This window comes from Arthrobacter ulcerisalmonis (genome assembly GCF_900609065.1).
In the GTDB taxonomy this organism is placed as follows: domain Bacteria; phylum Actinomycetota; class Actinomycetes; order Actinomycetales; family Micrococcaceae; genus Arthrobacter; species Arthrobacter ulcerisalmonis.
On record NZ_UXAU01000019.1, the window covers coordinates 1 to 55439 of the forward strand.

The following is a 55439-nucleotide window of genomic DNA, read 5'->3' on the forward strand; positions in this document are numbered from 1 at the left end:
CCCGCTGCACCACAGACAACGAACTACGCGAACACATAAAACTGCTCCCCTCACATCGGAACTGAAAATTTCTCAGTCCAACATTTGGGGAGCAGTTCAAGAGCTCCGGGAGGGTTGGCCAAACCGGCGCAACTACCCCGGGAGGGTTGGGCAAACCCGCGTCAGATTCCCGGGAGGGGGGCTGGGGCGGCCGTGCTGGTGCGAATGATGAAGCGCGTCGGATACTCGTGGTCACAGGCCGGCAGGGCAGCCCCGCCGCCATCGCGGGTGGTGGATGCGTCGAGCAGTTCCAGGGCCGTCCGGGCTGCCAAAGCGCCCTGGCCACGAGGATCCTGGTCGATGGTGGTGAGCCCGAAAATGGCGCCGAGTTCGTGGCCGTCCATGCCGATGACTGACAGGTCCTGCGGAACCTGCAGGCCGAAGTCTCGCGCTGCCAGGATGCAGCCAATCGCCATTTCGTCGGATGCCGCGAAGATGGCCGTTGGCCGCTCTACAGCTGTGCCCAAAAGCTGTCGGGCCGCAACGTAAGCGCCCTGGATAGTGAAGTCCGAACTCACCCGCCACTCTGGATGCACGGACAGTCCAGCGGCAGCCATGGCCGTATGGAAGCCATCGAAGCGGATGCCAGGGAGTTTGAAGTCCCGGGTGAGCTCGTTGTCTCCGGTCATGTGGGCTATCTTCGTGTGCCCCAGGCGGATCAAGTGTTCGGTAGCCATCCGGGCCAGCCGGGCATCATCGATCCTGATGGAAGCAGCCCCTGGCAACGTTCCACCAATGCCCACAATGGGCCGGTGCACTGCAAGGAGCTGTTGGATTTCGTCTTCGCTCAGCATTAGGGCGACGGTGATGACAGCGTCCAGGCGTTTGCGCAGCAGGAAATCGCTGAGGACACTGCTGCGCCGTTCTACCTGTTCTCCGACGTTGTACAGCGTCAGGTCGTAGCCGGCGTTCAACAGGGTGTCCGAAACGCCTTCCAGGACCGACGCGAAGTACCAGCGCTGGACGTATGGCACCACCAACCCGATGTTGGAGTTTCGGCCAGAGGCCAGGCTCGAGGCATGGTAGGAGGGGACAAACCCGAGATCCTGCGCTGCCTGCTTGGCCAACTCCCGGCTCTTTGCCGAAACGTTGGCCTTCCCGCTCAGTGCACGTGACACCGTGGCCACTGAGAGCCCAGCCTTGACCGCAACCTCTTTAATACCAGACATGCTCAGTCAGCGAAGTCGCTGGCTCCGAGGTCAATCCATGCCGTCTCGCCTGAGGCCAGTGCGGTGTCGGTGCTGGACGGAACGCTCCGCACCAGGACCTGGCCGGGCGGCATTTCCAGTCCTTCATGGTTGAGATTCATCAACACCAAGATGTTCCCGTTGACGAAGCCCAGTGACGAGCCGGTGCACCATTCCTCGGCCCAGTGCAGCGATCCCCGCCCAAGGCCCAGTTCCCGGCGGAGTGCCAGAGTGTCCTTGTAGAGAGACAGGTGCGATGTTGGCGAGGCTGCCTGGACGTCCCGGGCCAACCCGGCAAACGATTCGGGGAACGGTAGCCAAGGATCGGCGTCGGCACCAAATCCCAGATTGCGGTCCCCGGCACGCCACGGCAGCGGCACCCGGCAACCATCCCGGCCCAAGCGCTGCCCCCCGGTGCGGGCAAAAGTGGGATCCTGGCGCTGGTGTTCTGGGATGTCGATGCCGTCGGGCAGGCCAAGCTCTTCGCCCTGGTACATGTAGGCTGCGCCGGGCAGGCCCAGCATGAACAGCGATGCCGCGGCAGCTCGGTGCCTCCCCAAGGCGGTATCTGGCTGCTGGTCGGCGGGGCCGATTCCGTCGCCGTCCCGCGGTCCCTGCCCGTTGTAGCCAAAGCGGCTCGCATGCCGGACCACGTCATGGTTGGACAGCACCCAGGTGCTGGGGGCGCCGACGGAATCCAGCACGGTCAGCGAGTCGGTGATGACATTCCGGAGGCGGTAGACGTCCAGGCCCGCATGCAGGTAAGGGAAGTTGAAGGCTTGGTGCATCTGGTCCGAGCGTACCCAATTGGCGAGCCGCGGGAGCGGATCCACGTTGGCCTCGGCGCACAGGATCCGATCCGTGCCGTACTCGCTCAGGACTTCACGCCACCGCCGGTAGATCTCGTGGACGGCGGGTTGGCCGAACATGGGGGCGTCCTGCCCCGGGAAGCCGTCGCTGCTGCCGCCGTCGGCCCGGCCGCCCCAATCGGGGAGGCCCGTTGCCTTGACCAACGCATGGGCCACATCCACCCGGAATCCGGAGACGCCGCGGTCCAGCCAGAAGCGCAAGACGCGCTCAAATTCTGCGTGGACGGCCGGGTTGTCCCAGTTGAAGTCCGGCTGTGAGGAATCGAAGAGGTGCAGGTACCACTGCTCCGGTGTCCCATCGGGCCTAACGATGCGGGTCCAGGCAGGTCCGCCGAAGTGCGACTGCCAGTTATTGGGCGGCTCGTTGCCGTCCACGCCCCGGCCGTCGCGGAAGATGAACATGTCCCGTTCGACGCTGCCGGCAGGGGCCGCAAGGGCTGCCTGGAACGCGATGTGCTGGTCAGAGCAGTGATTGGGGACCAGGTCCACGATGACCCGAAGCCCCAGCCGCTGCGACTCGGCCATCATGACGTCGAAATCACCGAGGTTTCCGAAGATCGGATCCACATCGCAGTAGTCGCTGACATCGTAGCCGGCGTCACGCTGCGGCGAACGGTAGAACGGGGAAAGCCAGACTGCGTCGACGCCAAGGTCCGCCAGCTGCGGCAGCTCGGTGGTGATACCGGCAAGATCGCCCACGCCGTCACCGTTCAGGTCTCGGAAAGACCGCGGGTAAACCTGGTAGATCACGGCTGAACGCCACCAGCCGGGAACGCTGTCAGCAGCGTGAATGAGCGTCAGCGGTCCCACCGACTGCAGAGTGTTCTGGGTCACAGTTTCGACTGTCATGAGAGACAGCATAGGGGTACGCAAGCGAGAAATGAAAGCGCTTCCAGTGGACTTGATCAAGACTTGATAACAACCCGGGAAAATCCGCGGAATCAAGTGTGGAAACGGTTGCAGAACAGGTGGAAAAAGCGCTGTCAGCGCTGTCATAAACTGGGAGGTACGACGGCGGATGGAGACTTTTGTGGGCAGCGTAGTAACCGAATTGGCTGGCTTCCTAGCGGCCGGCCAGCTTGAGGAAACGGACGACGCACGTCAGCGGTACGCGATCGACCAAGCCCCCGTCATCGATTTCCACCTCCCCCAAGCAGTGGTGTTCCCGGAAAGTGTTGCCGATGTCCAGGCGATCGTGCGCACCTGCTCGGCCGCCGGCGTCGCGCTTGTCCCGCGTGGTGCAGGGACCGGCGTCTCCGGCGGCGCGCACGCCACCAAGGACTGTGTGGTCATGTCGCTGGAGCGGATGGATAAGATCCTGCAGCTCAACCCGGACGATGAGACGGCGGTGGTGGAACCCGGCGTCGTGAACGCCGTGCTCAACGACGCGGCCGCTCTGCACGGGCTGATGTATGCGCCGGACCCGGCGAGCTACCGCATGTCCACGATTGGCGGCAACGTGGCCACCAACGCCGGCGGGCTCCGCTGCGCCAAGTATGGTGTCACGCGGGATTCGGTGCTGGCCCTGGACGTGGTCTTGGCTGACGGTTCGTTGATTCACACCGGACAACAGACGTTCAAGGGTGTGGCCGGATACGATCTGACCGGGCTGTTCGTGGGCTCGGAGGGGACCCTGGGCATTGTGGTGGGCGTGACCGTGCGGCTCAAGTACCTACCCCGTGACGTCCACACCATCGCCGCGTTCTATCCCGATTTCCGCAGCGCTACCGCAGGGGTCCTGGCGGTAGGCCGAGCCCGGGTGCAGCCCGCCATCATGGAACTGCTCGACGGCGGGGCGCTGGCTCAGCTGGACGAGGTCCACGGCTCGGACCTCAGCACCCGCGGCCAGTCCCTGCTGCTCATCCAGACCGACGGCTTTGGCGCCGCTGCCGAAGCCGCGGCAATCCGGGAGGTCCTGCAGGCTGGCGGCGCAGTGGTCACCAACGAGGACAGCGCTGAGGCGCAGCGGCTGGTGGAGTTACGCCGTCACAGCCGAGGAGCCGAGGTGGATGACCAGTACCGTGTTGGTGAGGACGTTGCCGTGCCCCGCTCACGGTTGGTGGACTATGTGGCCGCGCTGGAAGAGATGGCGGCCGCGCATCGGGTGTCGCTGAAAGTGGTGGCCCACGCAGGTGACGGCAACCTGCACCCGACGTTCGCCGTCGAACGCCCGGCCGACGGCGTTGCCGCGGATGCTGCGGCACGCCTGGATGCTGCGTTGGACGAGTCGGTGACGGTGGCCTTGGCCATGGGCGGGACCATCACCGGCGAGCATGGCGTGGGGCAATACAAGCTGCGCTGGCTTGGCCAGGAACTTCCCGAGCCCGTGCGCGAGATTCAGCGCGGGATCAAAGCGCTGTTCGATCCCGCGGGAATCCTGAACCCCGGCAAGGCGATCTAGGGGAAACTTAGTCCTCCACGTCGTCGTCGCCGTAGCGGGACTCCTCAGTCTCCACTTCGAGGATCTTCAGCAGCTCGGTGTCCGGGTTCAGCATGATGGCTGCCTCGTCGCGGCGGTGCCGCAGGATCGAATCAATGTAGGACTGCACGGCCTCGGCCAGCGGAATGTGCCGGCTCTGCTGTTCAGAGGCATACCAGCGGTGCTCCAGGATCTCGTGGACCACCTCTGCGGGCTCCAGCTTGCCGGACAGATCCCGCGGGATGGACCGGACAATCGGCTCGAAGATCTGGCTCACCCAAAGGTGGGCGCTGTATTCCTCGTCCATGTCGGGGTTGTTGTCGGCGCGGAACGAGTCCATGTCATTGAGCAGCCGCCTGGCCTGGTTTTCCTGAACGTCGAGACCGGTGAGGCGGAGCAGCCGGCGTTGGTGGTGCCCCGCATCCACCACCTTGGGCTGCAGCTGGATGGTGGACCCGTTCTGGGTGGTTTTGATGACGTACTCCTCGACGTCGAAGCCGAGCTCGTTGAGCCGGCGGATCCGCGCGCCCACCCGCCACCGTTCGCCGAGCTCAAACGATTCCTTCTCCGTGAGTTCGGTCCACAGCCGCCGGTAGCTGTCCATGATGAGTTCGCTGGTGGCGACAGGATCCACCTTCTCCTCAATCAGGCCGCCGTCGAGCAGGTCCATGAGCTCGCCGGCGATGTTGACTCTGGCGATCTCGAGATCGTATTCGCGTTGCCCTGTGGACAGGTCCGGGTAGAGCTCGCCGGTTTCGGCGTCCACCAGGTAGGCCGCGAACGCCCCGGCGTCCCTGCGGAACAGGGTGTTGGAGAGTGAGACGTCACCCCAGTAGAAGCCGATGAGGTGCAGCCGGACCATCAGGAGGGCTTGGGCATCGATTAGTCGGGTCAGCGTGTCCTTGCGCAGCATCTGCGAAAAAAGTGCGCGGTACGGCATGGAAAACTTCAGGTGCCGCGTAACGAGGACCGGGTTCAGCGGGCGCCCGTCAAGGGTGGTCCGGCCGGTAATGACGGCGACGGGTTCCACGCACGGCACATCCAGCCGCGCCAGCTTCCGGAGCATGTGATATTCGTGCCGGGCCACGTGCTCGGAGGTTTCCTTGATGGCGATGACCGAGCCGCCCAGGTGGGCGAACCGGACAATGTGCCGGGAAATGCCGCGGGGGAGGGCCGCCAGGTTCTCGGCTGGCCAGTCCTCCAACGCGATGTGCCAGGGAAGGTCGAGGAGTTCAGGATCCGCGGCGGCCGCCGTGATGTTCAGCGAGCTGGACACCGACGGGAGTTTATTGTCGTCCGCGCTGGCCGCCACGAAGCGCGGCAACTTCCCGATCTGCGCGTAGTCGGTGGGTTCGTCGTGCCACTGGGCGCTATTGTCCTCGGTCATAAGGGTGATTCTTCCGTACTCGGTGGCGATGGGCTAAACATCTGGCTTAACGCCCGACGGCGGCCCCTCCAGTGAAGGGGCCGCCGTCGGTATTGCAAGGGCCCACGCGGGCAGGGTTCCCTGGCCGAAGCGAAGCGAGGCTAGGGTGCCAGTGGGGGATCAGTCGCCGAGGCGCAGGCCCGTCTTGGTGTCGAACAGGTGAACGTGGCCGGACTGCGGGCGGACGTAAAGGGTGTCGCCCTTCAGCGGAGGACGGCGACCGTCGACGCGTGCCACGATGTCGTGGTCCTTGCCGTCGAGCGTGGTGTGGCCGTAGACGTAGGCGTCGGCGCCGAGTTCTTCGACGACGTCGACCTCAACCTTCAGGCCTTCGCCAGCGGGTGCCTGCTCCAGGTCTTCGGGCCGGGAGCCGACGGTGACAGTTGAGCCGTTGGCCTCTGCGAGGACGTTCTGCGGCACGGGGTAAACGGTGCCGCCGAACTGGACGCCGCCGTCGACCACGGGAAGCTCGAGCAGGTTCATGGCGGGGGAGCCGATGAAGCCTGCAACGAAGACGTTCTTGGGGCGGTCGTAGAGGTTGCGCGGGGTGTCAACCTGCATGAGGAGGCCGTCCTTGAGGACTGCCACGCGGTCGCCCATGGTCATGGCCTCGACCTGGTCGTGGGTCACGTAGACGGTGGTGACGCCCAGCCTGCGGGTCAGCGACGCGATCTGGGTACGGGTCTGGACACGGAGCTTGGCGTCCAGGTTGGAAAGCGGCTCATCCATGAGGAAGACCTGCGGGTTACGCACAATGGCGCGACCCATGGCGACACGCTGGCGCTGGCCGCCCGAGAGGGCTTTCGGCTTGCGGTCCAGGTAAGGCTCGAGGTCAAGGAGCTTGGCTGCTTCACGGACGCGCTCGGCGCGCTCTTCCTTGGAGACGCCGGCGATCTTCAGGGCGAAGCCCATGTTGTCTGCAACCGTCATGTGCGGGTACAGCGCGTAGTTCTGGAACACCATGGCGATGTCGCGGTCCTTCGGCGGGACGTCCGTGACGTCGCGGTCGCCAATGAGGATCCGGCCGGCGTTGACGTCTTCCAGGCCTGCGAGCATGCGCAGGGAGGTGGACTTACCGCAACCTGAGGGTCCAACGAGGACGAGGAATTCGCCATCGGCGATGTCGATGTTGAGCTTATCGACGGCGGGCTTTTCTGTGCCCGGGTACAGACGCGTAGCGTTATCAAAAGTAACTGTAGCCACAGTTATCAATCCCTTCACCGGCAGGTACGTGCCGGACGATCCGTTGTGAATGGTTCATGTTTATTTAGTTTTTGACGCCCGCTGACCGGAGCCAGTGGGCGTCGAGCAATGCCGCACGGAACTGTGCGCCACATCACAACCAATAATATGCCATATTCGCGCCGAAGGGTCCAGTCTGTTACGAACCTCACGTGTGGCGTTGATCGCTTCCTTCCCCCGACGTATGCGGCGGAGATCAGGTCCCTTCCGGCTCCGACAGGTCCTCCGCGACGGCTTCACTGCGCGCCTGGAGCAGCACTTCGAGGAGCTCGGCCACGTGGGTAGGCGCCTCGACGCGGTACTGGGCGCTGGTGAAGTCGATTCCCACCTTAATGCCCACATCGCCTGGTTCGAGCCGGCCCAACGCGTCCTCATCAGTGGTGTCATCGCCGGCGAAGACGATCGCGGTGGAATCGGTGATCTGGCGCAAGAAGGTTACGGCCTCGCCCTTGGACGCATGGACTACCGACGTCTCAAGGACGCGTTTGCCGTCCTTGAGGTAGACGCCCTTGCGGTCCTGCAGCAACTGCCGGGCAGCAGCAACGGCATCAGCAGCCACATCGTCGGCAGCAAGGCGGGTATGCAGCACCACTCCCGCTGGTTTCTCTTCCAGGACGGTGCCCGGTGCCACCGAAACGATCTCCGTCAAGATGCCGCGCACCTCCGCCAACAACGCTTCTTGTTCCGGGTCGAGGGTCAACCCGGCAGAACCTGGGCCGAGCCATGCTTCGGCACCGTGGCTGCCGATCAGCAGCGAATTAACCGGCGGCGATGCCACGCCCCGCAGGCTGGCGAGGGCGCGGCCGGAGATGAGGGCCGTCGTCGTGCGCGGCAACGCGGCCAGGCCAGCAAACGCCGCAGCCGAACGCGGCAGCGGCCGGGCGTCCTCAGCCCGCCCCACGATGGGCGCGAGGGTGCCGTCGAAGTCCATGGCCACCAGGAGATGCTCAGTCTGCGCAACCTCCTGCAGGGCGGCCCGCAGCTCGGGTGACAGGGCCAGGGTGGGGCGCTGCTCAGGTGTCATCGCGGATGGCTTTCTGTTCCAGGGCCAACAAGAACGCCGCGGACCAATGGTCAACGTCATGGTCAAGGATCTGCTTGCGCATCGACTTCATCCGGCGCGAGGCCTCCCGCGGCTGCATGTCCACCGCCGTCATGATGGCACTCTTGAGCCCATCGATGTCATGCGGGTTGATCAGGAACGCCTGTTTGAGCTGGTCGGCGGCGCCCGCAAACTCACTGAGAACAAGCGCGCCGTCGTTGTTGGTCCTGGCGGTCACGTACTCCTTGGCCACCAGGTTCATGCCGTCCCGCAATGCCGTGACCAGCATGACGTCGGCGGCGAGGTACAGCGCGACCATTTCTTCCACCGGATAGCTGTGGTGCAGGTAGCGCACGGCAGTGTTCTCGAGGGTGTCGTAGTTGCCGTTGATGTGGCCGACCGTACCCTCGATCTCCTCGCGGAGGATCCGGTACTGCTCCACTCGCTCGCGGCTGGGTGAAGCGACCTGGATGAGGGTAGCGTCCGCCACGGAGAGTTTGCCATCTGCCAGCAGCTCCTCGAAGGCCTTGAGGCGGTGCCGGATGCCCTTCGTGTAGTCCAGCCGGTCCACGCCAAGGAGGATGGTTTTGGGATTGCCCAGGTCCTGCCGGATCTGCCGGGCCCGCTCAATGATGTCCGGATCGTTTGCCAGCGCGCTGATCTGGGCCACATCAATGGAGATGGGGAAGGCCTGCGCCCGGGCAATATGGGTGATGTCGCCGTCGTCGTTCTTCACGTGGACCTGCTGCTGCTTGACGCTGGCACCCAGGAAGCGGCGGGCGGAACGCATGAAGTTGGCAGCGTCGCTCACCCGCTGGAAACCGACCAGATCCGCGCCGAGCAGGCCGTCAATGATGGCCTGGCGCCACGGCAGCTGTGCGAAGATCTCCGGCGGCGGGAACGGAATGTGGTTGAAGAAGCCGATCCGCAGGTCGGGGCGGACCTCTCGCAGCATCCGGGGCACCAACTGCAGTTGGTAGTCCTGTACCCAAACGGTGGCGTTTTTGTCCGCATGACGCACGACGGCGTCGGCGAACCTCTGGTTGACCTTCCGGTAGGCGTCCCACCAGGTCCGGTGGAATTCCGGGGGTGCGATCACGTCGTGGTAGAGCGGCCAAAGGGTGGCGTTGGAAAAGCCTTCGTAGTACAGCTCTACCTCGTTGCCGCTGAGCTGGACCGGAACGAGGTCCATGCCGCCGTGGCTGAAGGGAGCCAGCGACTCGTCCGGAGCGCCGTGCCAGCCCACCCACGCGCCGTCGGTCTTGGTCATCATGGGCGCCAATGCCGTCACCAGCCCGCCGGGGGAGCGGCGCCACCCGGACCCGTCATCGCCCGGCTCGCCAGGGGCGCACCGATCCACCGGAAGTCGATTCGAAACCACCATGAAGTCGTACGTGGTGTGGTGGTGCTGCGCGGTCCCGGCGGCGCCGGACGTTGCTGCAGTGGCGGATTTGTCCTGGACGGGTGATTGCATTGCTGCCCCCTTGGGGTAATCGGTGCTGCAGCCAACACTATCGGGTGGAATCTTTGGCGCGCCCCGTCCTTTAGTTACTTGAAGGCGCAAGCTCCCAGCTTTCTCCCCTAAAATGATGGGAGTTGCCACTGAGTGGTCCCCCTTCGTCGATCGATCCAAGGAACACATGAGCCCCGCAAACGAAAATCGGAAGTCCAAGGCTGAGCGCACTGCTGAAGCGCGCGAGAAGGCTCGGCTGATCCGCGAAGCCCAGATCAAGAAGGACAAACGCAACAAGGTCTTCATCGGCTGGGGCATCGTGGGTGCCGTTGTCGCTATCTTGGTCATTGTGGGGCTCGTGGTCACCACCAACATTCAGCAAAACACGCCTATTGCCGATCAGGGGCCGGTACCAGCCAGCGCCAACGTCAATGGTGGCGTCACCCTCCTCGCCAACACTGAGGTCAAGAACGGCGGCGGTGGCTCAGTGGACCTGGCGAACGTGCCGGCCAAGCCCGATGCCGTGCCGAGCCCGCTGGTGGCGCCCGGCGCCGAGGCTGAGGCTGGCCAGCCGGTCAAGGTTGTAGCCTATGTCGACTTCATCTGCCCGGTCTGCAAGCGGTTCGAGGATACCTACAACGATGCCCTCACCACACTCCGGAACGACGGCAAGATCTCCCTTGAATACCGTCCGCTCGGCTTCCTGGACCGCCAGTCCAGCACCAACTACTCTTCCCGTGCAGCCAACGCCGCTGCCTGCGTGGCCGACACGTCACCGGAAAAGTACGCCGAATACGTGGACCTTCTCTTCACCAACCAGCCTGCAGAAGGCAGCGCTGGCCTGTCCGATGACAAGCTGAAGTCCATGGCCAGCGACATTGGCGCCAACATCGGCAGCTGCGTGGACGACAAGAAGTTCCGCCCGTACGTGAAGTACTCCACCACACTTGCTGCGAACACCGGCATCACGGGGACGCCCACCATCTTCGTTGACGGCAAGCAGTGGGACGGCACCACCGACCTCAACGCCGACATCCAGACGGCCATCACCGCCAAGGGCTAGTTTCACCGCCCCTGCGGCCTTGCGGCCGAGCGTGCGGCTCGATTCCGGAGTGATCTGGAGTCGGGCCGTTTTGCGTTGGTTCTGCCGCGTTTTTACCACCGGCGGGACTTGGGCTAACCTTATCTAGCGCCATTGCGGCGCGTACCCCTTACCGGGTTCGCCTCCTTAGCTCAGTTGGCCAGAGCACCGCTCTTGTAAAGCGGGGGTCGTCGGTTCGAATCCGACAGGAGGCTCCATATGCACTTGGCGCAGGGCGAGGCTCTGACAATGCGGCCTACAAAAGCTCTGGCGGTGCACTCCCAACGGTCCTAGGCTGAGGTCTACTCGGATCCGCCAATTCTTTGGGGGCCACCATGAATACCCTTGCTTCGGCCCGCCCCGGTGGGCTTCGGTTGACAGTCTGCGCCAGCCCGCGGATGAACGCCGAAGAGCTGCGTGGGTTCCTCTTTCGTCCCGAAATGCTGCAAAGGTGGGTCGGACCAGGGGCCGTGGTGCCCGCCCGGGTAGGTGGTCTCGCCGTGCTGCCCACGTCGGACGGTTCCTACCGAAATAGCTTGGTCACCCGCATCACCGAATCCGACAGCACCGGTTCCTCTTCCCTGACGGCCGAGTCCGGCCCGGGCCCGCGCCTTACCATCACCGTGACGGGGGTCGCCTCAGGCGTCGCCAGGTCCAGGCGGGACACCAGTACCGTCCGGATAACGGTGGGGAACCTCAAGGATCCCCACCAGGTGCGGTTGAGCCTGGCGTTTTGGCAGGCGGCACTGAACCGGCTCACCTCAATCGTCCATGCCACCCGACGACGCCGGGACTCGCCAAAGCAGGCATTGATCGTCATTCACGGCATCGGTGAGCAGCAGCCGGGGCAGACGCTCACCGAATTCGTGCGGGGTGTCTTTGGGGAGGGGGTGGGTCCGGGCCGTTGGGTGAAGCCAGATACATTGTTGGGATCCTTCGAGACCCGAAAGCTCACCTTGCAGGCCGTCAGACCCGACCCCAGTACCGAGGGCAGGCCCACCACGGATGTCTACGAGCTGTATTGGGCTCACCTGATCGTCGACAGCACCGTAGGCCAGGTGCTGGCGTGGGCGAAGAGTCTGCTGCTGCGCCGCGACATTCCGCGGTCGCTGCGTCCGCATGTCTGGACCATCCGGATCATTGCCGCCCTCACACTGCTGATCCTGTTGGGTTTTCCCATCTACAAGGCTTTCACCCCGAAATCCACCGCTGACCTGGTGGTGGCGGGCAGCCTGGCCACGCTGCTTGCGGTGGCCCTCGCCGTGGGCCGCACCTTGTGGAAAGTGGTCAAAGGCCCTGGAGCCAAGCTCTTGACCGGTTTCCTTGGGGACGCTGCCCGATACTTCGAGCCGAAGCCGGAAAACATTGCTCGTCGGCAGGAGATCCGTGAGGAAGGGGTACGCCTGCTCGAGAAGCTGCATGAATCAGGCGAGTACCAGCGGATCGTGATTGCCTCCCACAGCCTGGGCAGCGCCATCGCCTATGACATCCTCACCTTCACTTGGAACTGGATGCATGGCCAGCATGAGCGGCCCGATCGTCAGAGCCTGACTGCGCTCGCGGCGGCCGAGAAAGCGTCAGACGCCACTCGGTCGCAAAGGTACGACGCCCGCACGGTGCAGGCCGCAGCGTGGATGGAGCATCGGCGCAACACCCAGCCTTGGCTGGTGACGGACCTGGTGACCATGGGTTCCCCGCTCACTCATGCCCATATCCTGATGGCCGCCAGTGCGGACCAGTTCAACGCGATGATCCGGGACAAGGTCTTCCCCACGTGTCCGCCGCAACCCGACGACCGCAAGGGACCCCCACGTTTCAGTTACGCCCTGCCGAACCGGGCCACGGACGGCTCACGAGGCAACACCTTCATGGTTCCTGACCATGGGGCCCTTTTCGCCATGACCAGATGGACCAACCTCTACTTTCCCGCGCACGGAATCATCGGCGGCGACCCGGTGGGTGGGCCGCTGAATCCGTTGTTCGGAAAGTGGATCTACGACCGCCCGGTGAAGGCCAGGGAGGTAGGCCTCGGCGGGTTTGCCCACACCAAGTACTGGGCAACGGAGCAAAGCGCTGGACCTTACAAGGGCAAGGCCGGTGAAGACCACCTCGAGTGCCTGCGGGACGCGTTGGACCTCAACACGGCTGGGCGGCTCCGGACGCTGGCTGCGGCGCGGCCGGCCTACACCTACCTGCGGAGGAAGTAGCGGACGGAGCTGCGTCAAAAGTCCCCCGAGAAATTAATCTTCAGGCTAGAGCACCGCTCCGACTGCTCACCCCGTCCGCTGGCGCCATCGTAGTCCCGCAGCAATGGTTTGGGAATGGTGACGTCCTTGCTGAACTGGCCGTCAGGGTGTCGAATGCAGGGAACAGTCCCGAATGATGTGGAGTGCACGGTGAACCCGGAGGCCCAGAAAATCCAGCGCGTCTACTTGACGTTGACCTTGGGCAACACGCTGGCGGCCTCGTTCATTTGGGGCATCAACACGCTGTTCCTCCTCGACGCCGGGCTCAGCAACTTCGAAGCCTTCGCAGCAAACGCTTTCTACACCGCTGGGATGGTGCTGTTCGAGGTTCCCACCGGGGTGGTCGCCGACAGTTGGGGCCGGCGAGCATCGTTCCTGCTGGGGACCGTGACTCTCGCCGTCACCACCTTCCTCTACTACCTGTTGTGGCAACTCTCGGCGCCCTTCTGGTGGTGGGCGGCGGCATCGGTGCTTCTGGGGTTGGGGTTCACGTTCTTCTCCGGGGCGGTTGAGGCGTGGCTGGTGGATGCGCTGGCCTTCGCCAAGTACGACGGCGGCCTAGAAGCAGTTTTGGGCAAGGGCCAGATGGTGTCGGGAATCGCCATGCTGGCTGGCTCGGTTGCCGGCGGCGTCATCGCCCAGGCCACCAACCTCGGCGTACCGTTCCTGCTCCGGGCAGGCATTTTGCTAGCCATGTTCATTGTGGCGTTCCGGTTGATGCACGACGTCGGTTTCGTCCCCGAGCGCTCGCCGCACCCCCTGCAGGCAACTCGCGCAGTCCTGCGGGCCTCGATTGATGGCGGCCTGAAAAACCCGCCGATCCGGTACATGATGCTTGCAGCGCCCTTCACCCAGGGAGTGAGCTTTTATGTGTTCTATGCCTTGCAGCCCTACCTCCTGGAACTCTTTGGCGACCCCCGCGCGTACGCCATTGCCGGCTTGGCCGCGGCGATAGTAGCGGGATCGAATGTCCTTGGTGGCTGGCTGGCGCCTAAGGTTCGGTCCATGGTTCGCCGCCGGACCACCGTGTTGATCGTCAGCAACGTGGTCAGCGCCGCCGTGCTCGTGGTGTTGATGTTCACGCCCGAGTTCTGGCTGGCGCTGGTCCTGCTGTCGGTCTGGGCGGTGGTGGGCAGCGCCGGAACGCCGGTGCGCCAGGCCTACCTCAACGACATGATCGCCTCGAGGCAACGAGCCACGGTCCTCAGCTTCGATTCGCTCATGGGCTCGGCCGGGGGAGTGGTGGTGCAGCCCGCGCTTGGCCGGACCGCTGACCTCTTCGGCTACTCGGCGTCGCTGGCCGTGGGTGGCGCCGTGCAACTGCTCGCCGTCCCCTTTATCCTGCTCAGTCGTCGGCAACGCGCCCAGGCGGACCAGGGAACGGAACAGAGTTAATCGGCGGGAGACCGGTCCGAAACGAAGCCACAACAATTCCTGCATAGGTTTCAGGCATGACAACGACCAGAAGCAGCAGATTTCGGGCCTGGCTCCTCGACCTCTTCACATACGAGTCCGAAGACAGCGCCGTTGGGGCTATGGCCGACGCCACTCGATGGGGCTGGCTGCCCGCCTTGAGCGGGGTTACGGCAGGCGCCGCCCACGCCAGGAGCGTTCACGCGGCCGCCCACCAGAGCACGACGACGGCTGGCGGCTAGCGCAGTCTCCACACCCGCGGACCGCACGGCGCAGCTTGGTCCGCCGTCAATGTGCAGGGACTGCCCGTGCACAGTGAGCCTGGACTTCACTGTGCAGGGAGGCACAGAGACCCGTGCACACTGAGACTGGACGGCGTTGTAAAGCGCGGCGCGGGGCCCCACCTTTCACTCCCGTCACTCCAGTAGTGACGCGCAAGTGAGCGGCGCGGAAAGCCCTGTGCCGGCGTCGTTATTTGCCATAACGGAGCGGCGCAGCAACTGCATCAAAAGCGCATCGAACGCGCGAAAAGACGGGCTTGACGCACTACTGCGTGACGCTGGCGGCGCGAACTTAACGGTTCCGCGCCGAAGCGGCTACGGCCCTCGATTCGGCGGCCGTGCGCTCCTACCCTTGAGCTATCCATTCGCTCCTTCCTTGGGTGGCATCATCATGAAAAAACTCGCAGTTTGGATTTCCGCGATACTCCTGGCCATAGGGCTCGGATTGCTGGTTCCGGGGCCCGCCTCGGCAGCCTCGTATTGTGGCTTGAGCTGGGGATCTCTTGCCAAAGCCGGCGCAGACACCGGCAGCGCCGCAACACTCACCAACGTCCGCGCTGGGCAGCATTACTGCTACGACCGGATGGTGGTTGACCTCAGCGGGCCGGCCGAAGGGTTCTCTGTCCGCTACGTGCCCAACATCGTCGCAGACGGCAGCGGCGCGATCGTCCCTACTGCCGGCGGTGCACGCCTGCAGGTAACGATCTTCGCTCCCTCGTACGATAACGCCGGCAACCCCACCTACTCGTTCGACGACAGCATCAGCCTCGTCGGCGTGGGTGGTTACCAGACCTTCAGGCAAATCGTCTGGGCCAACAGTTTCGAGGGCTACACCAACCTCGGTCTGGGCGTCCGGGCAAGGCTTCCCTTTAGGGTCTTGACCCTTGACGGTCCTGCTGGAGGATCACGGCTGGTGGTGGACGTGGCACACTTCTGGTGACCGTCAACTGACCGATTTCACAAATTAGTAAGCTTACTGTGAAATTTCCTGTGACCCCGTTCCGGCGGGGTCACAGGGCTGCTACGGTCAGGGTTAGGACCAATCGAGGAGGATGTATGAAGGCTTCACCGACGCTGACTAACAACTTGCAGGCCGTGCTTGTTGACCTGATTGAGCTGCATATCCAGGGCAAGCAAGCGCACTGGAACATCGTGGGCACCAACTTCCGCGATCTGCACCTGCAGCTTGACGAAATCGTGGACGCTGCCCGGCTTTTCGCCGATGACATGGCCGAGCGCATGCGCGCGTTGCACGCCCTGCCGGATGGACGCAGCTCAGTGGTGGCCGAGTCCACCAGCTTGCCTGCGTTTCCCGAGGGGCTGATCAACACCAAGGACGCCATCGACAAGATCGTTGCGGCCATGGAAGCCGCCGTGGCGACCATGCGGAAGGTCCATGACGAGGTGGATGAGGAAGATCCCACTACCGCGGACCTGCTCCACGAATTCATCTCCAAGCTGGAGCAGTTCGCCTGGATGGTGCAGGCGGAAAACATGAAGGCCACGGCATCGGTCACCACGCCGGACGTCGACTAGGTTTACGGCAGTACTAAAGCGGGTGGCGCCGGAACATTAGTTCCGGCGCCACCCGTTTTTTGTCGCCAAAGCCGGTTCGGCTTCATCCAACTGTTCTCCTCTTTCCAAGATAACGCCTGGCATGGGGCTTGTGGCAAGGCCCCCAGGATGGCCCATACTGGCGGTTCGGCTGGCGGAGCCGTGCCGTTCGGAATGAGGGTTGTTCATGCATGAAGTGGTGATTGTTGGGTGCGGTCCTACCGGGCTGATGCTGGCGGCAGAGCTTAGGCTTTCGGGAGTGGATGCGGTGGTCCTGGAACGGAGGGCGTCGCAGGCCTTGGCTGGCTCCCGGGGTGGCGGAGTGCACTCCCGCACCCTTGAGCTATTTGATCAGCGCGGCATTGTGAATCGGTTCCTGGCCGCGGGCACCACGTTCGCCGCGGCAACGTTTGGCAGCACGCCGCTGGATCTCAGCGCGCTGCCCACCCGCCACCCGTACACGCTGGCCTTGTTCCAGAACCACGTCGAGCGGCTGCTGCTGGAATGGGTCGAGGAGTTGGGTGCGCCTATCCGGCGGGGCGTCGAGGTGACGGGGGTGGCCTCGCACGACGACGGCGTGGCCGTTCAGCTCGCCGGCGGCGGACCGCTGACGGCTCAGTTTGTTGTGGCAGCTGACGGTGGCCGAAGTGCTGTTCGGCGTGCGGCGGGAATCGAGCTGATTGGCCCAGATGCAACCCGCAGCAGCCTCATTGCCGAGGTGCAGGCTACCGAGCCACTGCCGCCAGCGGCGAAGGTGGACGCCAGGGGCATTCACGGGCTGCACGCCATGGCTGATGGCATGGTGCGGGTGGTAGTGACGGAAGCGACCCTGGAATCCGCCGCCGAACCCACCCTGGCTGATCTCCAACAGGCGCTCAACGACGTGTTCGGTACCGACTTCGGTGTCCACAGCCCCACCTGGCTCTCCCGCTTCAGTGATGCCACCCGGCAGGCTGCGTCCTACCGGTCAGGCCGGATCTTCTTGGCCGGGGATGCCGCCCACGTGCACTCGCCAACGGGTGGGATGGGCATTGGGCTGGGAATCCAGGACGCCGTCAACCTTGGCTGGAAACTGGGCCAGGTGCTGCGCGGGGAATCCAGCCAAGACCTGTTGGACACCTATCACGCGGAACGGCATCCAGCTGGTGCTCGTGCGCTGAAGTTCACCATGGCCCAGTCACTGTTCCAGAAGGCCGATCCACGGCAGGAAGCGTTGCGGGATCTCCTCGATGAGGCCTTGCGCGTGGAGCGTGCCAGCGTTCCCGCGGCGGCGCTGGTGACTGGGCTGGACGTGGTTTACGGCGTGATGACTTCTGACGCGGCGGACACGAAAGAACCAGCAACGGGGCATCCGCTGCTGGGGCGCAGGATGCCCGACGTCGGAGTCACCACTGGTGGAATGACCACCGTCGGAATTAGACCAGGCGGAACGACTACAGGCGCAACGACAGCGGAGGGTCACACCGGCAAGGTCTACGACCTACTGCATAGCGCCAGGCCTGTGCTGCTGGAACTCGGCGGCCCACAGCTGGACGTTACGGGGTGGACTGACCGGGTCCAGCACGTCAGGGCAACCACCACGGACCCCTGGAACCTGCCGGTCATAGGTGACGTAGCAGCGCCAACGGCTGTCCTGGTCCGGCCTGACGGGTACGTGGCCTGGGTGGGTCTGGATTCAGCCGAAGGACTGGCCGAGGCGCTCGGCAGTTGGTTTGGTCCGCCCAGACGCGACGAAGTAGCAGGCTAAAGGCCGGGAGGTTCCTCAGGCAGGAATCAGCGCGTCAGGTCAGCAGGTGCTGCAGGGGGTACGCGTTGGACTCGAGGACCACCTGGGTGCAGGTGCCGGTGGCGGCGTTGAGGACCACCGGTGCCATCAGATTCACAGTGGTGCCGGAGTCGGCCGGATTGACCACCACCAGGATCTGCCCCGCCGCCAGTTCAGCAAGCCCCAGCTCCAGTAAGACTCGTGCAGGAACTGGCGGCGCATAGTCCGGGACGAACAGTGCGGCGTCGGCCAGGAAGAGCCGGACGGAGAAGCTGCCGGAGCCTTCGAGCGCGTACAGCCCATCCGTTTCGGGGATGGGTCGCAACGAAAAATCGGTGACTCCGGCTAGTCCGGGCATGGGCGCGGTGAACGTGACGCCGCCGGCCGTTTGGGTCGAGGTGCTCATCGGAGGAAGTCCATCAGACTGGGCTGCAGGACGCGGGCGGTGGCCGCCAGCGCTGCCTGGTAGTTGTTTTCCTGCACCTTGAGGTTGAGGATCATGGCTCCCAAGTCCTCCTGCTCAAGTCCTGTCCGCTGGGTTTCCAAGCGGCCCTCCAATTCTGTGTTTGCCTGCCCCACCAGTTCCAATCGAGCCTGCCGAGTACCCAGCTCGGCGCGGGCGGCAACTGTGGTGCTGATTTTGCTGTCCACTGCTGCCACCTGAGAGGTTACTTCGGAGCCTGCCCGGATGGCAGTGGCAATGTTGCCGAGCAGTGCGAACGTTGACGTGGCGCCCTGGCCGAAAATTCCGGCTCCATCAAGGTCCACCCTGATGGTGCTGCCCGCGCCAATTCGGCGTTCCACCGAACTCCCGGCCGTGCCGTTGTACACCGGCGGGTTCCCTGGGCTGTAGGCGGCGCCGGCATCGGAGTTCCCGGCGAACAGGTTCCGGCCCGCGTACTGGCTGTTGGCCACCCGCAGCAGCTCCACGTTGAGTGACTCGATTTCCGCCGCGAGGGCTTCCCTGGCCGCAGGATTGAGCGAGCCGTTGCCTGCCTGGAAGGCCAGGTCCCGCACCTTGTTCAGCGTGTTGGTGGCCTGCTCCAAGGCGGAGTCGCCCAGCGCAACCCACGCGCCGGCGTCGTCGATGTTCCGGCCGTACTGGGCTGCAGCGGTCTGTAGTCCGCGCGTCTGCATGGCGCTCGCGATCGCTGCGGGATCGTCTGACGGGCGTGAAATCTTGGCCAACGAGGTTGCTTTATCGCGCGCCTCGGCCAGGCGTGCCTGATGTTCCTGCAGCCCGCGCTGGGCCGAGGTGGTCAGGGTGAGGTTGGTGATCCGATTGATCATGGTCAGCGGCCCACCAGTCCGGTGCGGTTAATCAGAACATCGAGCGCCTCGTCGACGGCGGTCATCACCCGGGCAGCCGCTTGGTAGGCATGCTGGTTGCTGAGGAGGCTGATGTTTTCCTCGTCGAGGCTGACGGAGGCGGACGAATCCCGTGCGCCAGCTGCCGAGACCTGCGCGGCCGAGGCAAGGGCGTCCTGCTGGAGAGCTGTTCTCGCTGCAACGCCGATACCGGACACGATGGCCTGCCAGCCGGCGTCGGGCGAGCCGCTACCTACGCCCAATTGCGCAATGGCGTCTGCGCGGCTGCTGTCCAGGGTGCCGCCGCCGGGGGTCCCGGTGGCGATTCCTGCGACGCTTTGCGGAACCACGGATACGGTGCCGGTGGCCGAGATGCTGAAGAAGTCTCCGGTGGCCGCGCCCGTGGCGGATTGACCGCCGCCGTGGAGGGCGTTGACGCGGGCGGCGAGGTCCTGGGCGAAGCTGGCGTACGACGTCGACACTTCAGCAAGGATTCCACCGGCACCATTGGCGGCAGGCGCCAGAGTCGTCAGGACGCCGGCGATCTGCCCACCAACGCCAACAGCGATTCCCGGCCGATCCGCCCACTCCACGCGCACGGCAGCCCCTGACGCCAAGGCGCCGCCCATAGTGGAAGGGCCGGACAACACCAGCTGCTGGGCTGAGGTGCCGTCCACCAGCGCGTTTCCGTCCACGAAGACGTTGATGGTGCCATCCGGAAGTTCCTTGACGGTTCCACCTGAAAGCCGTGCGAGCGTCTCCGTGAGGATGGCCCTGGCATCGATCAGTTCATTGGCCGCGCCACCGGAGTTGAGGATCGACCTGATGGCTGCGTTGGATTCCGCGACCTGCGCGGCCGTGCTGTTGATGGCGGACACGGTGGCTTCAGCCTGGCTGCGGCTGGTACTCCACTGGCCCGAGAGGGCGGTTTGAGCCGTGTTGATGGTGGTAGCCAGGGCATTCCCGGCCTCCAACAGCACCGCGCCCGCCGCGGCATCGCCCGGTTTGTTGGCTGCACCCTGCCAAGCGGCCCAATAGGCTTGCAGGCCCGCGGAAATTCCTGACTTGCCAGGCTCCTGGAGGATGTCCTCCACGCCACGGAGGGCTTGGGCCCTGGCGGCAGTGAAACCGGCCTGGGCCACCGCGGTGCGGACGCCGCCGTCCAGGAAATCGCTGCCCAGGCGCCCGATCCTGTCCACGGACACGCCCTGACCCACCAGTGGTGCGCCACCGCTGAAAAGGCGTTGGGCGGGAGCTGCCACAGACGAAAGATCGACGCGCTGGCGGGTATAGCCGGCGGTGGTGGCGTTGGCGATGTTGTTGCCGGCCACCGCAATGCCTTGTTGGGCGGCGGTGAGTCCGCGGAACGCGGTGTTGAGTGCGCCGAAGGTGCTCATGGGGTCCTTAGAACTGCCTGTCGAAGAGCTGCGAGCCGTTGTCCGCATCGGTTTTGCCGTGGGAGTCGTAAGTCCCCGTGGTGGGGCGCATATCTGCCAACGTTTCCTGGGTGGAGCGGACCGCCGCCCGCAGGAATTGTGCGTTTGCGTCCCTGAGGTCCTTGATGAGGGCTGCCTGCCTGGTCAGCGCGGCCAAGTGGGCGGAAAGGATCTCCGCCCACGGACCTTCTGGGGCCGCCGCAATCAATTGGGTGAGGGTGGCATCTGGCGGGAGCTCCCACGAACGGGCGACGGCGGCAGCCTCCACCGTGCGAGCCAGGCTCGCCTGCGAAAGCCGGTCCAGTACCTGTTCAACCTCTTTGGTTCCGTGCGGCAGCCACTGCGACTTACCGGAGGTCAGGATGAGCTGCTCTTCTTCGAGCTTGAAGGTCAGGATGTCGAGGAGTTCACGTTCCCGCCACAGGAGGGCTGACAGTTCGTGGATAGCCATGAGTAAGACGGGTCCTTAGGGAAAGTGGAGTGCGGGTTGGTCGTGCCGGGCGCCAGGCCACGGACAGCTGCGTTCCCTCCGAACTATCGGCCACCTCATGGTCATCGTTAGGTGACAGGCATGGGAGTTGGCTTGCAAAAATGTTCAGCGTTTTCCCTTACCGGCATCCCCGGGACGGCGATAGCTACCTGTGAGGGACCACGGATGGACCCTCGCACCAGTCCCAACTCACGGAGGAAAACACCATGGGAATGCAGATCAACACCAACCTCGCGGCCAACAACACGTACCGCACCCTGAACAACACGCAGAACGATCTGTCCAAGTCACTGGAGAAGCTTTCCAGCGGCATGCGGATCAACCGCGCCGGCGACGACGCAGCAGGCCTGGCAATCTCCGAGGGCCTGAAGTCACAGGCCAACGGCATGGGCGTTGCAGCCCGTAACGCCCAGGACGGCATCAGCGTCATCCAGACCGCTGAAGGCTCCCTGAGCGAAGTCCACACCATCCTGCAGCGCGTCCGTGACCTGGCCGTCCAGGCCGGTAACGACTCGAACAACGCTGATTCACGCAAGGCCATCGCCACCGAGGTGACCGCGCTCGGCGCTGAACTGACCCGTATTTCTGCGTCTTCGGAATTCAACGGAACCAACCTTCTTGGTGACAAGACGGCGGCGAACGCGAAGACTTCTCTGACGTTCCAGGTTGGCGCGAACGGGACTGCGGCAGATCAGATCTCTGTGAACCTGACCGACGTCTCACTCATCGGCACGGCCGTCACCGGCCTGGCCACCGCTGGATTCGCTGATCCTGCTGCCGCGCTGACCACCATCGCTGCCCTGGACACGCAGATCAAGAATGTCTCCACCGCCCGCGCAGAACTCGGTGCAAGCCAGAACCGCTTCGAGAGTGTTGTCCGCAACCTGCAGGTCTCCAAGGAGAACCTGACGGCTGCAAACTCCCGCATCCGCGACACGGACATGGCTGAGGAAATGGTGAAGTTCACCAAGAACAACATCCTGTCCCAGGCCGGTACCGCCATGCTGGCACAGGCCAACCAGTCCAGCCAGGGCGTTCTGCAGCTCCTGCGCTAAATCCTGGCCGGTATTAGCTGGCAGCTTCATCGCAGTACAGCATGACCAATGGAACCGGGTGGTGGACTGTCCACCGCCCGGTTCCTGCCATCTGGCCCATTCTGTTGCCAGGAACCAGAATCACCACGCCACCGGCGGCAAGGAGCAGTAACCGTGGGAATCACACTGGACGGACTCTCCAGCGGACTCGATACGACAGCGCTGATTTCCTCGTTCCTGCAAGTAGAAGCTATTCCGCAGACCCAGTTGAAGACCAAGTCTGCTGGTATCCAAACCTTCATTTCGGCCCTGCAGGGGCTCAACACCAAGGTGGCGTCCCTGGCCACGCAAGCCTCGGCACTGGCCAAGCCGGACGCCATGAGCCCGCTGGCCGTGAGCACCGGAACGGAAAAGGTCTCCGCTGCCGTCACCGCAGGAGCCAGTGCAGGCAGCATCGACTTTTCGGTGACTCGCTTGGCCCAGACCCAAGTCTCCGTCTCCGCGCCCCTATCGGCGTGGCCGGACTCCGCCCTGACCATCACCACGGGCAGTACGTCCGTCACCGTCACCCCGGCGTCGTCCAGCCTGGACGACGTGGTGAAGGCAATCAACGCCTCCGAAGCCGGCGTGACAGCCTCCCGTGTGGCCGTAGGGGATGGGCAATACCGGCTGCAGCTCACCGCGAAAACGTCCGGATCGGCAGCAGGATTCACTGTCTCCGGAACCGCTGCCACCTTTACTACCGCCAAGACCGCCCAGGACGCAGAACTGACACTGTGGGCAGGATCGGCGGCGCAACAGACCATCACCTCCGCCACCAATACGTTTGCCGAGCTTGTTCCCGGTGTGGCCGTAACCCTCAAAGGCATCCCCACGGAGCCCGTCACGCTGGCCGTGGCGCGCGATGACGCCAAAGCCACCAAATCGGCGTCGGACCTGGTGGCCGGCGTCAACGACATCCTGGCACTGATCGCCAGCCGCAGCGCTGTGAATACCTCCAGTTCCAGCGTCAGCGGCGGGCTCTTCACTGGCGAAAGCGTGGTGCGCGAGGTGAACCAAAAGATCCTGTCCGCGGCTTCACTCCCGGTGGGCACACCGCCGCGCTCGCCGTCGGAAATCGGCATCAGCATCACCCGCTCCGGCACCATGGAATTCGACGACAAAAAGTTCGCCGCAGCATTGGCCGCCGACCCCGTGGGAGTGGGCGCCAAGGTCCAGGAGTTGGCCAGCCGGATCGCCACGGCTGCCACGGCGGCCTCGGACAAGTACGACGGCGCACTCACCACCGCGATCACTGGCCAGCAGGGCCAGGTCAAGGAGTTGGGGCAGCGGATTCTCGACTGGGACCTTCGCCTGGCGTCCCGGAAGGAATCACTGCAACGTACCTACACCGCCCTTGAGGTGGCGCTGAGCAACATGAAGTCCCAGGAAACCTGGTTGGCCTCGCAGATCAACGGACTCTCGTCAGGAAGCTCCTCATGACCTCTTTCACCACGCCCATCGACCAAGGCGCAGCCCTGCGGTCCCGCTACCTTGCAGATTCCGTGCACTCGGCCTCGCCGGCCCGGCTTCTCACCATGCTCTACGACCGGTTGCTGCTGGACCTCAACCGGGCCGAAACGGCGCAGGAAAATGCGGACTGGAACGCGGCGTCCGAACAACTGCTGCACGCGCAAGCCATAGTCACGGAACTCACCACATCGCTGAACGTCGGTGTGTGGGACGGCGCCGACGGGCTGCTGGGGCTGTACAACTACGTTTCGACTGCCTTGATCAACGCTAATATCCGCAAGGATCCTGCGTTGACCCGGGAAGCTATCACCCTACTGGAGCCCCTGCGGCAGGCCTGGCACGAGGCAGCGTCTGGACTGCCAGCCGCTGGCGCGCCCGTTACGGGTGCGCCAGCTCCGGCTCGGGGCTTTGCAGCGGCCGCCGCCTGGCAGCAGCCGGGAACAATGAGTGGATCCAGTCTTGGCGTCGGCTGAAAACCTGGTGGCGTGGACGGCAGCCCTTGACCGACTCGACGCGGGATTGCTGGCTGCCGGGTCGTTGCTCACTGGCCCGCCGCCGTCGGCCGCTGACCAAGCACCGCAGCCCTTGGTGCTGTGGGAGCCGCCAACTCTCTCCGGGTCGCTGCCTGCAGAACTGGCCGAGCGGGCAGCCTCGCTGTTGGCTGCGCAGCGCGTCCTGATCGGTCACTTGCAGCATGCCAGCGTGGAAGCGAAGCGGCAACTGCAGGCTGTGGCGGCGATTCCCGCCCCACTGAAGACCGGGGGCGCTGTGTACCTGGACGTCAACGGCTAGCAGAGCGAAACTGCCGTGGGCGCAGGGATGGCCCGTCAGGCGACGCTGCGGAAGCGCGGCCCGCTGTACCCGTCGCGGACCACGTGTTCGGTGAACATGGCCAGCGGGCGCACCCAGAAGCCGTAATCGCCGTACAGCTGCCGGTAGTAAACGAAATACTCTTCCGTCTCGCTGTGCCTGCCCACTCCGACAACCTCGTAGCGTGCCCCTTTGAAGTGTTCGTAGATTCCCGGCTCAATCGTCATGCCTGAAGAGTAGCCGCCCCAGCCCGAAAGGGGCGCCTCGTCGATAGGTGGTAGCCCCACTCAGCGTCAATTGGTCTTGCCAATGTTAGTCTCGGAGAGCCTCGGCAATCTCCGCAACGGGTCCTGACCCCGTGATCCATAACAGACCATAAGGAGCTGACGCAGTGCCTGATATTGCTTGGACCGAGGGGACCTGGACGACCGAACCCGTCCTCGCCAAGATTGCCGACGACGGTATGCGGGTGACTGCCGTCGAGGCGAGCGACGCCTGGCGAATCACCTCGTACGGATTCATTCACGACACCGAACACGCACTCCTGGCCCCTTTCGAGCAGGACACTGCCGTTGAGGTTTCCTTCCACCTCAATTTCTCGGCTCAGTTCGACCAGGCGGGCATCTTCGTGCGTGTTGATGACACCACGTGGACAAAGGCCGGCGTTGAGTGGAGCGACGGCGAGGAAAGCCTCGGCGCCGTGGTGACCCGTGGCGTGTCCGACTGGTCCCTTTCCCCGGTCCCCGGCTGGGCCGGGCGGCTCGTCACGGTACGAGCCAGCAGGTTCGGCGACGCGCTGACGATCCGGGCGCGGGTGGATCACGAGCCGTGGCGCCTGGTACGAGTAGCGCCGCTCGACCCCGAAGCTATCGTCACTGCGGGGCCATTCTGCTGCGCCCCAACGCGCGGGGACCTCACCGTGCACTTCACATCGTGGCGTACCACTGCCGCGGACCAGGGCCTGCACACAGAGGTGTAGGCGTCCGCTTTGATGTGGCCCAAGGTTACAGGTGGTTGTGGAGGATCACCTGGTAGAGGTTGTGATCTTGCCAGCGTCCCGCGATGTGCAGGTATTTTGGCGCCATCCCGATCTGTTGGAACCCGGCCTTCGCCAGCACCCGTTGTGAGCCGGCATTGTGCAGGAGCGTGCTCGCCTCGATCCGGTGCAGCCCGAGTTGGTCGTGGGCCGTGCTGACAATCTCCTGAACTGCGGCGGAGGCGAGCCCGCGGCCCGCGTAACCGCCATCAACCCAGTAGCCCAGCCCCGCGCTTTGAAACGGACCCCGCACAATGCTGGCCACGTTGAACCGCCCCACGAGGGCATCGTTGGCAAACAAGCCGAAGGAGCATCCTTCACTGGCTTTTTCGGCAGCAAGGCGACGCATCAGATCTGCCCGCTGCCCTGCCTCGGTGAAGTATTCGTCCGGGCGCACCGGCTCCCATGGCGACAGGTATTCCCGATTGCGCACGTAGGCTGCGGCCATTGCTTGTTCATCGCCTGATCGAAGCAGCCGCATGGTGATGCCGGGACTGAGCTGACGCGGTTCAAGCACTGGGCAGCTCCGGGAGCCGCGGGTCAAAGGACAGCGGCTGACTGCGGACCATCGAGAGTCCGCATTCCAGCGCGCCCAGCACCACGCCGTCGGCCCCCAAAGTGGAGGCCGCCAAGACGGGTGCAGGGGCCTCGAACGATGTCGCGAGGAAGGCGGCCGCGCGCGTGAGAACGGGCTCCGCAGCTGCGGCAACCGCGCCAGCCACGATCACTTTCTCCACGTCCAGCAGGCTCGCCAACACGTGGGCCACCCGGGCTAGCCGTTCGCCGAGTCGATCCACGATAGTCAATGCTGCTTTATCGCCAGCGGCTGCGGCGTCAAACACCTTCTCCGCCGACAATTGCGCGCGGGGGATACCGGCCAGAATCGAACCCGGCGCCAGCGCCCCGGCCTTGCTGGCGGCGACGGCCCACTCCCGGCCCAGCAGGCCCAACCCATCGGCGGAGCCCACACCCTCAACAACGCCCAGGAGGCGCATCTCACCGGCGCCGCCCCGTGGCCCGCGCAGGAGCTTTCCGTCAACAACCAACCCGGCTCCGAAGCGTTCGCCGGAAAGCAGTGCTGCGAAAGTGCTCGCATCGGTGCCATGGGCCTGCTCGGCCAGCGCGGCCAGATTCGCGTCGTTGTCCACCACCGTGCGTCCGTAGTCCGCAAAAACTGTGGGGAAATCCGGGTTCATGTTGCCCCAGAACGCGGTACTTTCTGGCGATCGACCGAACTCGTCGACGGGGGCAGGGACTCCCACCACCACCAGAAAGATCTCCGCAGGCAGGACACCTGCCTCAGCCAGGGCGCCATCAACCGTGGCCCGCACAATCACGCGGCGGTCCTGGGCGTCTTCGGTGGCCAGAGTGTGGGCAGTGCGTGCCAGGATGGTGCCGCTCAGATCGGCGACGACGGCCGTCACCGTATGGTGCCCAGCGTCAACTGCGACGATGTGCCCCGCCTCAGCCCGCAGCCGGTATCGGCGCGCGGGCCTGCCCTTGCTGTACTCGCCGGCCTCGCGCGAATCGCCCATCTCTTCGATCCAGCCCTGGACAACCAATTCGTCGCAGACACCCAGGACGGTGGAGCGGGTCAGACCTGTCGCAGCCATGGCATCGACGGCCCGGAATGCCTCGGCCTCGAGGGCGTAGCGGACGATGGCGACCTTGTTCATTCTGCGGAGCAGCTGCGGCGACGTGGCAACGTCAGTTCTTTCCATCCCTTGACCTTATCCTCGGCCTGGTGCAATATTAGTTCACGACTTAGATTTATGGTCTAGATCTAGTCACAGCGGACGGCATCAATCAGGTGGTGCCCTCAGTCAAAGGAGACAATGAGGTGCTTGCAATTCACACGGCCAGGCAGCCCCGCCCCAGCAGACGGTCGTTTCTGCTCGGCGCCGGTGCCCTGGGTGCCGTAGGCGCACTCGCAGGATGCGCGCCAGCGTCGGGATCCTCATCGGCGCCCACCGAAATCACGTTCTACGTATCGAAGCCCGAAGTGATCAGCTACTTCGACGGCGTCATTGACCAGTTCCATCGCAGCCAGGACCGGGTGCGCGTGGTGCGTGACTCGACGTCGAACATGTCTGCCAACTTCGTCCGCAACCAGCCGCCGGACCTGGGCTGCTGGAACTACAACTTTGCTGTCGCTGCCTTCGTCAAGCATGGTGCCCTCAGCGACCTGTCGGACACGGCGGAAGCGCAATCGATCAACCCCGCGTTGTGGCCGCTGTTGCAGCAGACGGCGGACTATCCGGGCCGCACCAGCGCCATCCCGTATTCGGTAACTGCTGCATCGGTCATCTACAACCAGGACATCTTCGCCCAGCAGGGCTTGTCAGTGCCCACCACCTGGTCTGAACTGGTTGCCGTCTGCCAGGCCCTGCGCGCCGCTGGCATCACCCCGTTCTACAACACCATCAAAGACAGCTGGACCGTAGCGCAGGGCCTCTTCGACTACAGCGTCGGTGGCATGCTGGACGTTCCCCAGTTCTTTTCCACACTTAACGGCGAGGGCGCGTCGGTGGAGCCCGGTTCTGCCGCCTCCTTTGAAGTGAACTTCAAGGACCCCATGGGCCGGGTCGCGGAGTTGGCCGCCTTTGCCAACAAGGATGCTGCCAGTCGTGGCTACGCCGACGGCAACCTCGCCTTCGCCCAGGGCAAGAGCGCCATGTACCTGCAGGGTCCATGGGCGCTGAACGAAATCGCCAAGACCTCTCCCACCATGAAGCTGGGCACCTTTCCGCTTCCTGTCACCGAGAATCCGGCCGACCTCAAGGTCCGCGTCAACGTGGACCTGGCCCTGTGGATTCCCCAGGTGTCCAAAAAGAAGGATGCGGCCCGTGAGTTCCTGTCCTTCCTCATGCGCCCCGAGATCAACGACAAGTACAACGCAGACAACAACGGCTTCGGCGTCCGCAAGGACGCGCCGCCGGCCGTCAACCCAGCCCTGGCCGGCATGCAGAAGTATTACGACGACGCCGCGTTCTACCTGGGTGCGTCGCAATTGATTCCCGCCGCCATTCCGGTCGCCAGCTACGCGCAGTCAATCGCGCTCGGCGCCGCTCCCGAGGCCCCGCTCCAGACCCTCGACGCCGACTGGGCTCGCCTTGCCCTGCGCAACGTCTGACTGACCCGCAAGAATTGAGTGCTTCCATGTCCCAGCTCCGCACCGGACGGCCGTCCACGCGACGACGCGTTGAACCCCTGTTCTACGCGTTCCTCCTCCCCACGGTTCTGCTCTTCACCTTGGCCATCACGCTCCCGGCCATCATGGGAGTCACCCTCAGTTTCACCAATTCGGTGGGCTTTGGCGAGTTCAAGTTCATTGGCCTGACCAACTACGTCGCGGCCTTCTCTGACCCGGCTATCCTCCAGGCGTACGGTTTCACGATTGGCTTCGCCGTGGTGACGGTGGCGGTGGTCAACGCGGTTGCCTTCTTCCTGGCACTGGGCCTGACCGAAAAAATTCGGGCCAAGATTGCCCTGCGCGCAGTGTTCGTCCTGCCCATGGTGATTTCAGGAATCGTCATTGCCTACGTCTTCAACTTCCTGTTTTCCAATTCAGTGCCGGAGATAGCCACAGCCCTGGGCATCACGTCGCTGGAAACGAGCATGCTGGCCAACCCCAACCTGGCTTGGCTGGCCTTGGTGCTGGTGACGGCCTGGCAGGCAATTCCTGCCACCTTGCTCATCTACATTGCGGGCATCCTGTCCATCCCCTCAGACGTCTATGAAGCGGCGGCCCTGGACGGCGCCTCGTCGTGGCGGAAGCTGGCATCCATCACCATTCCGCTGGCAGCGGGCTACATCGTGATCAACGTGATCATGGGATTCAAGGGCTTCATGAACGCCTACGACATCATCGTGGGCCTGACCAACGGTGGCCCCGGCACCTCCACCACCAGCGTGGCGATGTCCATCTTCAACGGCTTCAGCAGCGGCGACTACTCCTACCAGATGGCGAACGCCACCATCTTCTTCCTGATAGCCATCGTGATCGCCTTGCTCCAGCTGCGTTCCACCCACGGAAAGGCGACCTTCTAATGACCACCCCAACCCTGGCCGAGGCCATCACGGACCCAACGCAACCGAGCACGCCAGCCGCACCCCGCCGTCGGATGTCCCGCGCGCAACGCGGCCGCTGGACCTTGACGATTCTCCTGGCCGTCTGTTCCTTGACGATTCTGGTGCCCCTGTACGTGACCGTGTCCATGGCGTTCAAAACCACCACCCAGGCTGTGGACGGAAACGCCTTCTCGCTCCCCGGGCCCTGGAGCCTTGACGGCTTTTTCCAGGCCTGGACCCTGACAAACTTCCCCCGAAGCTTCGCCGTCTCGGTGGGGATTGCTGCGCTCAGCGTCGCAGGAACCATCATCCTGAGCGCCCTCGCCGCCTACGCAATCGCCCGGAACTGGGACCGTAAGGTGTTCCGTTGGTCTTTCTTCTACCTGCTGGCGGCCATGTTCCTGCCGTTCCCGGTGGTGGCGCTGTCCCAGGTGAGCCTGAGCGGCATGGTCCACTTGGACAACCCCGTAGGCGTCACAATCCTGCACATCATGTTCCAGCTGTCCTTCAGCGTCATGCTGTTCACTGCCTTCCTGCGGTCCATCCCTATGGAACTCGAGGAAAGTGCCCGGATTGACGGAGCCAGCACCTGGCAGGTGTTCTGGCAGCTGATTTTCCCGCTCCTGGCTCCCATGAGCGCAACGGTGGGCATCTTCGCCTTCCTGGCCTCCTGGAACGACTTCATGATGCCGTCCCTCATCATTTCCAACCCGGCCCTGCAAACCCTGCCCGTCCTGCAGCAGATGTTCCAGACCCAGTTCAGCAACAACTACAACGTCTCCTTCGCGTCCTACCTCATGGCCATGGCCCCCTCGATCGTTGTGTACCTGTTTGCGCAGCGTTGGGTCATGTCCGGCCTGACCCAGGGCGCCATCAAGTAGGCCAACGCCCGTTCCGTTCCACCCACCGCAGATCCCGAAAGATGTATTAATGACCGAAACCTTGCAGTCCGTTGCCACCCTGTCCGCCGAGGACGCCAACTGGTGGCGGCAGGCCTCCGTTTACCAGATCTATCCCCGCAGCTTCGCGGATTCCAACGGTGACGGAATGGGAGACCTGCCCGGTGTGACCTCCCGCGTGCCGTACCTTAAGGCCTTGGGGGTCGACGCCGTCTGGCTGAGCCCGTTTTACCCCTCGGCTTTGGCGGACGGCGGCTATGACGTGGACGACTACCGCAATGTGGACCCGCGGTTGGGCAGCCTTGACGACTTTGACGAGATGGCGGCTGCCCTCCACGCCGCGGGAATCCGCCTCATTGTGGACATTGTGCCCAACCACTCCTCGGACCGGCACGAATGGTTCAAGGAAGCACTGATTGCACCGAAGGGATCCGCCGCACGGGCCCGCTACATCTTCCGCGACGGGCTCGGCGTCAACGGCGAACTGCCTCCCTCCGACTGGGAATCGGTTTTCGGCGGCCCCGCATGGGAACGCCTCACCGAACCCGACGGCCAGCCAGGCCAGTGGTACCTGCACCTCTTCGCCAAGGAACAGCCAGACTTCAATTGGGACAACCCCGAGGTGCGGGAGGACTTCCTGGCGACGCTGCGCTTCTGGTCTGACCGTGGCGTGGACGGCTTCCGCGTCGACGTGGCGCATGCCCTGACCAAGAACCTGCCGGAGGTCCTGCCCAGCAAGGCCGAACTGCCCTCAGAAGGCGAAAACGCCCTCGGCGCGCACCCGCTCTGGGACCGCGACGAGGTCCACGAGATCTACGCCGAATGGGGCAAGGTCTTCAACGAGTACACCCCGCCGCGCACCGCTGTCGCCGAAGCCTGGGTCCATGCTGATCGGCGTGCCCGTTACGCGAGCCCCGACGGCCTGGGCCAGGCCTTCAACTTCGACCTCCTTCAGGCCGATTTCGACGCCGAGCAGTTCCGCAGCATCATCACCACGAACCTGGCTGAGGCAGACGCATCGGGGGCCTCTTCGACCTGGGTGTTCTCCAACCACGACGTCATCCGGCACGCCACCCGCTACGGCCTGCCCGCCGCAGGGCCCGCCGTCGAAGGGGCCATCATGGCCGGAAATGCCGGGAAGGCTTGGCTGCTGGCCGGCGGCGATCCCTCGGCAGTGGACACCTTGCTGGGGCTGCGCAGGGCAACGGCTGCTTCGCTGCTGATGTTTGCCCTGCCCGGTTCCGCGTACCTCTACCAGGGCGAAGAGTTGGGTTTGCAGGAAGTGGGTAATATTCCCGACGCCGATCGGCAAGACCCATCGTTCTTCCGCAACCCGGGCGTGGACGTAGGCCGCGACGGCTGCCGGGTTCCCCTCCCTTGGACGGACCAGAGCACCTCGTTTGGTTTCGGGACCGGCGGCTCCCACCTGCCGCAGCCGGAGTGGTTTGCCGGCGCCTCTGTTGCAGCCCAAGAACCACTGCAGGACTCCACCCTCAGCATGTATCGGAAGGCGCTGGCGCTACGTTCCCAGCTGCAGGCGGGTGAGGAGCTGGAATGGTTGGTGACCGGCCGTCCAGACGTCCTGGCGTTCCGGCGGCCCAACGGTTGGACCTCGGTGACGAACTTCGGCGAGGAACCGTTCCAGCTCCTTGAGGGATCGGTACTGGTCACCAGTGCTCCGTTGGACGCTGGATTGCTGCCCGGCTGCGCTACGGCCTGGCTGCAGGCGTAGGAAGAGGAAGTACCTGCCCCTCTCTGGGGAGAGGGGCAGGTACTTCCTTGGGCTAGTTAGAGAGTGGCCAGCAGGGTTTGCATCTCCTGGATCTCAGCCTTTTGGCTGCTCACGATGTCTTTACTGAGCTGTATCGCTGCGGTGTCGGTGCCGTCCACGGTTTCTGTTGTGGCCATGGCCACGGCACCTTGGTGGTGGGCGATCATCTGGCTCAGGTACAGCTTCGCTGCCTCAACACCTTGGGCGGCTTCCAACTGGGTCATGTCGTCGGCGCCCATCATGCCGTCCATGCTGTGCCCGGCGGGCGCCTCAGTGGACTGCCCCCAGCCCGTCAACCAGCCGGTCATTGTCTCAATCTCCGGAGCCTGGGCCGCTTTGACCCGGGTGGCTAAGGCGGTGATATCGGAGGGGATGCCCTGTTTCGCGAGGATGAGGTCGCTCATCTCAACAGCCTGGACGTGGTGCGGGATCATCATCTGGGCAAACATCACGTCTGCGGCGTTGTGGTTTGCTGCTGCTGTTGGGCTGGAGGAGTTGTTGCTGTGTTCCATTCCGGGCATGGATGGTTCGGCGGAACTGGAACCGCCATCGGCTCCGCAACCAGCCAGTGCGATGGCGGTAGCGATAGCGGTTGCGGCCAAGGGGAAGAATTTCTTTGTCATCATCAAGATCAGGTCCTTCAGGAGAATTTTGGGCGCGCGAGGAGCCTCGCGCGCCAGGAGAAGTGGGTGCATCGGACACGCCGCTACTGGGCGTGTGAAGAGCGTCAGCATGGGGCACGGCACGGGCGACCGCCCGAGCCGTCCGGAGCTCCTACGTTCTGCTGATGGACAGGTCACCCGGTGAAGGACTGCTGGGACGGAAGGACGAGGGGGCGTACCCGGCGGTAGCCCAGGCTGTGGATGTGCCCGTGATGGAAACCGTGGCATCCGGTGCGTGAATCGTCAGGCCGCCGGTTGCCGGTGCCGGAATGCAGGAGGCGCTCATGGAGTGCTGGCTTGAACAGTTCCCGGGGCAGGGGCACTGTGCAGGCGAGGCTGCACCATTGAGCGCGGACAGTTCGTGGGACGCGGCAGAATCCGGCGATGCGGCGATATGGACGTCGTGGCCGGCTGCTTCGGTTCCGGCCGTTGACGCAGCCAGACCACTCGTCGTCGGGACGCCCGCTGAAACCATGGCAGACGTGTCTGGCGAGTGGCTGCCGGTCATGACGTGCATGCCGAGAAGTCCGGTAATAATGGCGAGGACTGCGACCAGGAGGGAGGCCGTGAGCAGCGTGGAGTCGGTCCTCCTGAGCTGATTTGCCACGGTGGTCCTCCTTGTCCTCTCGAGTGCCTTCCGCTTCCAGACTACTCGGCCCACTGGTGGGGTAGCGGAAAAGGAGCTAGAATATGTGCATATAGTCGCACACATGCACTCAATGAGGTCTGACGTTGACGGTCTTGCGAAATAAAACATATCGGCGGCTTTTTACCGCCCAGATAGTGGCTCTTATCGGCACAGGGCTGCTCACCGTGGCCCTCGGGCTCTTGGCGTACAACCTGACCGGCCGGGACGCCGGAGCCGTCCTGGGCACGGCCCTGACGATCAAGATGCTGGCTTACGTTGGTCTCGCCCCGGTCATCACCGCGGTGGTGGCCAGGCTGCCGAAAAAACCGGTTCTGATCGGGGCTGACCTGGTCCGGGCAGCGATGGCACTGTCTCTTCCGTTCGTCACAGAGACCTGGCAGATTTACGTGCTGATTTTCCTGCTGCAATCTGCATCCGCGACCTTCACTCCGACCTTCCAGTCGCTGATCCCGACCGTTCTGAAGGACGAGCGGGACTATACGCGGGCGCTGTCTCTTTCCAGGCTGGCCTATGACATGGAGGCCTTGGTCAGCCCGGCCCTTGCGGCGCTGTTGCTGACGGTGATCAGTTACAACAACCTGTTCCTCGCTACAGCCGCCGGCTTCCTCTTCTCGGCCTTCGTGGTCACGGTCACGGCCTTGCCTTGTCAGTCCGCGCCCACCGGCTTGCAGACGTCGCTGTGGCACCGGACCACTCTGGGGACACGGATCTTCTGGCGGCACCGGCGGCTGCGGTCCCTGCTGGCGTTGAACCTGGTGGTCGCAGCCCCTACGGCTCTGATACTCGTCAACACAGTGGTTTACGTCCGCGATGTCCTGCACCGCAGCGACGCCGATCTGGCTCTTGCGTTGGCCTGTTTCGGTGTCGGGTCGATGATCGTGGCGTTGTCAGCGCCCAGGGCCCTGGACCGGTTCGGGAACCGGTGCGTGATGCTGACGGGCGCCGCCGTGATCCCTGCTGTGTTGGCCGGTGCCACATTCCTGCCCCTCCTGGGGACCGGCGGCCCGGGGTGGTGGGGCCTGTTGGCACTTTGGTTCTTGCTCGGTGCCGCGAACTCAACAATTTTGACGCCGTCGTCCCGGCTGCTGCGTGATGCCTCCACCGAGGCGAGCCGGCCCTACGTCTTTACTGCCCAGTTCTCCCTTTCGCACGCCTGCTACATCCTCACCTATCCGCTGGCCGGTTGGATCGGCTCTGCCGCAGGGCTGGGCTGGGCCGCGCTTGCCCTGACGTTTATTGCGATGATAGGCAGTACTGGTGCATTCCTGTCCTGGCCGTCGCACCAGCGCGGAAGCCAAGACCCAGCCCCTGAGGAGCAGAACCTTGAGCAGCAGGTCCAGCAGCGCGCAGAGCCCTAGCGTCGTGCAGGGCGCAGGGCCCGGCGAACCCTCCCTGGCGCACTCTGTCACGCCGGACCCAAAGCTGCTCGACGCGGCAACCGGGACGCTGCGGATGCTGGCCGAACCCACCCGGCTGCACCTGCTCTGGCAACTCTCCAACGGCCCCAAGACCGTCACCGAGCTGACTGAATTATCCGGAGCGCAACGGACCGTAGTCAGCCAGCACTTGGCCAAACTCCGGCTCAGCGGATTAGTAGACACCCGCAAGGACGGCCGCCACATCATCTATTCGCTCCATGACGGGCACCTGGTCCGGCTGATCCGCGAGACCATGAACCACGCCGATCACCTGATGACCGGCGAACCGCCTCACGGCTGACGCACCCGCAGTCGGTCCCGGGGGAGACTTCCTGCGCGGTGTCTCAAGCCCGTCAAACATAATTTCCTGCACGACTTCTACGCGTTTCACTAACGCCGCGCGAACTGCTGCCGATAAACCATCTCAGAGCACGGATTGCTCGCTTCGTGGCCACGGATCGGCCTTCCTTCATTGCCAGGCAGGATACCCGTGCTCGAATCCGTGACTTCTGCTGCCTTGGGTAGTGCCCTCGATGGGCTGGCCCAGCGGCAGCGGACCATCGCGAACAACATCGCGAACGTCAACACTCCGAATTTCCGCGCCCAACGCGTGAGCTTCGAGGCTGCGCTGGCATCGTCGGTGGCAGCCGGCAACGGACACACCACAGCCGCCACCTCGACGTCGTTGGAGCCCACGCAGCTCAACGGCAACAACGTCAACATCGACACCGAAACGCTGTCCAACATCGATACGGTGCTCCGCTTCCAATTCGCGTCGAGGGCCATTGGTGGCGAGTTCACCGCCATCCGCGCTGCCTTGCGGACCAACGGATGACGTTCGACGCGATCGGCATCGCCGGCACAGCACTGACCGTCCACCGCAAGTGGCTCGACGCTGTCTCCGACAACCTGGCCAACATGAACACCGCCAGCGCAACCTCCGGCGACGCCTTTCGCGCCCGGTACTTGGAAGCAACTGACGGCAGCGGAACCACCGGCGTCTACGTCAAGGGCATCCAGTACGGCAGCGCGGAGGGCCGGATGGTCTACCAGCCGGACCATCCGCTGGCCGATGCGGAAGGCAACGTCAAATACCCGGACATTGACCTCGAAGAACAAATGGGCGCCTTGATCATGGCCCAGCGCGGCTACCAGCTCAATGCCCAGGTTGTAGACCGTGCCCGCGAAACCTACCTTGCCGCCCTCGACATTGGACGCTCCTGATGCCCATCATCCCCATCGCACCCGTCCAGGGGCCTGCGCGCACCAGCTACGTGGGCGCGGCGTCAGCCACTGACGGCTCCGGCTTCGCGGCATCCCTGACCGGCGCCGTCGACAACCTGCAGCAACTCCAGTCGACGTCGAAGGAACTGGCCGTCTCCGCCGTCACTGGCAACCTGACTGACATCCACAACGCCACTTTGGTCGCCAGCCGCGCCCAGATCACCCTGGAACTGGTGGCAGCTGTCCGCAACAAGGGCGTTGACGCGTTCACCGAAATTATGAGGATGCAAGCCTGATGCCACCACAGATCACCGGCTTCTTCCGCCGCCTCGGCTCCGGAATCGGCGGGTTCACCGCCGGCCAGAAGACCCTCGCCGTCCTGGGCGCCGCCCTTCTGGTGGTGGGCATTGTGGCGCTCTCCGCGTGGCTGACCAAACCAGCGCTCACCCCGCTGTTTTCCGGGCTGAAGGACACGGACGCCAGCAGCATTGTGGAACAGCTCCGCGCCGACAACGTGCCGTACGAACTGACCGACGGCGGGTCCACCATCATGGTGCCGGAAAGCAAGGTCTACGACGAGCGGCTGAAGGCAGCCTCCGCGGGGCTGCCCACTGCCGCCGCCACCGGCTACTCCCTGCTGGACAAGCTTGGTGTGACCTCCTCCGAATTCCAACAGTCGGTGACCTACAAGCGTGCCCTGGAAGGCGAATTGGCGGCCACCATCGGCGCCATGGAAGGCGTGAAGTCCGCCGCTGTCCGCCTGGCCATCCCGGAGAAGACAGTCTTCGTGTCCAGCACCCCTGACACCACCGCCTCGGTCTTCCTGGAGACGGCACCGGGCAATACCCTCAGCACCGACAAGGTGCAGGCGATTGTGCACCTGACGTCCGCCGCGATCGAGAACCTCAAGCCCGCCAATGTTTCGGTGGTGGATTCCCAAGGCAACGTGCTCTCCGCAGTGGGCGGTGCCGCCGTCGGCTCCTCCGGAAAGCAGGCCGAGGACTACCAGAAACGCACCACTGACGCTGTCCGGGCCGTCTTGGACCGGGTAGTGGGGCCGGGCAACTCGTCCGTGGCTGTTGCTGCCGACGTCACCGGCGAATCCGCCCAGCAGAAAAGCGAAACCTTCACCAACTCCGCCGAAACTCCGCCGCTGAGCGAATCGACGCAGACGGAGACCTACACGGGCACCGGCAATGGGGCTGCGGGCGTGCTGGGACCTGACAACATCGCCGTCCCCAACGGCGAGAACGGGACGGGCAACGGTACCTTCAGCTCGTCCAACAACACCCGGAACAACGCGGTCAACAAGGTCACCGAAGATCGGGTCATCCCGCCGGGCGCGGTCCGCCGGCAGACGGTCTCGGTGGCTGTCAACCAATCTGCCGCCGTCGGCGTGAACCTGGCCTCGCTGACATCCTTGGTGAACTCTGCCGCTGGCCTGAATGCCGCCCGCGGTGACGTGGTGACGGTGGAGGTCATCCCGTTCAGCACTGCTGCCGCCGACGCGGCGGCCGCTGCCCTCGAAGCGGGAAAGGCCGACGCCGATGCGCAGCGGGACGCGGGCCTCATGAACACGCTGCTGATGGCTGGCGGCGCCGTTCTGGTCATCGCCATACTGGCAGTCCTGATCGCGATCCTGCGCCGCCGTGGCCAGCTGCGCGAACCCGTGGACCTGGGTGAGCGGCCTCTCGCCGCCATTCCGCTGGGACCTGGCACCCCTGCCCTGGATCCGTCACCGGCGACGGCGGCAATCGCCATGGCCGCGATTCCCACCCCCGAACCGGTGGCCATCGGAGCGGGCGGCGGGCTGGGCATGGAGGCGGCCTTGGCAGAGCGCCGACGCGATGAAGTAGATACCCTGGTAGCGGCAAATCCCGAACAGGCTGCCGACTATCTGCGCTCCTTGATGGATGACCGGAGGCCGGTATGAGAACCACCGGCACGCAGCTCTCCGGCATCCAGAAGGCTGCGGTCCTCCTGATGCAGATGAGCAACGAGAACGCCTCGCGGGTGCTGTCGCAGTTCAGCGAAACCGAGGCGGAAGACATCGCAGCGGAGATTGTCCGGCTGAAATCGGTGGATGCCGACGTGGCAGAGGACATCTTGGCGGACTTCCATGACGCCGCTTCCAGTGGGCGCCGGGGCGCCCGTGGCGGTCGGGAACTGGCTGAGGGCCTTTTGACGGCATCATTCGGCAGCGAGAAAGCGGCGGGCGTCATGAACCGCTTGGCCTTGACCATGGCCGGCCGGTCCTTCGAATTCCTTGAAGACCTGGAGCCCGTTCAGGTGCTGGCCTTGTTGGAGGCGGAGCTGCCGCAGACCATTGCTTTGGTCTTGGCGCACCTGAGCCCACGGCACGCTTCTGCGGTGATGGCTGGGTTGCCCGGCAACCTTCGGGCCGACGTGGCGCACTCCATCGCCACCATGGGTTCGCCGGCCCCAGACGCCGTCCGCGTGGTGGCGGAATCGCTCAAACTCCGCGGCGGAGCGACGAATTCCCGGCAAAAATCTGACGCTGTGGGCGGCATCCAACCCCTGGTGGACATCATCAACAGGTCCGACTCCGGCACCGAGCGGGCAGTTCTTGAGGGCCTGGATGCCATGGACCCGGACCTGGCAGTGGAACTGCGCAACCGGATGGTTGCCTTCGCGGACATCGTGGCCCTGGAACGCAAAGACGTCCAGCAGGTCCTCCGCGGCGTGGACACCAGCGTCCTGGCCCTGGCACTCAAGGGCGCCTCCGAGACAGTGGTGGAAACCGTCACCACCAACGTGTCCGGCCGCAACCAGGAGATCCTTCGCGCCGAGATGCAGGCAACCGGCCCAGTCCGGGCATCCCAAGTGGAAGAGGCGCGCGCGGAGATTGTCCGGGCCATGCGCCAGCTCGAAGCGGACGGCGTCATCACGCTGCATCGCGGCGAAGTGGAGGACGACTTTGTGGAATGACGGCCCCACCGCAAGCGCAGTTTCCCCTGCCAAGGTGGTTTTCCCCGCCATCCGCAAGGCTGGCACGGACACCGGGTCCGAAGGCTATACGCACGGCCACGCAGCGGGATACGCTGCCGGGCTCCGGGCAGCAGCTGTAGAACAGCGAGGGGCCCTCGAACGGCAGCAGGCTCAGGTGGCGGCTACGGCGCAGGCCCACGAGCAGCAGCTCGCTGCGGCTGCGGCAGCGTTCCAACGCGCAACGTCGGCCCTGCACCAGCTTAATGCCGGCACCATCCTGGACGCCGAGCGGGCCTTGCTTGAGACGTCGCTGGAGTTGGCGGAGGCGATCCTCGGCTACGAACTGACTGATGGCGAACGTTCCGCCCGCGCCGCGCTGGACCGCGCCTTGACCGGAACGGATCCCCGCGACGTGGCCAGGATCCGGCTGCACCCCGACGACGCCAGACTGGTTGCCGGCCACCCGGAAACGGCTGCTGCCGGCGTCGATATCCTGCCCGACCCGTCCCTGCTCCGCGGCGACGCTATTGCCGAATACCAGAACGGGTGGCTGGACGCCCGGCTTGCCAGCGCACTGGAGCGGGCAAAGACTGCCCTTCTGGCGGAGGGGCCATGAGGTCCGCCTTGGGATTCGAGGGACTTGAGGCTGGTCATCCAACGGGGCCAGCGGGCACGCGTCCGCCGGCTTCCGGGCTGCTCACAACGCGACTCGGTGCTGCCCGCGAAGCTGCGCGACCCGAACGCGTAGGCAGCGTGACCAAGGTGGTGGGCCTGGGCTTGGAAGTCTCCGGGCTGGACTGCGCCGTGGGAGACCTGGTGCGGATCGGGCACGACGGCGGCCTTGAAGCTGAGGTGGTGGCCGTCAGCGACGCTGCAGCTCGCTGCATGCCGCTCGGCAGGCTGAACGGAATTTCGGCCGGAGATCCAGCGCGGGCCACCGGAAGCCCCGCCACCGTTCCCACCGGGCTGGGCCTGTTCGGCCGAGTGCTGGACGGGTTGGGCCGCCCCGTCGACGGCAAGGGTCCGCTCGCCAGCGGCCCGGCCGTCAGCATCGACAAGGCCGCACCGTTGGCCATGCAGCGGGCCCGCATCAGCCAAACGCTGCAGACGGGCGTCCGCGCCCTGGACACCATGACCACGCTCGGCAAAGGCCAGCGACTGGGCTTGTTTGCCGGCTCCGGAGTAGGCAAGTCATCCCTCCTGTCCATGATGGCCCGGGGGACCGACGCAGAAGTGTCCGTCATTGCCCTGGTGGGGGAGCGTGGCCGTGAGGTCAGGGAATTCCTCGAAGACGATCTTGGCCCCGAGGGCCTGGCCCGCTCCGTGGTGGTAGTGGCCACCTCTGACGAACCCGCCTTGATGCGCATGCGCGCAGCGTTCACTGCCACCCGCATCGCCGAAGCCTTCCGCGATGATGGCCGGCACGTGGTGTTGATGATGGACTCCCTGACCCGGGTGGCTATGGCCCAACGCGAAATTGGACTCTCGGCAGGCGAACCGCCGGCAACCCGCGGCTACCCGCCGTCGACCTTTTCCGTTCTGGCGCAACTGCTCGAACGCGCCGGCACCGCTGAACGCGGCTCCGTGACGGGAATCTATACGGTGCTGGTGGACGGCGATGACCACAACGAACCCATCGCGGACGCGGCACGTTCCATCCTGGACGGGCACGTGGTCCTTGACCGCAGGCTCTCCGTGACCGGGCATTTTCCCTCCGTCGATGTGCTGGGATCCATCTCCCGCGTGGCGTCGAAGGTCAACCCGGCCAGCCGGACTGCTGACGCCGCCGTGCTGCGGAAAGTGCTGGCGGCGCGGAAGGCGGCGCAGGACCTGATCGATGTGGGCGCCTACCAGCCGGGTAACAACCCGATGGTTGATGCAGCGCTCGCACACGAGAACGCCATCAATCAGCTCCTGCAGCAGCGGATGGACCAATCGACGGACATCGACTCGGCCTGGCAGCAACTACACACACTTGTCACAACCTTGGGGGTACGGCCATGAGCCGGGAATTTTCACTGGCCGGACTCCTGCGGATCCGACGCATCCAGCAAGACCAAGCCGCCAGCGGGGTGGCTCGGGCCGCCTCCCGGTCCCGCTCGGTCCGGGCCCGGGAAGCCGCTGCCCGCCAGGACTTGAAGGACTCGCCGGAGCAGGTCAGTAACGCTGTTGGGCTCCGGGCGATCGCTGCGGCGCGTGCATCAGCGCAAAGCATGCTGACGGAACTCGACGCCTTGACCGTTGACGCCGAGGCGCAGCTCAGCAGCGCCCGCCGGGACTTCACCCAGGCCAGGGTCCGCTCCGTGGGCTTGGAAAAGCTCGAGGTCCGGCACCAGGCAGACCTTGCCGCGTCCGACTTGAAGACCGAACAGGGAGCGTTGGACGAAATCGCCTCCGTCTCGTGGCACCGACGGGAAGGCGCCCGATCATGACCATGACAGACGTGATCGGCCGGATGCAGGGCATCCAAAGCATGATCGACCAGCTCAAAGCGCCCATTGCTGCCAAGTCGCCGGCAACATCGGCGTCCTCGGCTGCTGGGTCTGCAGCATTCAACCAGGCACTCACCACCGCGTTGGGCGGCACTGACGCGTCGGCAGTCCTGGGCGGGCTGCCGGCGTCGTTGACCGCAGGAACGGGAGCGTCGACGTCGGCTGCGCTCGCCGTTTCGGGCGTTGCGGGAGCTGCCGGTGCCGGTGCCGCCGGCGGGGTGAACGGCGATACCGTGGTTGCCACCGCGAAGAAGTACATTGGCGTGCCGTACGTGTGGGGCGGGACCAACCCGGCCACCGGCATGGACTGCTCCGGGTTCGTCCAGCGGGTCTTCAAGGACCTCAACATCGAACTGCCGCGCGTGGTGAGCGACCAGATGAACCAGGGCACGCCCGTGGCTTCCCTCGCCGAAGCGAAAGCAGGCGACCTGCTGGTCAGCTTCGGCGGCGAGCACATCTCCATTTACCTGGGCAACGGCAAGGCGATCGACGCACCAGTGCCCGGCCAGACCATCCAGATCCGCGACGCGTGGGAACAGCACTCGAACCTCACCTCGATCCGCCGCATCGTCCCAGGTGGGAACGGCGCATGAGTACTGTAGCTGCTGTTCTCGGCGGCAAGGCGCTGCCCGGAATGCAGTCCGCTGCGCCCGGCACCTCGGCGAAAAACGCCACCGCGGACGACGGCGGCGCGTCCGCGGGTGCCTTCGCTGGTGTTTTTGCGGCGGCTTCCGTTTCTGCTTTTTCGCTGACGGGGGAGGCTGCGGGTCGTCCTGAGCCTTCTCCCGATGAGGCGCTGGAGCCTATGGTGACTGAAGAAACGGCCGACCAGTCCTCGCTGGCGGTACCTTATTTTCCGGGGCCTTCGCTGGCTGTTCCTGCTCCGGCGGCGAACCCTTCGGTGGTGACCTCTCCAGCGACCGCTCCTCTGGACTCCGCGCTTCAGGATGCCGCCCCTCCGGTGGCCGTTCCTCCGGTGGCCGTTCCTCCGGTGGCCGTTCCTCAGGATGACGCCCCTGCGGCGGCGACCGACGCCGTTCCGGCAGAGCCGTCGATAGCTGCAGAGAAGCCCTTACCAGCAGAAAAGTCCCAGGGCGCACCAGCCGCGACCCCACTGCCAGCAGCAGTTCCCGCAACCCTCCCGCCGGGCGGGATGACCGCGTCGGTCGCAGCTGCGTCGGTCGCGGTGACTCAGGTCGGCGCGGACGCCAACGTCCCCGCGATGCAGCCAACCAGTGTCAGCCAGGCTGCGTCCCCGCCGCCATCGCAGGGCCTGGCGCACCAGCTGCAGCGGCCCCTCTTTACGCTTGCCGCCAGCAGCGCAGGCAACCACACCATGACGTTGCGGGTGAGCCCGGAAAGTCTCGGCAGCATCACCGTGCAGGCACAGATCGGACCAGCCGGTGTCCGGATCGAACTCTTTGCCGGCGAGGGAGCACGGACGGCGTTGGCCAACATCCTGCCGGAACTTCGGCAGGGACTGGTCACAGCAGGCGTCGCCGCGTCCTTGATAGTGGCGGACGGCGAATTGCCGCTGGCAGCCCTGGCCGGACAAAACCTTCAACTGGCGCAGAACTCCACGCAGAATCAGCAGGCCGCGCAGCCGGGCCAACCCGGGGCTGCCTTCAGCCAAGCCCCAGGTCAGCAAGGGTCCGGCCACAGTGGATTCGGCCAACCTGGCCCCGGGCAGCAGCCGTTCGGACAACAAGGGTTCGGGCAGCAGAGTGGGCACGGTTTCAGCGACCAACGCCATGCCCACCGCACCGAAGCTGCAGCGTTCGACGGCGACGCCAGGAGCCCGCCGAACGGCGGGCTGACCGGACCTGCTGAAGTATCCGCCGTCGGCCGCCATCAGCCCCTTGACGTCCTTGCCTGACTCCGCCTGCACCTACCTGAAGGACCTTCCATGACAGTCCAACCCATCTCCGGCATTGGGGCCACTCCCCAGGCCGCCGCGACGCGAAAGCCCGCGCAGACCCTGGATTCCGAGGCGTTCATGTCCTTGCTGGTGGCGCAGCTAAAGAACCAGAGCCCCAGCGCACCCATGGACACCAACCAGATGATGGCCCAGACCATCCAGCTGTCCATGATGGAAAAAACCACCGAGATGGCCGCCAACAGCAAGGAAGGGTTCTCCCTGCAGATGCGGTCCGCCGCCGCGGCGCTGGTGGGTCAGACCGTGAACTACACGCTGCCCAACGGCACAGTGGGATCGGGAATCGCCAACTCGGTGTCCTACTCGGGGCCTGTTCCCACGGTGATGGTGGGCTCCCAGAGCGTCACCCTCGACGCGGTCAGCGGGGTGGGGACCAGCCCTGGGCCCGCCACGCCGATCATCTAGAAGCACCCCCCTCATTCTTCAGTTCCACCTTTGACGAAAGGCAGTCCCATGCTCCGCTCGCTCTACTCGGGAATTTCCGGGCTCCGCGCCCACCAGACCATGCTCGATGTCACCGGCAACAACATCGCCAACGTGAACACCAACGGCTTCAAGTCCTCCACTACCCAGTTCCAGGACACGCTCTCGCAGCTGACCCAGGGTGCCACCGGCCCTCAAGCCGAAAGCGGCGGGACCAACCCGGCCCAGATCGGCCTGGGCGTGAAGGTTGCCGGCGTCACCACCAACTTCAGCCAAGGCTCATCGCAGAGCACCGGGCGTGCCGAGGACATGATGATCAACGGCGACGGCTTCTTCCTCACCAGCAAGGGCGGCCAGAACCTCTTCACCCGCGCCGGCGCCTTCAACTTCGACTCCGCGGGACAGTTGGTCAGCCCAGACGGTGCCGTCCTGCAGGGCTGGCCCGCCGTGAACGGCGTGGTCAACGCTGGCGGACCCACCTCCAGCCTGGCCCTGAACACCAACACGCTGTCCCCGGCGGTGGCCACCACCCGGGTGGGCACGGAGGGCAACCTCCCCAACGATGCCGCCGTCGGAACCGTGGTGGCGCGGGATGTCAAGACCTTTGGCCCCAGCGGCGAAGCCAACCTGATCGCCCTGACCTTCACCAAGACCGCTGCGGGCTGGGATACCCGTGCCGTCAGCCCCACCGGAGCTACCGCAACCGGAACCTTGGGATTCACCAACGGCGTGCGCACCAATGGCGGGAACCTGACAGTGGGCGGGGTGACAGTGGATTTGTCAGCAGTCTCGGGCTTCGCCGGAAACAACAACCTGACGGCCAAGGCTGCCGACGGCGCCGCGGCCGGGAAGCTGGAAGGCTTCACGCTCGGCACTGACGGATCGCTGATCGGCTCCTTCAGCAACGGCAGCAAGCAGACGCTGGGCCGGATTGCCCTGGCAAACTTCACCAACCCGTCAGGCCTCGAGAAGGCAGGCGGCTCCTCCTACGTGGCTACCGCCAACTCCGGCGAGGTACAGATTGGGTCGGCTGGCGACGCGGGCATGGGCAGCCTGACCGGCGGCACCCTGGAGATGTCCAATGTGGATCTGTCCCAGGAATTCACCAACCTGATTGTGGCTCAGCGCGGTTTCCAGGCCAACGCCCGAATCATCACCACCTCCGATGAGGTGCTGCAGGAACTCAGCAGCCTGAAGCGGTAGCGGCCGCCCCTCACGCACGGTCGGCGTCCGAAACGTCAGGTGGCCGCCGGAGTCTGACCGACAAGGACCCGGCGGGCCGTTCGGCCCTCAAGCAGGTCGCCGGCCCGCGCTGCGACGAGTTCGCTCAGGAAGCCAATCTCCTCCGGCGCGGGCACCTTGGACGCCGCCGTGGCCGCCGACTCCAGGACGGCAACCGCCGTCGCCCGCGCATCGTCGGCATCCATGCCCCACGATTCACCTTCCCGAATGACGTGATCGAGGGTGAGGTAGTTCAGCCTTGATTGGCCGCCCACGACGTGGCCGGCGTTGTTGCTCTGGGCGTAGAGCAGCAGGGTGGGGGCGATGTCGTAGAGCGGGGCGAGCAACACTTCGCCTCCGTCCCGAATCAGCATCGAATAGTTTTTCGAGTGCGCATCCCCGTTGCCGATCACGAGGTTGAAGGTGATGGCTCGGAGCAGCTCGCGCCGGAACTCCCGGTCGTCCCTCGTGTGCGGTGCCGCGGCTCGCGCGAGCTGGGTCAGGCGGGACGGCGGTGTAGTGGAGGTCTCATACTTGGAGGTGCTGGCCAGCGCCAGAGCCTGGGTGAAGTCTTCCTGGTGCAGCCGGCCACCGTCCGGAGTCCGGTCGTACCGGGTCACGACGATTGCCTGGCGGGCTCCAAACGTCTCCCGATGCGCTTGTGCGGCCGGCAGTCCGGCGGCAGCGGCCACCTTCAGCGCCCAATCTTCCGAGGCGATTAGGTGCGGCACCGGCGAATCGAGCGGCTCCGGTTTGATGATGTGCGTGGACACTGCCCCGGGGCCAGGCCAGGCCCAGCCGTCACCATACCGGCTCAGCAGCACCTTGGACTGAATGCCGCCCAGCGAAGCGGTAATCGCGAAGTCATCGGGCAGATCCCAGGTCGGCAGCGCCTCGACGACGCTGACGACCTCATCGACGGTCATCGGCTGGGAGCCGGCCGGGCCATCAGGGGACATACCTGCCGGAAGCGCCTGGACGGCGCCGGCACAGTCGGCGCCCAGGATGGCGAGCAGCCCCAAGGCATCAGGGGTCGAGAGCCCCTTCTCTGAAGCGAGATGCGAACGGATCTGGCCCTCCGGCAGGAGCCCGTCAAAGTAGTTGTACACCGCGGGCCCGTCGATCTTCTTCCGGTCCACAGGCAAAGACAGGGACAGCAAAACGGAGGAGGCGCCGTACTCGGCTACGACGTCCGGGTCGTAGCGGAAGGACATCCTCAGACCAGACCCGGTGAGGACGCCGACGTGCTTCCCGTGCAGGAATACTTCGAGGCTTTTGCTCCGTGGGCTCACGCCTTGACCTGCAGCTTCGCAAACCGGGGGACCAGGGCGACGTCGCGGCCCAGCACCCGGATGGCGTCCATGGCGACGACGACGGAGACCGCTTCTCCATGCTCAAGCCTGACAATGGTCCGTCGGGCGGTGCCGAGCCGGTCCGCCAGATCCTGTTGGGTCAGGGACGCTTCCTTTCGGGCATCACTGATGGCCCGCCCCAGGGAGGCGGCGTCGACAGCCCGATAAAACGAAGTTTGTGACATATATTGATCATACGCGCCTAATTGCCATTTGTGCCAGATATGGCCCATCTGCCGATAACTGGGGTTTGTGACAGATCTGGCACACGCGCAGTCCTCGGGCCTCGGCCAAGGCTCGGGAAGCCTTCGGCGAGCACGATGGGCCGAGCATGGCGGGTGGCGAATTACGCCCGTTGGCCCGGCTGCCTAACGTTGGCGCCGCTGCTGCCGACAGTACAGGGAGTACAGCCCCAGCAGCGGCGTTTAGCCGCACCCCTCCAGAGAGTAGCCCGGCCATGATCGTCGTGACACGCCTCAACGGCTCACGTTTTGCGATCAACCCGGACCTGATCGAGCGGATCCACGAAAGCCCCGACACCCACTTGGTAACGCTCGACGGCGCCGCGTACGTGGTGCAGGAAAGCCTCGCCGACGTGGTGGAACTGATCGCCAACTACCGCGCCTATGTGCTCAGCCGCGCCAGGGACCTCCCCACGGTCACCGGCCACCCGCTGAGCCTGGTCCGGACGCCAGCAGAAGATTCCGACGGCGGCGCCACGCGTCCGCATCGGCCAGGAAAGTAGCCCATGGATCCCGCAACAGTCGTTGGACTGCTCCTCGCCTTTGGCTCGCTCATTGCCATGGTGCTGCTCGAGGGCGGCAGTATCTCTTCGCTGCTGCTGCCGGCGCCCATGATCCTCGTTTTTGGCGCCACCCTGGCGATCGGGTTGGCCGGCAACACCCTCAAGGACGTCATCCAGGCGTTCAAGGCCCTGCCCCGAATGTTCATCGGTAAAACGGCAAAACCCCAGGACAGTATCGACCAGCTGGTCCGCTTTGCCGAGAAGGCACGCAGCCAAGGGCTGCTGTCCCTCGAAGAGGAAGCCGCCACCGTCGATGACCCGTTCCTGGCCCGGGCGCTCCAAAACATTGCTGACGGCACCGACGCCGAGGACCTCCGGATGCAGATGGAGGACGAGATCGACACCAAGTCGCGCTCTGACCATTCGGCGTCCAAGTTCTTCGCCTCGCTGGGCGGCTACGCACCCACCGTCGGCATTGTGGGCACCGTGGTCTCCCTGACCCACGTGCTGGAAAACCTCTCCCAGCCGGACGAGCTGGGGCATATGATCGCCGCCGCCTTCGTGGCCACCCTCTGGGGCCTGCTCTCCGCCAACTTCATCTGGCTACCGTTCAGCTCCCGCTTGGCCCGGCTCTCCGAGCTGGACATCGAACGTAGGACACTGCTGATGGAAGGGATGCTGGCCGTCCAGTCCGGCGCGCAGCCCATGCTGCTGGCCGAGCGGCTCCGTTCCATGGTGCCCGAACACCAACTGAAAACGAGCGGCAAGGGCGGCAAGACGGGGTCCGGCGACGCTGAATCGATGGACGCCGCCGCGTGAGTGGCCGCCGTCGTCCTCGGAAAAAACCCGAAGAGCACCACGTCGATGAGCGCTGGATGGCGTCTTACATGGATATGGTCACGGTGCTCATGTGCCTCTTCATCGTCCTCTACGCCATGTCCACCGTTGACGCGAACAAGTTCGACAAGCTGCGCAACTCCCTGGCCACCGGCTTCGGCACCGTCGCCTCCCAGACCGCTGACACCGCGGAAGGCACGGTGGTGCCGGCCGAACTCGTCAACAAGGAGGGCGAAGACTTCGCCAAGATGGAAGAAGCGATCAAGGAAGCTGACCGGCTGAAAGAACTCCGCGACCAGATGAAGGCCGGCCTGGAAGCTGCAGGGCTCAGCAACAACGTCGAATTCAACATCTCCGCCCGAGGCCTGACGGTGAAACTGATCGGCTCGCAAGCCTTCTTTGAACCCGACAAACCACAACTGACCACCAAGGCAGTCCAGGTGCTCAACATCATCGCCCCCGTCATGGCACCCACCGGGCTGGAAATCATGGTGGAGGGGCACGCCGCCAACGGCATCACCGCCTACCCCTCCACCTGGGAACTCTCCTCCGCCCGCTCCGTCAACGTACTCCGCTACCTGGTGGACAACGGCAGCATCGCGCCGGGCACCATCGGCGCTGTGGCATTCGGCTCCGCCCGGCAGGTGAACGACGACTCCACCGAGGCGCTGATGGAGCTGAACCGGCGCGTGGACATTGTGGTGGTCTCCGACAAGCCCGAGACAATCCGGGCGCTCATTCCGGCCGCGTTGGACTACCACTAGCCGGGCCGAGGCTATCAACCTGGAGCGACATCTGATGTGCATGTGATCATGCGGACACTATTGACGCTAGGCGCAAGAAGGAGGAGTTTTCTCTTATGAACGATCGAAGAGTCCCTGGAATCAGCCGCGCCGAATTAACTGACTACCGATGCGTCGTACCATCATGCACCGAGACGGCGAGCGCTGCCGATCAGCCTGAATGTCCCATCCACCATGGCGCCATGATCGCCGTTGGACCCGAGTCGGGTTAAAGACGATCTATTTCCTTGAGTACTGAGCAGTATGCGTTGGCGCTCGTTAACGCCGCGCTGTAGGAAACAACAGCCAGTGCCAGGAATCCTACAGACATGGACATTGTTTGCCAGAGCTGAATTTCCTCGACCAAAAGTATAGGAATGGAAGCAATACAGAGAAAAACCGCAACGAATACCAACGTGCAATACATTTCAAGTCGATCGCGAAATTCATCATGATTTACTCGCAGGTGTATCGGTATAATTTCCCATCGGCCGTTGACGAAACCCTCGAGATTGCCGTTGGTGTTCTTGAGAGTGTCCTCCGTAGCGCGAAGTCGATTTCCCAGTGCGGTGGGAAGAATTCTGGATTGTCGAGGAAACAACGGCAGTGCGCCTCGGAGTTGATCGAGTCTTTGGACTTGCCATGGTCGGCAGAAATCTTCCCATTTTAGAGCGTGCAGGTCGGCAGCATCTTTTTCCGATAAGTCAAAGTAGGGCTTCTTTCCGTATATTTTGGCTTCTAGGGTACAGACTATTCCGTGGTTAATTCCGATCTTGAGCATTTCATGTCTCGCGAAATTGAAAGCCTTCAACTGAAACTTTTTCTGTTTATTTATTAGCCTACTCTTCTTTGAAAGCTGCATTCGGCTAAATACCGGTCCGAGGCTTGCGGCCAGCCACCCTCGGCTCCAGTAGCCCTCGAGAAAGCGGATGGCCGTGAAAGAAAAAGCTTGAGTGATCAAAGTAGCGATGATCAGAATAGGTATCATGATCACAAGCAGTTGAAATGGGTCCGTCGACAGTTTGGTAATCGCTTGCAGGAGGTCAATTCTTTTGTCTGTTCGAAATTGAAACAAAACAGCAATACCAGCTACCAGAACAGCCGCTGGTAGCCATGACGTCAAGCTGAGTTGATCGAGTATCTTGGCCACCAGCGCAGACAGGCTGTCCTTCGAAGACGGAGTTGACTGCGCCTGTTTAGGGGTCGAACTGGGTCCCGACGCATTCATCGAGTCGGCGGGCGGGTGACTGTACTGAAGTGGACGCAGGTGGGGCCGGCGCACCGAACGTGATTGCATGCCTAAGCATTGCGCCCTTCAATAGAAGGCTCTCATAGGCGCGCCGAAAATCGCGGCGCGTTAAGTCCGTTATTGTCCGACCACGACACGCCGGTTCACGCCGATCCCTTACGATCACGGCAGCCGTGCCGATAGTCACCCCCGTGAGCGTGTTGGAAGAGCTGGGATCCGCGCGGGACCGCACAGTGAACGTCTACGACTTCCGGCGTCCCGCGACCTTGGCGCGCGAGCACAGCAGGGTCATCGAGGCGGCCCTTGAAACTTTCGCGCGGCAGTGGGGGACCCAGCTCACGGCAAAGATCCGGCTGAAATCCGTGGTCCGCATGGACGGCCTGGACCTCCTCAGCTACGACGACTACGCCACCTCCGTCCCCGCCACGACCGCCGTCGTGCTGTGTGAAATTGCCGGCACGGAACCCCGCCTGGTCATCCAGTTCCCGGCAGCAGCTGGCCTCTCCTGGCTGAACCGCATGCTGGGTGGCAGCACTGACCCGGCCATGCCAGAGCGGGCTTTCACCCAGCTGGAGCAGGCCCTCATCCAGCGGCTCCTGGAGGAGACGCTCGAGGATCTGCAGTATTCGATGGGCCCTTTGTTATCCCAGGCCGTGACCATCGAGGCCATTCAGTACAACTCACGGTTTGCGCAAGCCGCGGCTCCCACCGAGCCCATGGTGGTGGCCCGGTTCAGCATCAGCGTCGGCGCTACCAACGCCGATGCCACCCTGGCCATCCCCGCTGAAGTGTTGCTCGCCAAACTCCAGATTGTGAGCCCAGCAGAGGCCCCCGCCGGTGCTCGGGAACGGATCCACGCGCAGATGGAACATGTGCCCGTGGAACTTGCCGTGCAGCTGGCCCGCACCACTGTCACCCCGCAGCAGATCCTCAACCTAGCGGTGGGGGACATCTTGCCCCTGCCGCACCTGGAAAACCGGCCGTTCGACGTCGAACTTAAAGGCACCCGGCTCGCGACCGCAGCGCCGGTCAGGAACGGCGCCCGCGCCGCAGCAGTCATTGTCACCATCGAGGAGCACCAGCCATGAGCAGCACCCTGACCCTCCACCGCGGCGCGGCAGACCAGCTGGCAGCCAACCTGCCTGTGATCACGCCCCTCACCGTCTTGGGCCCCACCCGCTGGGATGGCAGTGCAAGCCAGGCCATCACTGCCACGTTCGTGGGCGCCGTGACTGCCGACCTGGTCCTGGTGCTCACCGACCGCGAGTTCCTTGCTGCCGCCGGTGGAGCCGTGAACGGTATGCCGGTTGCGGCCACGGCCGTGCTGCGCCCGGCGATGGAAAGCGCCGCCGCCGGGTTCGGGTCCGGCGTCTTGGGCGAGCTGCGCGAAGAAGACGCTGCCGCTGTGCTGGCGGATGCGGAGACCATCGTTTATGAACTGTCCGACGGCGGCACGGCTGCCGGCTGGTTCGCGGTCCGGGTGCGCAACCACGCAGCCGTGGGCAGCTCAGGTTTCGGCGGTTCGGCTACCAGCGCCGCGGCCACCAGTACCGGTGCCGGTGGCGGCACGAGTTCGGTGGCCGCCAAACTGGGCCGGATCAACAACGTCGAAATGGCCCTGACGGTGGAGATTGGCCGGACCCGGATGTCCGTTCGGGACGCCCTCAACCTTGAACCGGGCAACATTGTGGAACTGGACCGAGCCGCCGGTGCGCCCGCCGACGTCCTCCTCAACGGCCGCTTGATCGCCCACGGCGAGGTAGTAGTGGTGGACCAGGACTACGCAGTCCGGATCACTCGCATCCTCGACGTTGCCGAAGGACTCGGCTGAATGGACGCACTCATCCTGGGGCTGCGGGTTCTGGTATCCCTTGGAGCGGTGCTGGCCCTGATGTGGTTCCTGCAGAAGCGGCTCAGCAAAGGTACGGGCCGCCGTCGTGCCACCACCGTGCTCACCGTGGTGGGCCGGCAGAGCCTGAGCGCCAAGACGTCAGTGGTGGTGGTGGACGCTGCCGGTCAACGGTTTGTCCTGGGTGTCACCGACCACGCCATCAACGTCTTGCACACCGGCGAGATTCCCGCCGAAGCGGAGGAATCGGCTGGGTCTCAGGAGTCCGGAGTGCCAGGGCAGGAATTGACGACGTCGGCTGCAGGGTTCGCGAGGATCCTCGCCGACGCCGGGTCCATGCCTACCCGTAGCTCGGTCCACCGCGACCATCCCCGTCGCGGTGCCCGGACGCACCCGCAGATGCACGGTTCCATCTTGGCCGGCTCCACCTGGAAACAGGCAGCCGCCGCGCTCAGGAGCGGACGCCGGCCTTGACCATCAGTACCCCCCTGTGCCGGCTCGGACGCCCGGCGCTGCTGCTGATCGCCGTCGTACTTCTGGCAACAGTACTGATGTGGCTGGGGGCCGCAGCCGGCCATGCCGCGCCAGTGGCCCCGGTACCGCCAACGGATCCGGCGGCGCCAGCGGGCGGCAACGTCAACATCGACATCAACGGCATCGACGGCGCCCCGTCCACCACGGTCCTGACCCTATTGGGTATCACTCTGTTGTCCGTGGCGCCCGCGCTACTGCTGATGATGACCTCCTTCACCAAGATTTTCGTGGTGCTGGCGATGACCCGCAACGCCCTGTCGCTGCCCTCCGTCCCGCCCAACCAAGTCCTGGCCGGGCTGGCTTTGTTCCTGTCCCTGTTCATCATGTGGCCGGTGGTCAACCAGATGAACACCGAGGGAATCCAGCCGTACCTGAACGGTGGCATCGACTTCAATGCCGCCGCCTCAGCCGCGTTGGCCCCGCTGCAGCAGTTCATGCTGGCGCACACGCGCGAGGAGGATATCGCGCTGATGACCCGGGCGGCCGGGCTGGAAAACCCTGCCACCCCCGAAGCCGTTGCCCTGCAGACCCTGATTCCCGCGTTCATGATCTCCGAGCTGCGGGCCGCGTTCATCATCGGGTTCGTCATCTTCGTGCCCTTCCTGGTGATCGACCTGGTGGTCTCGTCGGCGTTGATGTCCATGGGCATGATGATGCTGCCGCCGGTGATGATTTCGTTGCCGTTCAAGATCCTGCTGTTCGTCCTGGTGGATGGCTGGGGCCTGATCATCACGGCACTGGTGCAAAGCTACGGCGGCAGCGGATGAACACGAACGCCGTCCTTGATATCTGCCTCCAGGCGCTCCTGGTCGCCGCCAAACTGTCAGCGCCCGTGCTGGTGACCGCACTGGTGGTGGGCTTGGCCATTTCCCTGGTGCAGTCCGTCACCCAGCTCCAGGAAGCCACCCTCTCCTTCGTGCCCAAGGCCGTGGCCGTGGCAGTGGCCCTGGTGATCTGCGGGCACTGGATGATTTCCGAGATGGTCACCTTCACGCACGAAATTTTTGAGCGGATTCCAGCCCTCTTGAACGGCGGCTGAGATGAACATCCCCATCGACGCACACTGGCTGGAGGCCATGCTGCTGGCCTCAGTGCGGATGACGGCGTTCCTCATCATCGCCCCGCCGTTCGCCTACCACGCGTTTCCCGGCCGGGTGAAAGCCATGCTGGGGCTCGGTTTGGGCCTGGCTGTCTCCCAGCGCGTGGCCAACGGCTACCAGAGCCGGGACATGGGCGCTTTCTTCGGTGCTGTGGTGCTGGAGCTCGTCACCGGCCTGGTGTTGGGCTTTTTGGTCTACCTGGTGTTTGCCGCGGTTCAGTCCGCGGGCAGCCTGATCGACCTCTTCAGCGGATTCCAACTCGCGCAGGGCTTCGATCCCCAGATGATGATCAACGGCGCCCAGTTCACCCGGTTCCTGCAAATGGCGGCGCTCGCATTGCTGTTTTCCTCCGACGGGTACCAGTTGGTGATTGGCGGGTTGACCGGCAGCTTCGCAGCACTGCCCCTGGCTGGCGGGCTTGACCTGGCCCAACCCGTCCAGGCCATGACGGGGGCGCTTACGGGAATGTTCCTGGCCGCCGTCCAGATCGCTGGGCCCCTCCTGGTGGTCCTCTTTCTGGCCGACGTCGGGCTGGGCCTCCTCACCCGGGTAGCCCCCGCGCTGAACGCATTTTCGTTGGGTTTTCCGCTCAAGATCTTCATGACCCTGGCGCTTGCCGGCTTCCTGTTCCTGGCCCTGCCACGCATCGTCGCGTCGCTGGCCAGCCAGGCTGCCGCAGCCGTGATGGGAGTGAACTGATGGCTGACTCACAGGAAAAAACAGAACAAGCCACCGACAAACGGCTCAAGGAAGTCCGCTCCAAGGGCCAACTATCCCGCTCGCAAGACCTCACGGCGTGGGTGGGGGTGGGCGCCGCTGCCGTGATGCTGCCCGCGACCCTGGACCGGGGCTCCGCGGCCGCCACCGACCAGCTGTATCGCGTCCGCGCACTGATTTCGAAGCCCGATCCCCAGGTCGCCCTGGAGGCGTTGCTGATCGCGTTGGGGGACATCGCCACCGTTATTGGTCCGCTCCTGGTGGTGGTCTTCATCGCCGTGCTGGCTGCCGGAGCGCTGCAGGGCGGGGTGCACCTGAAAACCTTCAAGGCAGACTTTGAGCACTTCAAGCCGCTTCCCGGGCTGAAACGGATGTTTGGCGCCCAAGCCCTGTGGGGCGGCTTGAAATCGCTGCTCAAGACCGCCGTGGTGGGTGCAGTGCTGTACGCCGTGGTGCAAGGCCTGATCCCCGTATTGCTCGCTGCAGGCGGATTGCCCGTAGCCGGAATCGTGGGTGCAGGTGCCTCCGGTGTGGTGTCCCTTATCCAGTTCGCAGTGGCGGCGGGCGTGGTCCTGGCAGCCGCCGACTTCCTGGTGGTCATGCGGCGAAACCGCAAGAAGACCCGGATGTCCAAGAAGGAAGTCCAGGACGAGACCAAGAATTCCGACGGCGACCCGCTGATCCGTTCGCAACGGCGGGCACGGCAGATGGCCATGAGTCGGAACCGGATGATGGCCTCCATCAGCACCGCCGACGTCGTCATTGTGAACCCCACGCACGTTGCGGTGGCCCTGAAATACGAGCCCGGAAAGTCAGCCCCTCGGGTGGTGGCGAAGGGCAGTGGGCACATCGCCACCCGGATCCGTGCCGCGGCGGAGGAAAACCAGATCCCCATGGTGGCCAACATCCCGCTGGC

Annotated in this window: 59 protein-coding genes and 1 tRNA gene (1 of these 60 running past the window's edge); 42 read left to right on the plus strand and 18 right to left on the minus strand. The window is 64.4% G+C overall.

Annotation, left to right across the window (positions count from 1 at the left end; translation table 11 throughout):
• Window positions 1–161: 161 nt before the first annotated feature.
• Window positions 162–1208 carry a LacI family DNA-binding transcriptional regulator gene (locus tag PSET11_RS05610; protein ID WP_124091128.1) on the minus strand — a complete coding sequence of 349 codons (1047 nt, stop codon included), beginning with the start codon at window positions 1206–1208 and terminating at the stop codon, window positions 162–164.
• 2 nt (window positions 1209–1210) lie between these two features.
• Window positions 1211–2944 (minus strand): glycoside hydrolase family 13 protein, encoded by a 1734-nt coding sequence (locus PSET11_RS05615; protein WP_377947369.1) that lies wholly within the window; start codon window positions 2942–2944, stop codon window positions 1211–1213.
• A 169-nt stretch (window positions 2945–3113) separates the two neighbouring features.
• On the opposite strand from PSET11_RS05615, the gene PSET11_RS05620 reads away from it, so the two are divergent.
• Entirely contained in the window at window positions 3114–4496 is a 1383-nt protein-coding gene (locus PSET11_RS05620; protein WP_203415913.1) for an FAD-binding oxidoreductase, read from the plus strand.
• Between the two features lie 7 nt (window positions 4497–4503).
• On the opposite strand, the gene PSET11_RS05625 is transcribed toward PSET11_RS05620, so the two are convergent.
• The 4 genes from PSET11_RS05625 to PSET11_RS05640 all read right to left on the minus strand — a co-directional run bounded on the left by PSET11_RS05625 (window position 4504) and on the right by PSET11_RS05640 (window position 9698).
• A complete protein-coding gene (locus PSET11_RS05625) occupies window positions 4504–5901 on the minus strand; it encodes a DUF4032 domain-containing protein (protein WP_124091131.1) in 1398 nt (465 codons plus the stop codon).
• Window positions 5902–6060: 159 nt separating this feature from the next.
• Window positions 6061–7143 carry an ABC transporter ATP-binding protein gene (locus PSET11_RS05630; RefSeq protein ID WP_124091132.1) on the minus strand — a complete coding sequence of 361 codons (1083 nt, stop codon included), beginning with the start codon at window positions 7141–7143 and terminating at the stop codon, window positions 6061–6063.
• 235 nt (window positions 7144–7378) lie between these two features.
• Window positions 7379–8206, minus strand: a complete 828-nt coding sequence (gene otsB / locus PSET11_RS05635) for a trehalose-phosphatase (RefSeq protein WP_124091133.1) — start codon at window positions 8204–8206, stop codon at window positions 7379–7381.
• Window positions 8196–9698 carry an alpha,alpha-trehalose-phosphate synthase (UDP-forming) gene (locus PSET11_RS05640; RefSeq protein WP_124091134.1) on the minus strand — a complete coding sequence of 501 codons (1503 nt, stop codon included), beginning with the start codon at window positions 9696–9698 and terminating at the stop codon, window positions 8196–8198. Before PSET11_RS05640 ends, otsB begins: the two co-directional genes overlap by 11 nt.
• Before the next feature lie 166 nt (window positions 9699–9864).
• On the opposite strand from PSET11_RS05640, the gene PSET11_RS05645 reads away from it, so the two are divergent.
• From PSET11_RS05645 to PSET11_RS05680, 8 genes are all read left to right on the plus strand, one after another.
• Entirely contained in the window at window positions 9865–10740 is an 876-nt protein-coding gene (locus tag PSET11_RS05645) for a DsbA family protein (RefSeq protein WP_124091135.1), read from the plus strand.
• Between the two features lie 159 nt (window positions 10741–10899).
• Window positions 10900–10976 (plus strand) — tRNA-Thr (locus tag PSET11_RS05650).
• 117 nt (window positions 10977–11093) lie between these two features.
• The gene (locus PSET11_RS05655; protein WP_124091136.1) at window positions 11094–12965 is read left to right on the plus strand and encodes a hypothetical protein; all 1872 of its coding nucleotides are present in this window, start codon (window positions 11094–11096) and stop codon (window positions 12963–12965) included.
• A gap of 153 nt (window positions 12966–13118) precedes the next feature.
• A complete protein-coding gene (locus PSET11_RS05660) occupies window positions 13119–14399 on the plus strand; it encodes an MFS transporter (protein WP_124091137.1) in 1281 nt (426 codons plus the stop codon).
• Window positions 14400–14455: 56 nt separating this feature from the next.
• Window positions 14456–14659, plus strand: a complete 204-nt coding sequence (locus PSET11_RS05665; RefSeq protein ID WP_124091138.1) for a hypothetical protein — start codon at window positions 14456–14458, stop codon at window positions 14657–14659.
• Between the two features lie 430 nt (window positions 14660–15089).
• A complete protein-coding gene (locus PSET11_RS05670; protein WP_124091139.1) occupies window positions 15090–15638 on the plus strand; it encodes an AMIN-like domain-containing (lipo)protein in 549 nt (182 codons plus the stop codon).
• A gap of 116 nt (window positions 15639–15754) precedes the next feature.
• Window positions 15755–16234: a Dps family protein gene (locus PSET11_RS05675; protein ID WP_124091140.1), complete on the plus strand. Its 480-nt coding sequence runs from the start codon at window positions 15755–15757 to the stop codon at window positions 16232–16234.
• A 205-nt stretch (window positions 16235–16439) separates the two neighbouring features.
• Window positions 16440–17999 (plus strand): FAD-dependent monooxygenase, encoded by a 1560-nt coding sequence (locus PSET11_RS05680; protein ID WP_124091141.1) that lies wholly within the window; start codon window positions 16440–16442, stop codon window positions 17997–17999.
• A 34-nt stretch (window positions 18000–18033) separates the two neighbouring features.
• Here the strand turns inward: PSET11_RS05680 and PSET11_RS05685 are convergent, their stop codons facing one another.
• The 4 genes from PSET11_RS05685 to PSET11_RS05700 are packed head-to-tail and all read right to left on the minus strand — an operon-like array spanning window position 18034 to window position 21212.
• The gene (locus PSET11_RS05685) at window positions 18034–18423 is read right to left on the minus strand and encodes a flagellar assembly protein FliW (protein ID WP_124091142.1); all 390 of its coding nucleotides are present in this window, start codon (window positions 18421–18423) and stop codon (window positions 18034–18036) included.
• Complete coding sequence (locus tag PSET11_RS05690) at window positions 18420–19307, minus strand: flagellin N-terminal helical domain-containing protein (RefSeq protein ID WP_124091143.1); 888 nt, start codon at window positions 19305–19307, stop codon at window positions 18420–18422. Before PSET11_RS05690 ends, PSET11_RS05685 begins: the two co-directional genes overlap by 4 nt.
• A gap of 2 nt (window positions 19308–19309) precedes the next feature.
• Window positions 19310–20722: a flagellar hook-associated protein FlgK gene (flgK, locus tag PSET11_RS05695; protein ID WP_124091144.1), complete on the minus strand. Its 1413-nt coding sequence runs from the start codon at window positions 20720–20722 to the stop codon at window positions 19310–19312.
• A gap of 7 nt (window positions 20723–20729) precedes the next feature.
• Window positions 20730–21212, minus strand: coding sequence for a flagellar protein FlgN (locus tag PSET11_RS05700; protein WP_124091145.1), 483 nt, complete (start codon window positions 21210–21212; stop codon window positions 20730–20732).
• Between the two features lie 245 nt (window positions 21213–21457).
• Here PSET11_RS05700 and PSET11_RS05705 point away from each other — a divergent pair, with 245 nt between their 5' ends.
• The 4 genes from PSET11_RS05705 (at window position 21458) to PSET11_RS05720 (ending at window position 24589) form a co-directional block, all read left to right on the plus strand.
• Window positions 21458–22306: a flagellin N-terminal helical domain-containing protein gene (locus tag PSET11_RS05705; protein WP_124091146.1), complete on the plus strand. Its 849-nt coding sequence runs from the start codon at window positions 21458–21460 to the stop codon at window positions 22304–22306.
• Window positions 22307–22459: 153 nt separating this feature from the next.
• Complete coding sequence (gene fliD / locus PSET11_RS05710) at window positions 22460–23767, plus strand: flagellar filament capping protein FliD (protein WP_124091147.1); 1308 nt, start codon at window positions 22460–22462, stop codon at window positions 23765–23767.
• Window positions 23764–24270, plus strand: coding sequence for a flagellar export chaperone FliS (gene fliS / locus PSET11_RS05715; RefSeq protein WP_124091148.1), 507 nt, complete (start codon window positions 23764–23766; stop codon window positions 24268–24270). Before fliD ends, fliS begins: the two co-directional genes overlap by 4 nt.
• A complete protein-coding gene (locus PSET11_RS05720; RefSeq protein ID WP_124091149.1) occupies window positions 24245–24589 on the plus strand; it encodes a hypothetical protein in 345 nt (114 codons plus the stop codon). Before fliS ends, PSET11_RS05720 begins: the two co-directional genes overlap by 26 nt.
• A gap of 35 nt (window positions 24590–24624) precedes the next feature.
• Here the strand turns inward: PSET11_RS05720 and PSET11_RS05725 are convergent, their stop codons facing one another.
• Window positions 24625–24834: a DUF1653 domain-containing protein gene (locus tag PSET11_RS05725; RefSeq protein WP_124091150.1), complete on the minus strand. Its 210-nt coding sequence runs from the start codon at window positions 24832–24834 to the stop codon at window positions 24625–24627.
• 164 nt (window positions 24835–24998) lie between these two features.
• On the opposite strand from PSET11_RS05725, the gene PSET11_RS05730 reads away from it, so the two are divergent.
• Entirely contained in the window at window positions 24999–25586 is a 588-nt protein-coding gene (locus tag PSET11_RS05730) for a DUF1349 domain-containing protein (protein WP_203415914.1), read from the plus strand.
• A 25-nt stretch (window positions 25587–25611) separates the two neighbouring features.
• Here the strand turns inward: PSET11_RS05730 and PSET11_RS05735 are convergent, their stop codons facing one another.
• Together PSET11_RS05735 and PSET11_RS05740 are read right to left on the minus strand one after the other, a co-directional pair.
• Complete coding sequence (locus PSET11_RS05735) at window positions 25612–26160, minus strand: GNAT family N-acetyltransferase (protein ID WP_238989047.1); 549 nt, start codon at window positions 26158–26160, stop codon at window positions 25612–25614.
• Window positions 26153–27364 (minus strand): ROK family protein, encoded by a 1212-nt coding sequence (locus PSET11_RS05740; RefSeq protein WP_124091151.1) that lies wholly within the window; start codon window positions 27362–27364, stop codon window positions 26153–26155. The genes PSET11_RS05735 and PSET11_RS05740 overlap by 8 nt, the downstream gene beginning before the upstream one ends.
• A gap of 119 nt (window positions 27365–27483) precedes the next feature.
• Here PSET11_RS05740 and PSET11_RS05745 point away from each other — a divergent pair, with 119 nt between their 5' ends.
• The 4 genes from PSET11_RS05745 to PSET11_RS05760 are packed head-to-tail and all read left to right on the plus strand — an operon-like array spanning window position 27484 to window position 32345.
• Window positions 27484–28776, plus strand: coding sequence for an ABC transporter substrate-binding protein (locus PSET11_RS05745; protein WP_124091152.1), 1293 nt, complete (start codon window positions 27484–27486; stop codon window positions 28774–28776).
• Between the two features lie 26 nt (window positions 28777–28802).
• Entirely contained in the window at window positions 28803–29693 is an 891-nt protein-coding gene (locus tag PSET11_RS05750) for a carbohydrate ABC transporter permease (protein WP_124091153.1), read from the plus strand.
• Complete coding sequence (locus tag PSET11_RS05755; RefSeq protein ID WP_124091154.1) at window positions 29693–30595, plus strand: carbohydrate ABC transporter permease; 903 nt, start codon at window positions 29693–29695, stop codon at window positions 30593–30595. Before PSET11_RS05750 ends, PSET11_RS05755 begins: the two co-directional genes overlap by 1 nt.
• Window positions 30596–30644: 49 nt before the next feature.
• Complete coding sequence (locus tag PSET11_RS05760) at window positions 30645–32345, plus strand: glycoside hydrolase family 13 protein (RefSeq protein WP_124091155.1); 1701 nt, start codon at window positions 30645–30647, stop codon at window positions 32343–32345.
• 56 nt (window positions 32346–32401) lie between these two features.
• Here the strand turns inward: PSET11_RS05760 and PSET11_RS05765 are convergent, their stop codons facing one another.
• Window positions 32402–33010, minus strand: coding sequence for a DUF305 domain-containing protein (locus tag PSET11_RS05765; RefSeq protein ID WP_124091156.1), 609 nt, complete (start codon window positions 33008–33010; stop codon window positions 32402–32404).
• 148 nt (window positions 33011–33158) lie between these two features.
• Complete coding sequence (locus tag PSET11_RS05770; protein ID WP_124091157.1) at window positions 33159–33653, minus strand: hypothetical protein; 495 nt, start codon at window positions 33651–33653, stop codon at window positions 33159–33161.
• 119 nt (window positions 33654–33772) lie between these two features.
• Here PSET11_RS05770 and PSET11_RS05775 point away from each other — a divergent pair, with 119 nt between their 5' ends.
• The 14 genes from PSET11_RS05775 to PSET11_RS05840 all read left to right on the plus strand — a co-directional run bounded on the left by PSET11_RS05775 (window position 33773) and on the right by PSET11_RS05840 (window position 45340).
• Window positions 33773–35053 (plus strand): MFS transporter, encoded by a 1281-nt coding sequence (locus PSET11_RS05775; RefSeq protein WP_427846146.1) that lies wholly within the window; start codon window positions 33773–33775, stop codon window positions 35051–35053.
• A complete protein-coding gene (locus PSET11_RS05780; RefSeq protein WP_238989049.1) occupies window positions 35019–35414 on the plus strand; it encodes an ArsR/SmtB family transcription factor in 396 nt (131 codons plus the stop codon). The genes PSET11_RS05775 and PSET11_RS05780 overlap by 35 nt, the downstream gene beginning before the upstream one ends.
• Window positions 35415–35603: 189 nt before the next feature.
• Window positions 35604–35948, plus strand: a complete 345-nt coding sequence (locus PSET11_RS05785) for a flagellar basal body rod protein FlgB (RefSeq protein WP_124091159.1) — start codon at window positions 35604–35606, stop codon at window positions 35946–35948.
• Window positions 35945–36337, plus strand: a complete 393-nt coding sequence (locus PSET11_RS05790) for a flagellar basal body rod protein FlgC (RefSeq protein WP_124091160.1) — start codon at window positions 35945–35947, stop codon at window positions 36335–36337. Before PSET11_RS05785 ends, PSET11_RS05790 begins: the two co-directional genes overlap by 4 nt.
• Window positions 36337–36633, plus strand: coding sequence for a flagellar hook-basal body complex protein FliE (gene fliE, locus PSET11_RS05795; protein ID WP_124091161.1), 297 nt, complete (start codon window positions 36337–36339; stop codon window positions 36631–36633). Before PSET11_RS05790 ends, fliE begins: the two co-directional genes overlap by 1 nt.
• Window positions 36633–38270 (plus strand): flagellar basal-body MS-ring/collar protein FliF, encoded by a 1638-nt coding sequence (gene fliF, locus PSET11_RS05800; RefSeq protein WP_124091162.1) that lies wholly within the window; start codon window positions 36633–36635, stop codon window positions 38268–38270. The genes fliE and fliF overlap by 1 nt, the downstream gene beginning before the upstream one ends.
• A complete protein-coding gene (gene fliG / locus PSET11_RS05805) occupies window positions 38267–39286 on the plus strand; it encodes a flagellar motor switch protein FliG (protein ID WP_124091163.1) in 1020 nt (339 codons plus the stop codon). Before fliF ends, fliG begins: the two co-directional genes overlap by 4 nt.
• A complete protein-coding gene (locus PSET11_RS05810; protein ID WP_160118963.1) occupies window positions 39276–39902 on the plus strand; it encodes a FliH/SctL family protein in 627 nt (208 codons plus the stop codon). Before fliG ends, PSET11_RS05810 begins: the two co-directional genes overlap by 11 nt.
• Window positions 39899–41290: a FliI/YscN family ATPase gene (locus tag PSET11_RS05815; protein WP_124091165.1), complete on the plus strand. Its 1392-nt coding sequence runs from the start codon at window positions 39899–39901 to the stop codon at window positions 41288–41290. The genes PSET11_RS05810 and PSET11_RS05815 overlap by 4 nt, the downstream gene beginning before the upstream one ends.
• Window positions 41287–41718 (plus strand): flagellar export protein FliJ, encoded by a 432-nt coding sequence (locus PSET11_RS05820; RefSeq protein WP_124091166.1) that lies wholly within the window; start codon window positions 41287–41289, stop codon window positions 41716–41718. Before PSET11_RS05815 ends, PSET11_RS05820 begins: the two co-directional genes overlap by 4 nt.
• Entirely contained in the window at window positions 41715–42371 is a 657-nt protein-coding gene (locus tag PSET11_RS05825) for a C40 family peptidase (protein ID WP_124091167.1), read from the plus strand. Before PSET11_RS05820 ends, PSET11_RS05825 begins: the two co-directional genes overlap by 4 nt.
• Complete coding sequence (locus PSET11_RS05830) at window positions 42368–43654, plus strand: flagellar hook-length control protein FliK (RefSeq protein WP_124091168.1); 1287 nt, start codon at window positions 42368–42370, stop codon at window positions 43652–43654. Before PSET11_RS05825 ends, PSET11_RS05830 begins: the two co-directional genes overlap by 4 nt.
• A gap of 30 nt (window positions 43655–43684) precedes the next feature.
• Entirely contained in the window at window positions 43685–44119 is a 435-nt protein-coding gene (locus PSET11_RS05835) for a flagellar hook assembly protein FlgD (RefSeq protein ID WP_124091169.1), read from the plus strand.
• Between the two features lie 48 nt (window positions 44120–44167).
• Window positions 44168–45340 carry a flagellar hook protein FlgE gene (locus tag PSET11_RS05840; protein ID WP_124091170.1) on the plus strand — a complete coding sequence of 391 codons (1173 nt, stop codon included), beginning with the start codon at window positions 44168–44170 and terminating at the stop codon, window positions 45338–45340.
• 35 nt (window positions 45341–45375) lie between these two features.
• On the opposite strand, the gene PSET11_RS05845 is transcribed toward PSET11_RS05840, so the two are convergent.
• Together PSET11_RS05845 and PSET11_RS05850 are read right to left on the minus strand one after the other, a co-directional pair.
• Entirely contained in the window at window positions 45376–46650 is a 1275-nt protein-coding gene (locus PSET11_RS05845) for a type II toxin-antitoxin system HipA family toxin (RefSeq protein WP_124091171.1), read from the minus strand.
• Window positions 46647–46895, minus strand: a complete 249-nt coding sequence (locus tag PSET11_RS05850; protein WP_160118964.1) for a helix-turn-helix transcriptional regulator — start codon at window positions 46893–46895, stop codon at window positions 46647–46649. The genes PSET11_RS05845 and PSET11_RS05850 overlap by 4 nt, the downstream gene beginning before the upstream one ends.
• Before the next feature lie 272 nt (window positions 46896–47167).
• Between PSET11_RS05850 and PSET11_RS05855 the strand changes: the two genes are divergently transcribed.
• Genes PSET11_RS05855 through PSET11_RS05865 form a run of 3 tightly spaced genes read left to right on the plus strand, consistent with a single transcriptional unit; the run spans window position 47168 to window position 49056 of the window.
• Window positions 47168–47455 (plus strand): flagellar FlbD family protein, encoded by a 288-nt coding sequence (locus tag PSET11_RS05855; RefSeq protein ID WP_124091173.1) that lies wholly within the window; start codon window positions 47168–47170, stop codon window positions 47453–47455.
• Window positions 47456–47458: 3 nt separating this feature from the next.
• Window positions 47459–48274: a motility protein A gene (locus tag PSET11_RS05860; RefSeq protein WP_124091174.1), complete on the plus strand. Its 816-nt coding sequence runs from the start codon at window positions 47459–47461 to the stop codon at window positions 48272–48274.
• Window positions 48271–49056: an OmpA/MotB family protein gene (locus tag PSET11_RS05865; protein ID WP_124091175.1), complete on the plus strand. Its 786-nt coding sequence runs from the start codon at window positions 48271–48273 to the stop codon at window positions 49054–49056. Before PSET11_RS05860 ends, PSET11_RS05865 begins: the two co-directional genes overlap by 4 nt.
• A 247-nt stretch (window positions 49057–49303) precedes the next feature.
• Here PSET11_RS05865 and PSET11_RS05870 read toward each other — a convergent pair whose 3' ends face one another.
• Complete coding sequence (locus PSET11_RS05870) at window positions 49304–50224, minus strand: hypothetical protein (protein ID WP_160118965.1); 921 nt, start codon at window positions 50222–50224, stop codon at window positions 49304–49306.
• A gap of 290 nt (window positions 50225–50514) precedes the next feature.
• Here PSET11_RS05870 and PSET11_RS05875 point away from each other — a divergent pair, with 290 nt between their 5' ends.
• From PSET11_RS05875 to PSET11_RS05905, 7 genes are all read left to right on the plus strand, one after another.
• Window positions 50515–51411: a flagellar motor switch protein FliM gene (locus PSET11_RS05875; protein ID WP_124091177.1), complete on the plus strand. Its 897-nt coding sequence runs from the start codon at window positions 50515–50517 to the stop codon at window positions 51409–51411.
• Window positions 51408–52154, plus strand: a complete 747-nt coding sequence (gene fliN / locus PSET11_RS05880) for a flagellar motor switch protein FliN (RefSeq protein ID WP_124091178.1) — start codon at window positions 51408–51410, stop codon at window positions 52152–52154. Before PSET11_RS05875 ends, fliN begins: the two co-directional genes overlap by 4 nt.
• The gene (fliO, locus tag PSET11_RS05885; RefSeq protein ID WP_124091179.1) at window positions 52155–52646 is read left to right on the plus strand and encodes a flagellar biosynthetic protein FliO; all 492 of its coding nucleotides are present in this window, start codon (window positions 52155–52157) and stop codon (window positions 52644–52646) included.
• A 77-nt stretch (window positions 52647–52723) separates the two neighbouring features.
• Window positions 52724–53473, plus strand: coding sequence for a flagellar type III secretion system pore protein FliP (fliP, locus tag PSET11_RS05890; protein ID WP_124091303.1), 750 nt, complete (start codon window positions 52724–52726; stop codon window positions 53471–53473).
• Window positions 53470–53745, plus strand: coding sequence for a flagellar biosynthesis protein FliQ (gene fliQ, locus PSET11_RS05895; protein WP_124091180.1), 276 nt, complete (start codon window positions 53470–53472; stop codon window positions 53743–53745). Before fliP ends, fliQ begins: the two co-directional genes overlap by 4 nt.
• 1 nt (window position 53746) lies before the next feature.
• Window positions 53747–54505, plus strand: a complete 759-nt coding sequence (locus tag PSET11_RS05900) for a flagellar biosynthetic protein FliR (RefSeq protein ID WP_124091181.1) — start codon at window positions 53747–53749, stop codon at window positions 54503–54505.
• Window positions 54505–55439, plus strand: partial view of an EscU/YscU/HrcU family type III secretion system export apparatus switch protein gene (locus PSET11_RS05905; RefSeq protein WP_124091182.1) — the 5' portion only. It continues 142 nt past the right edge of the window; only the first 935 of its 1077 coding nucleotides appear in the window; it begins with the start codon at window positions 54505–54507; its stop codon lies beyond the right edge, outside the window. Before PSET11_RS05900 ends, PSET11_RS05905 begins: the two co-directional genes overlap by 1 nt.

Bases quoted from the DNA above. Each gene is read 5' to 3' on its own strand.
- PSET11_RS05610 (WP_124091128.1), bottom strand. From the start codon at position 1,208: ATGTCTGGTATTAAAGAGGTTGCGGTCAAGGCTGGGCTCTCAGTGGCC.
- PSET11_RS05615 (WP_377947369.1), bottom strand. From the start codon at position 2,944: ATGACAGTCGAAACTGTGACCCAGAACACTCTGCAGTCGGTGGGACCG.
- PSET11_RS05620 (WP_203415913.1), top strand. From the start codon at position 3,114: ATGGAGACTTTTGTGGGCAGCGTAGTAACCGAATTGGCTGGCTTCCTA.
- PSET11_RS05625 (WP_124091131.1), bottom strand. From the start codon at position 5,901: ATGACCGAGGACAATAGCGCCCAGTGGCACGACGAACCCACCGACTAC.
- otsB (WP_124091133.1), bottom strand. From the start codon at position 8,206: ATGACACCTGAGCAGCGCCCCACCCTGGCCCTGTCACCCGAGCTGCGG.
- PSET11_RS05640 (WP_124091134.1), bottom strand. From the start codon at position 9,698: ATGCAATCACCCGTCCAGGACAAATCCGCCACTGCAGCAACGTCCGGC.
- PSET11_RS05645 (WP_124091135.1), top strand. From the start codon at position 9,865: ATGAGCCCCGCAAACGAAAATCGGAAGTCCAAGGCTGAGCGCACTGCT.
- PSET11_RS05655 (WP_124091136.1), top strand. From the start codon at position 11,094: ATGAATACCCTTGCTTCGGCCCGCCCCGGTGGGCTTCGGTTGACAGTC.
- PSET11_RS05660 (WP_124091137.1), top strand. From the start codon at position 13,119: ATGCAGGGAACAGTCCCGAATGATGTGGAGTGCACGGTGAACCCGGAG.
- PSET11_RS05665 (WP_124091138.1), top strand. From the start codon at position 14,456: ATGACAACGACCAGAAGCAGCAGATTTCGGGCCTGGCTCCTCGACCTC.
- PSET11_RS05670 (WP_124091139.1), top strand. From the start codon at position 15,090: ATGAAAAAACTCGCAGTTTGGATTTCCGCGATACTCCTGGCCATAGGG.
- PSET11_RS05675 (WP_124091140.1), top strand. From the start codon at position 15,755: ATGAAGGCTTCACCGACGCTGACTAACAACTTGCAGGCCGTGCTTGTT.
- PSET11_RS05680 (WP_124091141.1), top strand. From the start codon at position 16,440: ATGCATGAAGTGGTGATTGTTGGGTGCGGTCCTACCGGGCTGATGCTG.
- PSET11_RS05685 (WP_124091142.1), bottom strand. From the start codon at position 18,423: ATGAGCACCTCGACCCAAACGGCCGGCGGCGTCACGTTCACCGCGCCC.
- PSET11_RS05690 (WP_124091143.1), bottom strand. From the start codon at position 19,307: ATGATCAATCGGATCACCAACCTCACCCTGACCACCTCGGCCCAGCGC.
- flgK (WP_124091144.1), bottom strand. From the start codon at position 20,722: ATGAGCACCTTCGGCGCACTCAACACCGCGTTCCGCGGACTCACCGCC.
- PSET11_RS05700 (WP_124091145.1), bottom strand. From the start codon at position 21,212: ATGGCTATCCACGAACTGTCAGCCCTCCTGTGGCGGGAACGTGAACTC.
- PSET11_RS05705 (WP_124091146.1), top strand. From the start codon at position 21,458: ATGGGAATGCAGATCAACACCAACCTCGCGGCCAACAACACGTACCGC.
- fliS (WP_124091148.1), top strand. From the start codon at position 23,764: ATGACCTCTTTCACCACGCCCATCGACCAAGGCGCAGCCCTGCGGTCC.
- PSET11_RS05725 (WP_124091150.1), bottom strand. From the start codon at position 24,834: ATGACGATTGAGCCGGGAATCTACGAACACTTCAAAGGGGCACGCTAC.
- PSET11_RS05740 (WP_124091151.1), bottom strand. From the start codon at position 27,364: ATGGAAAGAACTGACGTTGCCACGTCGCCGCAGCTGCTCCGCAGAATG.
- PSET11_RS05750 (WP_124091153.1), top strand. From the start codon at position 28,803: ATGTCCCAGCTCCGCACCGGACGGCCGTCCACGCGACGACGCGTTGAA.
- PSET11_RS05755 (WP_124091154.1), top strand. From the start codon at position 29,693: ATGACCACCCCAACCCTGGCCGAGGCCATCACGGACCCAACGCAACCG.
- PSET11_RS05760 (WP_124091155.1), top strand. From the start codon at position 30,645: ATGACCGAAACCTTGCAGTCCGTTGCCACCCTGTCCGCCGAGGACGCC.
- PSET11_RS05765 (WP_124091156.1), bottom strand. From the start codon at position 33,010: ATGATGACAAAGAAATTCTTCCCCTTGGCCGCAACCGCTATCGCTACC.
- PSET11_RS05790 (WP_124091160.1), top strand. From the start codon at position 35,945: ATGACGTTCGACGCGATCGGCATCGCCGGCACAGCACTGACCGTCCAC.
- fliE (WP_124091161.1), top strand. From the start codon at position 36,337: ATGCCCATCATCCCCATCGCACCCGTCCAGGGGCCTGCGCGCACCAGC.
- fliF (WP_124091162.1), top strand. From the start codon at position 36,633: ATGCCACCACAGATCACCGGCTTCTTCCGCCGCCTCGGCTCCGGAATC.
- fliG (WP_124091163.1), top strand. From the start codon at position 38,267: ATGAGAACCACCGGCACGCAGCTCTCCGGCATCCAGAAGGCTGCGGTC.
- PSET11_RS05815 (WP_124091165.1), top strand. From the start codon at position 39,899: ATGAGGTCCGCCTTGGGATTCGAGGGACTTGAGGCTGGTCATCCAACG.
- PSET11_RS05820 (WP_124091166.1), top strand. From the start codon at position 41,287: ATGAGCCGGGAATTTTCACTGGCCGGACTCCTGCGGATCCGACGCATC.
- PSET11_RS05825 (WP_124091167.1), top strand. From the start codon at position 41,715: ATGACCATGACAGACGTGATCGGCCGGATGCAGGGCATCCAAAGCATG.
- PSET11_RS05830 (WP_124091168.1), top strand. From the start codon at position 42,368: ATGAGTACTGTAGCTGCTGTTCTCGGCGGCAAGGCGCTGCCCGGAATG.
- PSET11_RS05835 (WP_124091169.1), top strand. From the start codon at position 43,685: ATGACAGTCCAACCCATCTCCGGCATTGGGGCCACTCCCCAGGCCGCC.
- PSET11_RS05840 (WP_124091170.1), top strand. From the start codon at position 44,168: ATGCTCCGCTCGCTCTACTCGGGAATTTCCGGGCTCCGCGCCCACCAG.
- PSET11_RS05850 (WP_160118964.1), bottom strand. From the start codon at position 46,895: ATGTCACAAACTTCGTTTTATCGGGCTGTCGACGCCGCCTCCCTGGGG.
- PSET11_RS05855 (WP_124091173.1), top strand. From the start codon at position 47,168: ATGATCGTCGTGACACGCCTCAACGGCTCACGTTTTGCGATCAACCCG.
- PSET11_RS05860 (WP_124091174.1), top strand. From the start codon at position 47,459: ATGGATCCCGCAACAGTCGTTGGACTGCTCCTCGCCTTTGGCTCGCTC.
- fliN (WP_124091178.1), top strand. From the start codon at position 51,408: ATGAGCAGCACCCTGACCCTCCACCGCGGCGCGGCAGACCAGCTGGCA.
- fliO (WP_124091179.1), top strand. From the start codon at position 52,155: ATGGACGCACTCATCCTGGGGCTGCGGGTTCTGGTATCCCTTGGAGCG.
- fliP (WP_124091303.1), top strand. From the start codon at position 52,724: ATGTGGCTGGGGGCCGCAGCCGGCCATGCCGCGCCAGTGGCCCCGGTA.
- fliQ (WP_124091180.1), top strand. From the start codon at position 53,470: ATGAACACGAACGCCGTCCTTGATATCTGCCTCCAGGCGCTCCTGGTC.
- PSET11_RS05900 (WP_124091181.1), top strand. From the start codon at position 53,747: ATGAACATCCCCATCGACGCACACTGGCTGGAGGCCATGCTGCTGGCC.